Raw genomic sequence first — 47,754 nt, 5'->3', positions numbered from 1 at the left:
CTCGGATGATGCTGGCATCGGCGGCGAACACATCGCCACCCACCAATCCTTCTTCAATGCAGCGGGCAACGACACTCTCAAACAGCTGCCGCAACAGATCGCTTTCCCGGAACCGGCCATGACGGTTCTTCGAAAAGGTCGACTGATCGGGCACTGGATCGCCCAGATCGAGACGACAAAACCAGCGATAGGCAAGGTTCAGATGGACCTCTTCACACAGCCGCCGCTCGGATCGAATACCCATGATGTATCCGACCAGAAGCATGCGGATCATCAGTTCGGGATCAACCGACGGACGCCCGATATCGCTGTAGAAAGGGCGCAGGTGTGTTCGGATGTCGGTCAAATCCACAAATCGATCTATCGACCGCAACAGATGACCCGATGGTACGTGGTCCTCCAGGCTGAACTCATAGAACAGTGCCGCCTGACATTCCTTTCGCTTGCCCATCATCGCAATCAGCCTCCCAAATCACTTGAGAAACTGAATCAATCGACAAAGGCCTAATCAAGGCGACTTTTTCATCAAAATCAGCCCAATTCAGACCCTGCGTTTGTGTTGCAAACGCGTTAATCCTAACTGTTCTGATCCGTCGCATCCGGCACCATACATTGCCCTCCGCTGCGATTAACTCCGGGCGCACTTCTTCTGTTGACAATTTGTTCAGCTGACACAGGCTTCTGAGCTAATATGTGGTAGCGTCAAAGCAGAAAACACCTGCTGTATGCTATACGTGGCCAAAAAACGCGCCAACCCTTTGCACAAGGACATTTCGATGTTGAACGTCGTGAAATGCACTGCCCTGATCATCTCGCTTGCTCTCATGTCATTTCCGGCTTTCGCCGAGAATCGTATCGAAGGACAGGTCGCTGTAGGACGTGCGCCCATCGCCGGTGCGGTGGTGACTGCGTGGAAAGCGGGGAAAGAAGCGCCTGAAATGCTCGGCTCCGCGACGACGGACGGCCAGGGTGCGTTCACATTGAACCTTGGGGATGTAGGAAGCGAGAGCGGTGTTCTTTATCTGATCGCCCGTGGCGGCGAGTCCACATTGGCACCCGGTACGGGATCCAACCCGGCAACGACCCTGATGGCGTTGTTGGGAAATGAACCGCCGGCAAAGGTAACGATCAGCGAATTGACGACTGTCGCCTCGGCCTGGACGGCCGCGCAACTGCTGGACGGCGGTGATCTGCGCGGCAATGTTACCGGACTTCGCATTGCTTCGCGCAATATGCCGAACCTCGTGAATCTCGAGACAGGCGGCCTTGGTCCGGTCATATCGGACACGCTGAACGCGCCGCGAACCACCACCCTGACGAAGTTCAACACGCTTGGCCTCCTGCTGTCGGGCTGCGTAACGGCGATCGCGGACGCCTGCAACAAGCTCTTCGACGCGGCCACGCCGCCGGACGGATCAACGCCTGCCGACACGCTGCAGGCGGCACAGAACATCGCCCGCCACCCCTGGCACAATGCGGACAAGCTCTTCAACCTGTTGGACGCGTTCTATCCGATACCAGAAGGTAGCCGGTACCGGGATGTGCCGCATGTGCCTTACCTCTTTTTTCCCCCGAGCGCCTGGACCCTGTCGCTGGTTTACGGCGGCGGCGGCTTTTACGCCGTTGGGGGCGCCGCGCTTGACGAGGACGGCAACTTCTGGACCAACAACAATTGGCTGATCGGGTCGCAGACCACGATCTTCCAGCAGTTCGGCGGTGGCGTCGGGAGGTTCGACACCGACGGCACCCCGCTGTCGCCGATGATCACGGGGTATCGCGGCGGCGGTCTCGATAGCCCCGGATGGGGCATCGCTTTCTCAGAAGATAACAAGGTTTGGGTCACCAACCTGATCGGCAGCACGATTTCTGTCCTCGACCGAAAGACCGGCGAGCCGCTGTCGCCGGAAGGCGGATACAACTTCGATGGCAAGCTCGGGCAGATGCAGGGCGTGATCGTCGCACCGAACGGCGATGTCTGGACGGTAGACAACGGCAACAACCAGATCGTTCACTTTCCCGGTGGCGACCCCTCCAAAGGCCGTATTCTCGGCCGCACCGTGGATGGCAAGCCCGAAGAAGGCACGCTACAGGTCAAAAGTCCCTTCGGCATCGCCATCGACCTGCAGGACCGGATCCTGATCACCAATAGTGGTTCCGACACAGTAACGCGGTTCCCTTCGAACGACCCCGCCAACGCCGAGGAGATCAAGGTTGGTTTCAGCCCTCATGCCATCGCGATCGACAGCCAGGGCAATGCCTGGGTCGGCAATCTTGTCGGACATCCGGGGACAAGAGAAAAACTGGACTTGGCCAAGCAGGCGATCGAAAGCAAGCTTGAGGCGCGCAGGGGTTTGCAGTCGGCCGACGACATTGCGGCCCACATGTGGATCAATCTTTGGGAGATCATCAGCGAGTTTCCCGGCGGCGATATATCTGTGATCCGGCCCAATGGGTCGGTACTGGGCCCCTTCAATGCGGAGGGCGCCATCACCGGACCCTGGGGGGTCGCGATTGACGGCAACGACAATGTCTGGGTCGCGAGCGCCACCAGTCATTCGGTAACCCAGCTTTGCGGTTTCCGCACTGAAACCTGCCCGCCCGGATTGAAAACAGGTGACCCGATCACACCGTCCGAGGGCTATATCGGCGGACTGCAGATCGTTGCGCCCATAGGCGTGGATCCCGCCGGCAATGTTTGGGTCGGCAACGGGTGGGACAACACGGAAACCGGCTTTAGCGAGGTTCCCGAAGAAGCGGAGTCAACCCGGTTTTCGGCCAACACCATCGTGGTCTTCTTCGGTGCGGCGAAACCCGTCAGGACGCCGGTTGTTGGAGGACAAGTTAGAACGCCTTGAGGCACGTGTCCGTCGAAACACAAAAGGGCGGTTATCGACAATTTATGCCAAGGCCCAGCGGCCAGAACGACCCCGTCGCCGGGTTATTGCGATGTGACGTGGCATTTTTAACGTTTGTTTTGGAGGCATGGCATGGGCACAATGGCTCCCAGGAAATAGCCAGAACCGACGATTTGAACAACTGGATTAGATGCAAAGCAAAGTAGTTGCGACTGTCGGGTCGCAATCAGAACATCCGCAACAATAAGCACTGGTCGCAATGTCCGCTTTGCTGACCTGCGCGGTTGGTTGATATATCCCGGCGGCTCTGACGAAGGCGGTGATCGGCATTCGCCCGCCACTCACGGAAGCGGTCGGCGCCGCGTTTCCGAACCGAACCGAGAAGCAGCGCCAAGGGCAGACCCGCCGCGCCGCTTCGTCTCGCCGACAGGGCTGCACACGATCAACGACGTCTTCGGGGGGCGAGAAACGCGATCAGCGGTTCATCACGAAGGCAGAGACAGGAACCGTGTTGAGCGCAGACGGACACGCGCGGCCTTGCCCTCTTCGGAGGATACCGAGCGAGACGCCCGGCGCCTGGATGAGTCGCTGAACAGAAAGCATTCATCGGGCTGGCAACGAAGCTTGGCTTCTGTCTGCTTTCCACCCTTGAAAACGATAATTCGTGTGGTAACGTCGGGCATCATCGCTGAAGATGAAGCTTCCGCTGGCAGAGTAAGCGGGAATGTCCTTCTTCTAAAACCATAGAAGGAGAACGCCATGCCAGCGTCTATTGAATCAATCAATCCGAATACAGTCTGGGCGGTTCCAGACAATTTCACGACGATCTACAGCCATGCGACCGCCGTTGAGGGCGCAGCGAAATGGATGTTCGTCTCAGGTCAATTCGGCGTAGCGCCCTGCGGCGCCTTGCGGACATCGTTTCGTGAGCAGGCCGAACAGGCGCTCGACAATATCGAGGCCCTGCTTTCGCATGCAGGCATGGGCATGGGAAACCTGGTGAAGCTTACATATTTCCTCACGAATTCCGAAGACGCCGTGGCGCTGGCGGAGGTGCGAATGCGCCGCTGGAAAGAGCGTCAACCGCCCGCGGTGACTGTTTTGACCGTTTCGGCGCTTGCGCGTCCCGAATACCTGATCGAGATTGAGGCTGTCGCCGCAATCGGCGGAACTGACGCGTGAGCGCCGGCGTCCGCTTGCAACGCGTGCCGGGCCGCTACGGCGTCTCCCGTTTGGCATCGGACGCACCGATGCCTGACTGGTTGAGCGGGGCAGGTTTCACGGCGCTCATCCGTGCGGATGACGAAATGACGGTTGTCTGCCAAATGGATCGCATTCCTGAAGGAACAGAAACAGATGCGCCGTGGGCATGCCTGCGCAGCATGGGACCGTTTGACTTTCACACCGCCGGGATTGTGCAATCACTGGTAACGCCTCTCAGTGACAAAGGTATCGGCGTATTCGTTCTCTGCACGTTTGACGGGGAGCATATTCTGGTCGCCGATCGCGATTTGAACGCCGCTGTCGCCGCTCTCACTGAGGCTGGGCATGAATTCGAAGTCGACATTCCTTAGCAAGCCCTGAACGGCGGCTTCGTCCGATTTGCTGACCAGCGCGGTCGGTTGACGTGTTCCAAGGCGCGCGCCGACTGTCGCCAGCGCGAGGGCATCCGCAACCAATGGTTCGCGGTCTGGAACATCGACATCCAGGACCGGCCCGGAACGTCACGCCAGGAAAAGCCGCGCTGTGTTCTCGTCGGTGATCAGGCTGTTGGCCAGGCGTCCGGCGAAAGCCGCCTTGACGGCAGGCACGCGAAGTTCTCCCGAGGCGACGATGACCACCGGTCGGCTCTCATCCGGTTTCGGCAGATAGGACGTCAGGCGCGCGTGGTAATCGGCGTCGATCACGCGCCCCTTCGTGTCGATAGCGAAACCCAGGAACTCGCCCACGGCTCCGGCGCGCACGGCTTCACGCGCCTCGTCCTCGGTGATGTAGCCGTCCATGACAAGCGACCCGCCTCTTCCCCAGTAGCCGATACCCATGATCAACAGGTCGGCCTGCGCGACGATGTCGCTGAGCCGGGCATAGCCCGGCTGCGCCTGAAGCACCTCGCGTTCCTGCTCGGTTTCGGTGATCACCGGCATCGGTCGCGGATAACAGTCTGCGCCCAGAAGATCGGCGATCCATGTCACTACATCGTAATTGCTGGCCTTGCCGCTTCGGGTGAGATTGCCCATCATTGAAACACAGCGGCAATCGGGTCTGTCGAGGCGTGCGAGATGCTCGGAGACCTGTCGCATCGTCTTGCCGTTGCCGACGCCTATCGTCATGGATTCGCGCGATTGCAGGACGGTCTCGAGATAGCGGGCGGCGAGAGCGCCGACGGACGCCAGGTCTTCGACCGACCCCGACTCGCTCGGCGACACCTCGCAGTATTGCAGGCCGAAATGCTCCTTCAACCGCTCCGCCAGCTCAATGCATTCGGTCAATGCGTAGTTGAGCCGGAATTCGATCAGGCCCGCCTTGTGTGCGAGCGCCATCAGGCGCTGGACGACCTGTCGCGAGACTTGTAGTTCCTGCGCTATCTGGTCCTGCGTGCGATTCCGGGCATAGGACATCCAAGCCGCCCGGGCGGCGAGATCCAGCCGCCTGTCGGTTTGCGTTTCGCTGTTGCCGTTTTTCATTGTCTATACCTGCGGGCCTTCAGCCGGCCCTTCGATCGCCCGAGGCAGGAATGTTTCCGTGAGGGCTTTTTGTAACACCGTAACCGGGAACGGCAAGTCTTTTGCCGGCGGTCCACGGTCGGGTAAACGATGAATTGACTCCATAGCACAAAAAGATAAATATATCGATTATCGATCAATTGATCGATTAATTTGCCATGTCTCGATGGTTTACATGGGAGGCTGAGGCCTGTTGACCGGGTTGTTGCCAGCAACAACCGGCGGCTCACCAGGACTTCACAAGGGAGGAATGGGAATTGAATTTCTGGAAATACGCGCTGATCGCGGGCGCAGCCTTTTCCGCGTTGTCCGGCCAGGCTCTGGCCGAAACCAAATGGTCGCTGTTCACGCCGTTCGGCGCCAACGACAAGCCGACGGAACTCTACCGGGAATTCGCCAGCGATGTCGCGAAAGCCACGGACGGCGAACTCGTCATCGAGGTCTTTTCGTCAGGCGAACTTCCCTACAAGAACACGGATACCCTGCGCGCGCTCGCCACTGACCAGATCCAGATCGCCGATCTCGCCATCGGACCGGTCGCCGGCGAAGTTCCCGAACTGACGGTGTTCGGTCTGCCGTTCATCTGCACTTCGACGGACCAGTTCTACACGGCCATCGACGAAGTGCTGCCGATCTTCAACGAGCGCCTCCAGGACAAGTTCAAGGTCCGGGCGCTGACGGGCTGGACGATGCCGCCGCAGCAGGTCTGGCTGCGCGATTCGGTTGATCAGATCGGCGATCTGAAAGGCCGCAAGGTGCGCACCTGGAACAAGATGCAGGTGGAAATGCTCGACCTCATGGGCGCTTCCGGCGTTGCGATAACGCCAGCCGAGGTTATCCCGGCGTTGCAGCGCGGCGTCGTCGATGGCGCGATCACCGCTGTGATCCCGGCCTATGACTGGAAGTTCTATGAGGTGGTGGATTACGGATATATGCTGAACTTCACCATGACCGACCAGCTCATCGCAGTGAACGAAAAGGCGTTCGGGGCGCTGTCGCCGGAAATTCAGACTGCTCTGACCGAGACTGCCAACGCCTGGCAGGACAAGTTCCGCGCGGCGATCGACGCGGCGGCCGGCGAAGCCGAGACCAAGCTTACGGCCGAAGGCATGACGCTGCTGACGCCCGCCGACGCCGATTTCGCTTCCGCCAAGGAAAGCACCAGGGCGATATGGCAGTCATGGGCCGACGCCAACGGCGAGATCGCCGGCAAGCTTCTGGACCGGGTCAGCGCCGCTTGCGCGCTGTAGGACGGACGAACCGTGGCTGAACCCGCCAAACCGACCGGGCCCGAGTTGACGGAGACCGCGCTGCCTGTATGGCTGCGCGGCCTGCGGCGGGCGCTGGATCTTCTTGCGGGAGCGCTGCTCGGCGCCGCCATCATCGTGCTCGTTCTTGTCTTCTGCCTGATGAATGTCGAAATCGTAAGCCGTTACTTTTTCGGCGTTTCGACGCTCATCGCCGACGAATATTCAGGCTACGGATTCGCCTTCGTCATTCTTGCAGGCCTGGTCTACACCCACCGCTCCGGCGCCCTGCTGCGGATCGATTTCGGGCTCGGCGTCATGGGGCGGCGCGGACGCCGGTTCTCCCTGGCCGCGGCCAGCCTCGCCAGTCTCGCGCTAGCAGCTTTTTCCGCCTATGCGGGCTATCAGACCTGGGCGCTCAGCCTGCTGTTCAATTCCGGTTCGGCTTTCGCTTCCACCACACCCCTGTGGATTCCACAAATCGTGATGCCGGTCGGCTTCGCGCTCCTTGCCCTGTCCTTCGCCGAGGAATTTCTCAGTCGCAGTTACGGGCGCGGGCAATAGGAAGTTTCAATGGACTGGTCAGTCGCCCTTCTTGTCTATGGCGTTCTCATGGTCTGCTGCCTGTTCGGCGGCGTCCTTATCGGATCGGCTATCGGGATCGTCGGCATTGTCGGCGTGACGATGGCGACCGGCACGCGCATGTGGCCGACCTTCGGCGACATCATCTGGAACACGGCCACCAGCTTTACGCTCGTCGCCATCCCGCTCTTCGTCCTGATGGGTGAGATCATCCTGCGCAGCGGCCTGGCGCGGCGCTTCTACAACGGCATCGCAGTGATGCTGCGTGGTATTCCCGGCGCGCTCGCCCACACCAATATCGTCGGCTGCGCCGCCTTCTCCGCGCTGTCCGGCTCAACGGTCGCCACCGCCCTGACAGTGGGCACGGTCGCCGTGCCTGAAATGCGGCGGCGCGGCTACAAGGACGCGCTGACGCTCGGTTCGCTGACCGGCGGCGGGTGCCTCGGCATCCTGATCCCGCCGAGCATCCCGATGATTGTCTACGCCTCGATCACCCAGACGTCCGTTCTGTCGGTCTTTATGGCGGGCGTGGTCCCGGGTCTCGTGCTCGCCACCCTGTTTCTGGTCTATATCGCGATCCGCGTTTTGCTGAACCGGGATCTCGCGCCGCCGCCCGACGCCGAAGACCTGAAGCGAAAGCGGCGGTCCGGGATCGTCGACAGCCTGCCGGTCGCCGCCCTGATCGTCGCCGTCATAGGAGGCATGTACGCGGGCGTCGTCACGCCCACGGAAGCGGCCGCCTTCGGCTGCCTGTTGGCGCTGTTGCTCGGTCTGGCCTATCGCGACCTTTCCGCCGCCGCTCTCGTCGCCGCGCTGCGCAACGCGGTGGTGACGAGTTGCGTCGTCATGTTCATCACCATCAACGCCCAGTTTCTCAGTTTCGCCATCGTCAACTCGGGCATCAGCCGCGGATTCTCCGGGGCCATGGCCGAGGCAGGGATAGGTCCCTTCGCCTTCTTCCTTCTGTTGATCGCGCTTTACGCGGTCATCGGCATGTTCATTGACGGGCTGTCGATCATGCTCTTGACGGTGCCTGTGCTTTTTCCCGTCTTCCAGGTGATGGGATACGACCCGATCTGGATGGGCGTGGTGCTGGTGCTTCTGATCGAGCTGGGCGCGCTGACGCCGCCGATGGGGCTCAATCTGTTTGCCGTGCAATCCATCAGCAACGCGCCGCTTGGAGTCATCGGCAAATCGTCGATGCCCTATGCGCTGATTATCGTCGCCTTTTGCCTTGCGCTCTACATCGAGCCGGATATCGCGCTGTGGCTGCCGAGGGCGACCCATTGAGCGAAATGAGGTAACAAGTCGTGTTTTTTGCTCCGCCGCCCACCACCGAAACATCCGTGTTCGCAAGCCTGCCGGACGAACTCAGAATGCACGGAGAGCCGTCCGAATGGCGCGATGGCCAGCCTGGAGGTCAGCCCGACCACTCGCTCCTCGAAGGTCCGGCCTTCGACCACGACGGCAATTTATGGTGCGTCGATATCGCCTATGGCCGGATTTTCCGGATATCGCCGGATGGCCGGTTCGAGGTAATGATAACCTATGACGGCGAACCCAACGGCCTCGCCTTCCACCAGGACGGCCGTCTCTTCATCGCGGATTACAGAAACGGAATCATGGTGTTCGATCCGCGCACGCGGAACATTGCGCCGTTTCTCCAGCGGCGCCATCTCGAGCGGCTCAAGGCCGTCAACGACCTGACATTCGCTGACAATGGAGACCTCTACTTCACCGATCAGGGAATGACCGGCCTGCACGATCCCACCGGACGCGTCTTCCGGGTCCGGCCGACGGGCGCGCCGGAGATGATCCTCGCGAACGTGCCGAGCCCGAACGGTCTCGTGCTGTCGCCCGACGGCGCGACCCTTTACGTCGCCGCAACGCGCGGCAATTGCATCTGGCGGGTTCCCATGATGCCTGACGGAAGCGTCGCCAAGGTGGGCAACTTCATCCAGCTATCCGGCGGACAGGGGCCGGATGGTCTGGCAATCGACCGCGACGGCGGGCTCGTCATTTGTCACATTGGTCTGGGAACGGTCTGGCACATGACGCCGAGAGGAGAACCGGCGCGCCGCTTCGTCTCGCCAACAGGGCTGCACACGACGAACGTCGCCTTCGGGGGCAAAAACCGCGATCAGCTGTTCATCACGGAGGCCGAGACGGGAACCGTGTTGAGCGCACAGACGGAGACGCGCGGCCTTCCCCTCTTCGGAGGATACTGAGCAAGACGTCCGGCGCCGGGACATGTATCTGAATCAAAAGCATGCAACGGGTTGGAAACGAAGCTCATCTTCTCCAAAGCGTGCATGTCACGGGCCACGGCGAAGTGGTGTTCGAAGGCGCGCGCGCCCGAAGATGACAGCGCTGGGCCATATTGAGTTGATTTTGAAATAGACGATACGCGCTGCGGGAATCTTCGAATGATTTCCGCATGCGAATAATGAAATCCATTTGCACGAGGGTTGAACCTCCGAAGGCCGCCAGCAGCGACGCCTGCGTCAAAATCGCCGGCCAATGGAACCTTGCGCCCGCCCGGAAGTTACACGCTCAGATATTTCCTACACGCAAAGGTTACCGATCATGAGCAAAAAGAAGACAACCGTCCCCCCGACAACCACCGACGCCGGTATCCGCGTGCAGAGCGACGAGCATTCGCTGACTGTCGGCCGCGACGGACCGATCGTGCTGAACGACCATTACCTGCTCGAGCAGATGGCGAACTTCAACCGCGAGCGCATTCCCGAGCGCCAGCCCCACGCCAAGGGCGGCGGCGCCTTCGGCCATTTCGAGGTCACGCAGGATGTCAGCCAGTACACCAGGGCGAAGGTCTTCCAGCCGGGCGCGAAGACGGACGTGCTGATCCGCTTTTCCACCGTCGCCGGCGAGCGCGGCAGCCCCGACACCTGGCGCGATCCGCGCGGCTTTTCGGTGAAGATGTACACCGAGGACGGCAATTTCGACATGGTCGGCAACAACACGCCGATCTTCTTCGTCCGCGACCCGATCAAGTTCCAGCAGTTCATCCGCAGCCAGAAGCGGCGCGCCGACAACGACATGCGCGACCACGACATGCAGTGGGATTTCTGGACGCTGTCGCCGGAAAGCGCCCACCAGGTAACCTACCTCATGGGCGACCGCGGCATTCCGAAGACCTGGCGCGAGATGAACGGCTATTCGAGCCACACCTATTCACTGGTCAACGCCGACGGCGAGATGTTCTGGGTTAAGTTCCACTTCCACACCGACCAGGGCGACGGCAATGCCTATCTCAGCCAGGACGAGGCCGACAGGCTCGCCGGCAGCGACGGCGACTATCACCGCCGCGACCTCTTCAACGCGATCCGCGACGGCGACTATCCGAGCTGGACGCTGAAATGGCAGATCATGCCGTTCGAGGACGCCAAGACCTACCGCATCAACCCGTTCGACCTCACCAAGGTCTGGCCGCACGCCGACTATCCGCTGATGGAGGTCGGCCGGATGACGCTCACCCGCAACCCGACCGATTTCCACACGGAGATCGAGCAGGCCGCCTTCGAGCCGAACAACATGGTTCCCGGCGTCGGCCTGTCGCCCGACAAGATGCTGCTTGCCCGCGGCTTTTCCTACGCCGACGCCCACCGCGCGCGCCTCGGCGTCAACTACAAGCAGATCCCGGTCAACAAGCCGCGCTGCCCGGTCTACAGCTATTCCAAGGACGGCGCGATGCGCACGGAAAACGTCTCCGATCCGGTCTACGCGCCGAATTCCTGGGGCGGCCCGGCCGCCCAGCCCGACATGACGGGCGAAGCCGGCCTATGGCATGCCGACGGCGAGATGGTGCGCGAGGCCTACACGCTGCGCGAGGACGACGACGATTTCAGCCAGCCCCGCGCGCTGATCAACGACGTGATGGACGAAGCCGCGCGCAAGCGGCTCGTCTCCAACGTCGTCGGCCATCTCTGCGACGGCGTCAGCGAAAAGGTGCTTGAGCGCGCCTTCGACTACTGGCGCAATATCGACAAGGAAACCGGCGACCGGATCGAAAAGGGCGTGCGCGACAAGCTCGGCGGCAAGTCGTCCGCCCCCGGCATGGCGTCTGCCGAGAGCATCGGTCGCAAACAGGCGGCGGAGTAAGCCTGCCCTGAAAAACAACGGCCGCCGGGTCTCCCCAGCGGCCGCTCAATGTGCGTCTTTCGGAATGCCTAGTTACCGGTGCGGCTGGCCAGCGCCTGCTCGACCTTCGCCTTCACGGCTTCTAGATTGAAGCTCGCGCCCGGCTGCATCGGCGGAAACTCCACCGCCGTCTGCGCAAGTTTCGCCACTTCCTGCTGCACGAAGACGAAGCGCCAGAACTCGTAGGTCCACCAGTTGGCGGCGTACATCGAGTCGCCGATGTTCATCTTCTCGAACGGGTCGAGACGCAGATTGTAGATGCCGGGCCAGTCCAGCTTCACCTTCGGTCCAAACCAGCCGTCAGGCTGCTCGACGAAGACATACTTGAAGTCGCCGACGCGGGCCGAGGCGAGCGTCGATTCGGTGAAGTACCAGATCTCGTCGCGCGCCGAGTCTGCGCCTTTGGTCAGCATCTCCATCTGGTTGTAGCCGTCGAGATGGACCTTGTATTCCTTGCCGTCCAGCGACGCGCCCTTCTTCAGATCCTCGGCGATGTCGCCGTCATAGCCGGCGGCGGCGGCGAGCGTCGGAAACCAGTCGAGACCGGACATCACCTGGTTGATCACCTGGTTGGGCGCGACCTTGCCCGGCCAGCGCATGACCATCGGAACGCGGAAGCCGCCTTCGGTGCCCATGCCTTTCCAGCCCTTGAATGGCGTCGTGCCGCCGTCCGGCCAGGTGAAGCCCTCGGTGCCGTTGTCGGTGGTTACGGCAATGATGGTGTTGTCGGCGACGCCCATCTCTTCCAGCTTGGTCATCACGTCGCCGATGATGTCGTCGAACTGCGCCATGCCGGCTTCCTGGATCGACCAGCCATTGCTGGAATTGCGCATGTTCTCGTATTTCTCGGACAGGTGCGTCTTGACGTGCATGCGCGTCGGGTTCAGCCACACGAAGAACGGCTTGCCATCCGCCTGCGCCTTGTCGATGAAGTCGAACGTCCGGTCGCGGATCACCTCGTCGACGGTCTCCATGTTCAGTTCGATGCCGTCCATCGGATGCGGCGGCAGGGGCCCCATGTCGACGATGCGCTGCTTGCCCACCTTGCCCCAGCGCGGATCGACCGTTTCGTCGTCCGCGTCGGTGGCGAAGCTGTGCAGCACGTTGCGCGGGCCCACCTTGTCGAGCAGGTCCTGCGGATAGTTCGGATGGAAGGGATCCTCCATCGCGTCGAGATGGTAGAGGTAGCCGAAGAACTCGTCGAAGCCGTGCACGGTCGGCAGGAACTCGTTGCGGTCGCCCAGGTGGTTCTTGCCGAACTGTCCGGTGGCGTAGCCGAGCTCCTTCAGCGCCGTGGCGATGGTCGGAGCCTTGTCCGGCATGCCGATCTTTGCGCCCGCCTGGCCAACGGTCGTCAGGCCGGTGCGGATCGGCAGTTCGCCGGTGATGAAGTTGGCGCGGCCGGCCGTGCAGCTCGCTTCGGCGTAATAGTCGGTGAAGATGGCGCCTTCGGCGGCAAGCTTGTCGATGTTCGGCGTGCGGCCGGCCATCAGGCCGCGATGATAGGCGCCGATGTTCCACATGCCGATGTCGTCGCCCATGATGACGATGATGTTGGGCTTTTCGGCGTCCTGCGCCAGCGCTGCGCCTACGGCGCCCGCAAGACAGAAAGCCGTTGCCACGCAAAGCGCGGACAAGAATTTATGCACGAGCATGAAGTTCTCCCTTTGTAGAGACTCAGTAAGTCTGCGCGCCCTCCATAACAAATATCTCGATAGAGAACGTGTTTTCTTTTGGACAATTTCAAAGATTGGCGTCGTTCAAGGGGAATACAGCCGGTCGCTCAGCCGGAGGCGAGTTTCTTTTCCGGGTCGTAGAACGGGCGCTCGGCGATCGTCGCCGGAGCCACACCGGCCCTGGTGACGACCTCGACCTCCGCGCCAACGCTTGCATGCTCCGCCGCGACCATCGCCAGCGCGATGTTCTTCTCAAGACGCGGCGAATGCACCGCCGACGTCACCTTGCCGATCGTCGCCCCGTCGCGTCGCACCGGCCAGAACGTGGTGTTCGGCCCTTTCAGCGGTTCGCCGCCGATGATCAGCCCCACCTGGCTGCGGCGCACGCCTTCGTCGCGAATGCGCCGCAGAGCCGCCTTGCCGATGAAATCGGCCTCCATGTCGAGGTTCACCAGCCGGTCGAGGCCGAGTTCGTAAGGGTTGGTGCCGATGTCCGCGTCGGCGTGATAGGACAGCATGCCGCCCTCGATGCGGCGGATCGTCGAGGTATGGCCGGGCTTCAGGCCGAGGGGTTGGCCCGCCGCCATGATCCGCTCCCACAAATCGTCGCCGCGCGCGCCGTCCTGCAAATAGAGCTCGTAGCCGAGTTCGCTCGACCATCCGGTGCGCGACACGACCAGCGGAATGCCGTCCAGTTCAATCTCGCGCAGCCGATAGTACCGCAGGCTCGCGATCTCCGCGCCGAAGAGCGCCTCCATGATCATGCCGGATTTCGGGCCCTGCAGCTGCAACGGCGAGACGTCCGGCTCGCGGATCGCCACGTCCATGCCCGCATGCACGGCCACGCCCTGCGCCCACAGCAGCACATCGCTGTCGGCCAGCGAAATCCAGAAGCGGTTGTCGGCGAGCCTGAGCAGCACCGGATCGTTCAGGATCCCGCCGTCCTGGTTGGTGATCAGAATGTACTTGCACTGCCCCACCTGCATTTTCGACAGGTCGCGCGGCGTCAGCATCTGCGTGAAGCGCGCCGCGTCCGGTCCGGTGATCTCGACCTGCCGCTCCACGGCCACGTCGCACAGGATCGCGTCGTTGACGAGGTTCCGGAAGTTCTGTTCCGGATCGCCGAAGTCGCGCGGAATGTACATGTGATTGTAGACGGAAAATCCGGTCGCGCCCCAGCGCACGGTCGCGTCGAAAAACGGCGATTTGCGTATCTGGGCGCCGAACCCGAAATCGTCGGATGCCGCCATGGTCTCCACCTCGCTCATGTCCCGCCGCGCCTTTGGCGGGCATATGCGCAAACATAGCCTTCCCGTTCGCGAAGACAAACGGCATCTCGGATTCACATTTTTGAAAAACCGACGGAACCAAATCGACGGGGCTGCGTTTTATCATTATCTCCCGACCCGCTCCCCCAAGCGACGGGTATGAGCCCGGCGGTCACGAACACCGGGATTGAAAGCCAGCCGGAGAGCGTCCCCAAACCCCCAGTCAAAACTCCGGCTGGCGCCCCTTTCCACACAGCCCGGCCCTCATGACGCATCCCGACACGCGAATGCGCGGTCACAGAAATCCGCATGGATAGCAGGCGTGAGGACTGTCCAAGCGCATCAACGCCCCGCCGCCACTCCGCCCAGCCGCCACTGCTGAAGCAGCTAACCGCCAACAAACCATCCCCGCGCCCTCATTCCGGCCTTGAACCAGAACCACTTTGGTGCGCGAGGGGACGCAAACGAGATCACCAAATCCTCTGGCTATTTTTCCACGTTCGGCCTGATGGGAGAAAACAGAACTGTGAACACGAGCAGCGCGCCATAGGCCACCGCGTCCAGATAGCTTACGGTGTTCCACGAGCTGTAAATGATCAGCCCATTTTCCATAAGTAGGCTGATTACCGGGATCAAAGGCGGGAGCAACCACGTTGACAAGCTGGCGTCCTGAATACGCTTGATCTTCCTTTGCGCCGGATAGGACAGATCCTCATGCTTCAGGTATCTCACTCTCAATACATAGGCGCTGTAAATCGCCGGAATACATAGCGCGGCCCGCACGAGAAAAGGTAGGGAATACAAATAGGAAACGCCCACCAGAATTCCGAAAATGTACAAGACCGCGAAATAGAATCTCATAGAGCCAATCCAGCAAACAATACCCAGCAAACAGCCACCCCCGCCCCCTCATGGCGGCCTTGAGCCGCCATCCAGCCGGCGCCGCGTCCGCGGCGCGGGCAGAAAAGGACGGTTGTGACGGCACGTCAAGCATGCAACTCTTCGCCGCTGTCTGGGATACAATGCATGTGGACGACCGGTTACGCGATCACTTTGACGGCGTTCCAAACGACTGGGTCGAGTCGCTCAAACCGATGAGGGTTTCACGATGGAAAAACTGACCGAAACCGACAGGAAAGAGCTGCACAGGGGCACGGTCCTTTGCCTTCCGGGGTACGAGACCGATCCGGGTCCGCTTGCCTACATGCTGATAGACCTCACCGGATATTATCCTGGCCTGGCTCTGGTACAGGCGACGGGCTATCACGCCGGCCTCATTTCCCGGGTCTTGCCTCCGGAGAGCCGGGTTTCAGGCAGATCAGTGGTCAGCGTCGCCTGGCTGAAGGAGAACTGGCAGAGAATCGAAGACTGCGAGCCTGACGAGGTTTATATCCTCGACCGCCTGGAACTGCCTGACGTGGTTCATCAGATGGAATTCCGCGTGCTCCCGGAGTGAGCGTTGTGCGAGGTAAGGACAGCTAAAAGCGCATCATGACATAGGCAACGCCCCACCCGGCCGCCGCTGCTGAAGCTGCTGACCACCAACAAACCATCCCCCCTTCCCTCATGGGGGATATCGGGAATGACGATGCGCGCCAGACGTGCCATGACCGTATACCTGACAGAAATTAGGGATTGAGTAAACTGTCATCGTAAAGGTAACTAGGTCCGGTTTGTTTTAAAAATATCTGCTGGGGCATCCTGTTCGCGAGGACAAATCGCTGGCAAGCAGCTACATATGTAACGAAAGAGTCGTTAAAACCCTAGAGGCGACAAATGCTAACATCCGCGCTTGATAGATTGCGGACCGACACCGCAGCTAGTTGGAGTAATATCAACGATGCAAGTTCGTTAAGCCGCTCGAAACTTGAAGAGCTAGCTAAACTGGTGGGTGATCTGCTACCTACTGACGAAGGAAGTCTCGTTGTATTTGGCTCTCTGGCACGCGGTGAATTCACCAATGACAGCGATTTGGATTGGACATTATTAGTTGATGGCCGTGCAGACTCCCGCCATCTAGAAATTGTGCACTCCCTCAAGCATAAGTTGAACGACGCCGAGTTTAAAGTTCCCGGCCCTACTGAAGTTTTCGGCGGCTTGGTCTTCAGCCACAATCTCGTACACGAGATCGGTGGCGACGAAGACACCAACAAGAACATGACTCGTCGGCTGCTCTTGCTCTTGGAATCAACACCTGTTGACAAGGGATCAAGTAAAGATGTCCACGGACGTATCCTAAATGCAGTTTTGAACCGTTATGTGGTGGAGGATGCGAGTTTCATTACGGGAAACAGCCGCAAGGATAGAATACCGCGTTTCTTATTGAACGATGTTGTACGTTTCTGGCGAACGATGGCGGTTGACTATGCGAACAAGTATAGAGCCCGTGAGGGACAGAAGTGGGCACTCAGAAACATCAAGCTTCGGATGTCTAGGAAGCTAATCTTCGTTTCGGGGTTGTTAATGTGCATTTCTTGGGCTTTGAGAGATGTGGACGAACGTGATGAAGAGTTTTTAGAACAGAAGCTTGTAGAGTACTTGACCAATTGGGCGCAACGACCACCGCTTGAATCCCTTGCCATGGTCGTAGCAGAGCACGCCCCATCTTTGACGCACGATATATTCGATAACTATGATGCGTACCTTGCGATACTCAACAACAAACAGCAGCGGGAACTGCTCGAAGAATTGTCTCCAGAAGAAGCCTACCAGAATGATGCTTTCCTAGAGGCCCGAAAAGTGGCAACCAACTTCGATGAAGCTCTTACAACACTCCTTTTCGATGCTGATGCCAAAATCACGAAGCTGGTAAAAAAATATGGAGTTTTCTGATGATTATTGGCTTTTCTACTGGAGCAATTGCCTTTGATAATTTCGCGCGCGCTCTGCAATTGCTTAATCCAACTCGCGCCAATGCTGTCGAACTATCTGCGCTTCGCGCAGTTGAGCTTCCGATTTTACTATCGGTGCTCCCATCACGCTTGAAACAGCTTAAGCAACGATATGAATACATCAGCTTTCACGCACCAACGGATTTTGATGATGAAAGAGCTCTTGTTACCCAATTAAAAACAATTGCCGAAATGGAGATGAATATTATCGTTCATCCCGACACAATCCACGACATCTCAATATGGAAGGAGCTAGGAAAGCGTCTATGCCTTGAAAATATGGACTCTCGAAAGCCGATCGGACGGACTGCCAAGGAACTTCGAGGCTTTTATGATCATCTGCCTGAGGCAAAGTTGTGTTTCGATATAGCGCATGCCCGGCAAGTCGATTCGAGTATGACCGAGGGGCTTTGCATCATCGAAGAATTTCGTTGTCGATTGGTTCAGGTCCATCTGAGTGAAGTTAATAGTATCGGAAAGCATTTTCTGATGTCGTTCGCTGCCAAGCGAGCCTATGAACCGTTTGCGGAAATCATGTCAACCGTCCCAGTTATCTTGGAATCCGTAGTTCAGGAAAGTGAAATAGTAAACGAGATCGCCGAAACCGAAAGACTGCTTAGCCTTCGCCAGCCAAACACCAACCCTTACGCAAAACGCCACGACGGTGCATTCGGTGTTGCTGTGTAGCTTCGATGCTCTGGGCGACTCCATGATTCCCGTTACCCGCATGATAAGGCATGGTGCAAAAGTTGTTACCTTTAAGTTTCCATTCTCGCATATAGAACAAACCAAGAACATACTCTTGCATTTTCCCGCTATCCGTGCTATGAAGCCCGCCCCCCAACCACGATGAGGCATCGCTCATGGCTTCCAGCCTGCACACCCTGTCGCCCGCGTCCTTCGCGCTCGACAGTTTCCTCGCCATCCTGCCCGAACGCGCGCCGATGACCGGCGAGGATCCGGGCTCCTACAGCGCCTTCCACGCCGCCATGGCGGCGGCCCTTGAGCCCGCCTCGCCTTACGAACAGGTGATCGCGGAAAACCTGATCGGCCTCGAATGGGAGCTTCTCCAGCAGCGCCGCATGCGCGAGGCGAGCCTGCGCCGCATCACCCGCCAGGCGATCTGCAAGGCGGTCGTGACAAGCCGCCGCGCCGCCCATATCGCGCAACTGGCGAAGGACGTGAAGGCGCACAAGGAGGCCGGCGGCGACAGCGAAACATTCGAGGCGGAGCCCTTCGACGAGGAGGCTGCGAAGGCGGCCGGCGAGCATCTGGCGGCGCGCGCGGCCTCGGCCAATCCGGACAAGCAGGCCGGCGCGCATGAGGAGATCGCCGCGCTCGGCATGGACCCGGTCGACCTGATGGGCGAGGCGTATCGCAGCTGGGAGCGCTCCGTCACCGTCCACAACGAGGCGATCATCGCGCTGGAGCGGCGCCGCCGCGAGGTCCGGCGCGATTTCAACGCCCTGCAAAGAAAACGCCCCGCCGCGCCTGCCGAAATCGATCACGACCCGACGGAACAGTGACAACCGACGTCGCCCGCCGCAACCGGGCGAATTCCGCCAAGAGCACAGGCCCCAGGACGCCGGAAGGCAAGGCAACGGTTTCCGGCAATGCCCGCCGGCACGGCGCGACAGCGCGGCCCGATCCGGCGCGCGTGGGCCTGTGGCTCCGCATCATCCTTGCCCAACCCGACCTCACGCTCACTGATTTCATCCCCTGCGACGAACGCCGCTTCCGCGCCCTGGCGCTGGCCGAAGCCGAAGCCCGGCTTGAATCCTGCGAACGCGCGCTCGCCGATTTCGAGGCCGGCAGGAACCTGGACGCCCCCTACCCGGACCATTGCGACGACGCGGAGCTGATGAAGCGGGCGCTCGCCGGCGAAAGCCTCACCCGGTCGGAAGACCGCCGGGTAATGCGCCTCATCACCGCGCTTGTGGACCCGCGCACCGCGCGCCGCATGGAAGATCCCGGCCGCCTGCTGAGACGTTACCGCAACGAGGCCCGCGCCCGGCGGAAAAAGGCGTTCAAGGCCTGGATCGACTGCCCTATCGAGGCCGAAACCCCGCCGCCGGATACGCCGGACGAACCGCAAAATCCCGAATTCCCGAAACAAAGCCAGATTGCATCCGAAGACACGGCTCAATCCACCCCGCCAACACCGTCCTCAGAGCTGTTCGCGGATCTTTTTGACGGCCTCGGCCTCGATTTTGCCGGCGTCGTTCGTCCAGGCGCTCCGGATGAAGCTTGCGAGCGCCGCCACGTCGTCATCCGAAAGCCGGTCGCCGAAGCCGGGCATCGCCAGCGCAGCCGGAGCCCGCCTGGTGCTGGGCATCATCGCCCCTTTCAGGATAACCTCGATGAAACCGCCCGGATTGTCGGAAAGCACCAGCGAATTGCCGACCAGATTCGGGAAAACCCGCGGCGCGCCCTGCCCGCTCACGGTGTGGCACGCGCCGCAATTGTCGAGATAAAGCCGCGCGCCTTCCGGCATGTCGGGTTTCGCCGCCGTCAGCATGGCCGTGGTGTCGTCGCTGCGGCCCGCGCCTGTCGCTGCGGCCTTGTCGCTCGCCGCGGCCGGAAGCCCGATATGTTTCAGATAGGCGACGATCGCGGCCATGTCCGCCTCCGTCGCATGCTGCATGCTGCGCTCAACCACCAGCGCCATTTCGCCGGTCGCCGCCGTGTAGGCGTTGCGCCCCGTCGTCAGGTATTCGACCAGTTCCGCGTCGCTCCATCGTTGTGGCGCGCTCTCAGGCCCGCGCAGATCCGGCACCGGCCACACGCCAAGTGTGCCGCCGGTCAGAAACCGGTCGCTCGCGGCGGTGTAGCCCTCCTGCGCCTGCATCAGGTTGCGGGGCGAGTGGCAGGCGCCGCAATGGCCAAGCCCTTCCACGACATAGGCGCCCCGGTTCAGCTGCGCGTCGTCATAGGGCGGCGTGAAGCCCACCTCCGGGCGGTTGACGATGTCCCAGCCTTCCATCCCGAACCGGATGTTGAAGGGAAAGCGCAAGTCGGAGGCAGGGGCCGGTTTGTGCACCGGCGCCACCGCCTTCATGAAATAGGCGTAGAGCGCCGCCATGTTCGCGTCGCTCACCTTGGCGTAGGACGTATAGGGCATGGCCGGATAGAGGTTCGCGCCGTCCTTGCGCACGCCGCGGCGCACCGCCCGGTCGAATTCCTCCAGCGTGTAGTCGCCGATCCCGTATTGCGGATCGGGCGTGATGTTGGTCGTGTAGATATCCCCGAACGGACTGGCGATCGCCAGTCCGCCGGCGAAGGGCGCGCCGCCGGGCGCCGTGTGGCAGGCCGCGCAGTCGCCCAGCTGCGCGATATATTCGCCCTTTTCCGCCTCGTCGGCGGCGAAGGCCGAACCGGCGGTCAGGGCAAGCGCCGTGATGAGGATTTTCAGTCTCATCGCAGCGCCCTCACATCAGTGGCCGGGGGTTTGCGAGATAATCCTCGCGGATCGCCCTTGCGGCCCAGAGCGTCAGCGCCCCGATCATCCCGGTCGGATTATATTCGAAATTCTGCGGAAACGCGTTGGCGCCCGGCGCAAACACATTGTGCACGTCCCAGCTCTGCAGGTAGCGATTGATGGCGGAGGTTTGTCGATCCGTCCCCATGATCGCGCCGCCCACCGTGTGGGTCGACTGGTACACGCGGGTGTCGTAATGCCCGTCGGGATAGAAGGAAGTAGACGCGTCAGCCCCCATTTCGCGGCCAAACTCCGCCGCCTTTTCCTTGAAGAACTGCGCCTGTTTCAGCTCGTTGGGGCGCCAGTCGAAGGTCATCCTCAGCAAGGGCCGGCCAAACGGGTCCCTGTAGGTCGGGTCGAGGTCCAGATAGGCGTCGCGATAGGGCATGTTGGTCGATTGCAGCACGATGTCCATCGAGTGGCCGTAGTGCTCGCCCACGGCCTTCTTCCAGCCGGCGCCCCAGGCGGGCGTGCCCTCGGGCAGCGGCAGATGGTGGATCGGCTGGCCGTTCGTCTGCTGCGAAGACTGGTAGCCGCCGCCGATGAAGCCGTTTTTCGCAAAGTCCATCTGGCTCAGCGCCAGATCGGCGAAGGCCACGCCATTGGCGCCCGCGCCGACAAAGGGGTTGAAGTCGATGTTTTTGAAGAACAGCGAGGTCGCGCCCGTCATCTGGTAGGCGTAGTTGCGCCCCACCGCGCCCGCGCCGGTCGCCGGGTCATAGGGCGGCCCGATGCCGGAAAGCAGCATCAGGTGCACATTGTTGAGCTGGAAGGCGGCGAGGATCACCAGATCCGCCGGCTGGAACACCTCCTCGCCCTTCGCGTCGGCGTAGGTCACGCCGGTCGCCGTTTTTCCGTCCGGCGCAAGCTCCACCTTCAGCACGGTTGCGTTGGTGCGGTATTCGAAGTTCGGGCGCTGGTAGAGCGCGTCCAGCACGCAGGTCTGCGGCGAGGATTTGGAATAGTTCAGGCAGCCGAAGCGCTCGCAAAAGCCGCAATAGTTGCAGGGGCCCAGCTGCATGCCATAGGGATTGGTGTAGACCTGCGAGGCGTTCGCGGCGGGTTTGGGGAACGGATGATAGCCGAGATTGCGGGCGGCTTTGGCAAACAGCACGGCGTCATAGGTCTGCTCGAGCGGAGGCATCGGGTAGTCGCTGGCGCGCGGCGCTTCGAAAGGGTTGCCGCCGTCCATGATCGCGCCGTTCAGATTGCCGGCCTTGCCGGAAACGCCGACGATCTTTTCGAAGCGGTCGAAATAGGGTTCGAGTTCGTCGTAGTCGACGCCGAAATCCTGGATCGTCATGTCGTCCGGAATAATGTCGGCGCCGAAGCGCTCGTCGATCCAGGATTTCAGCCGCAATTCTTCGGCGTTCGGTCGCCACAAGAGGCCGTTCCAGTGTGCGCCCGCGCCGCCGACGCCGGTCCCCGGCAGAAAGGAGCCGAGACGCCGGTAGGGCAGCGCGGTCTGCCCGGTGTTGTGCCGGATCGTCACCGTGCTGTCGGCCGGGCGCTGCATCAGTTCGTAGCGGACAGCGTAGCGCAACTCGTCGGCGATCTTGGGATAGGCGAAGGTCGGCACGGTCTTGCGGTCGGGTCCGCGCTCCAGCGCCACCACGTCAAGCCCGGCGGCGGTCAGTTCCATCGCCATCACCGAGCCGACCCAGCCGAGGCCGACAATCACGGCGTCGACCTTCTTTTGCGTCCGCGCCATCAGGCGCGCTCCCCGCCGATGCTCACCGGCCCCAGCGGATAGGGCGTGTTCTGCTGGCCCACCCATTCGCGGAAACTCGCCCGCGCGCCCGGAAAGCCGATATAGGTCCAGGCCTGCATGCCGTGGTTGCCGCCATAGCGCGGGTCGGCGAAATAGCCTTCCTTGGTGTTGGCGAGCAGCATTGCGAAGAAGTCCGAGGCCGGAACCGTCTTCAGGTCGACCTTGCCGGCTTCGAGATCATGGAGAACCACGTCCTTGTCGGCGTCGGAAAGCGCCGCGAAGGCCTGGCCGTAGGCGGTTCGGCAGTGCGCGTCGACCTCCGGGATCGCGATCCGGTAGATTTCGGCGGGCGTCTGGGCAAGCTGGAAGCCGAAAAGCGGGCTTGCGTCGGGGTCGTGCGGCCCCTGCATATACCAGCGCGAGGCCTTGCCGAAATCGCCGGCCAGTTGCCGGTCGATGAAGCGTGGAACCAGCGTGGCAAGCGCGCCCGGCCCTTCGCCATCGGCGGGAATGAGGCGATCCGTCGCCGCCATGACGAAGGCCCATTCGGCGGCGTCGAAATAGACGGGCTTGTAGTTTTCGAGGGTGTCCGGGCCGGCTTGCGCCATCGCCGGCGCCGGCGCCAGGCCGTCAAGCGCCAGGATCGCGACGCTTGCAACGCCGTTCAGAAGGAGGTCGCGCCGGTCAACGGCAAAATCGGTCATCGCATCCTTCTCTTCCTTGCGGCCGGCTGGGGATCGAAGCGGGCTGACGAGTCGCCAGCGCCGCAATCAGAATGCATCAGGCAGGAAAGCGAGACAAGAACATTAAACTTAAAATTGCAAAAGCCCGCTGGCGGCGCTCCCTACTTTCCGATCACGTTGTTGAGGATGCTCCAGCGCGGGGCGTCGCTCCTGCGCGGCTGGCCGTCGATCCAGTAGCTCTTCAGTCCCTGTTCGAAGCCATTGCCCCGTTGAAGCGAAAGCCAGTCGTCGACGAAGCGGGCGAAATTCGGCGAGTCGGGCGGCATCGGCATCGCGATGGCGAGCGGGCTGCCGAGATCGCCAGGCGCCACCGCCGAATAGCCGGGATTGGCCTCGGCCCAGGCTGCGGCCTGGATCTGCGTCCACAGGGCGACGTCGAAACTGGCGTCGGAAGACAGCTTCGAATAATCGTCGACCACCTGGATCGTCGCTTCCGGAAACAGTTTGTGCGCCAGGTCTTCAAGGATCGTGTCGCGGAACACCGCGACGCGCAGGCCTTTCGTGTCGACGTCGGACAGGTCGAGATAGGTCTTCGCATTCTTCGCATGCGAAATCAGCGCCAGCGGCGTGTAGAGATAGGTGTCGGAAACCCGGACCTCCTGCAAGCGCTTGTCGCTGACGTAAATGCCGCCGATGGCGAGGTCGAAGCGGTTTTCCTTCAGCGCCGCGCCGAGACCCGACCAGTTGGTGATCGGATAGAATTCCAGATCGACGCCCAGATCCTCCGCCAGCTTGTAGGCGAGCGCCACGTCGTAGCCGACCAGATCGCCTTGCGCGTTGAAATAGCTGAACGGGATGATCGCCGGCCCGTAGCCGACGCGCAGCCTGCCGCTCTCGCGAATCCGCTGCATGGAGTCGCCGCTCCGCGCCGGCGGGGTGGCCGCTTCGCCGTCCCCGGGCTTGTGAACCGTCGCCTTGACCCGGCCCTTCAGGTCCTCGTCCAGCGTGAAGCTCACATAGGGATCGGGCTCCTTGGTCGTCAGGTAAGGCGCGGCGGCGCGGCCGCCGATCGCCAGCACAGCCATCAGCAGAGCGCTCGAGCCGAGCGAGAAGATGAGCCGTCGCTTGTGCAGCCGCGCGAGCCCGTAATAGGAGAAGGTGGCGATGATGGTGATGAAGGCGAGGCTCATCGCCGAGACCAGCACCTGCGGATAGCGCGTCAGCGTCATCAGCTCCACATAGAGCAGCTTGACGTCGGCCGGCAGGTCCAGCCAGTGCGCCATGAAGGAGACGGCGTCGACCGTCGAAACGGGCGTTCCGACGGTGGAGAGGATGGTGACGGCCGGAAGCGTGAACCAGACCGTCGGCGGAAGCGCCGAATGCACATAATAGGCCGCGAACACGACGAAGAACGCGACGAACAGATTGCCGAGCTGTCCGATCGGATAGCTGACGGCGAGCGAGGTCGAGATGATCTCCCCGCTCTCGGGATCCTCGACCTTCCGGTCTTCGACCATCTTGCGCGTCACCTTGATGATCAGCGGCACGGCGGTAATCGGCAGCGAGGTGACGACGGCGACGACCAGCGCCTCCTGCAGGTCGCGCATCAGTTCGGGATAGCGCATCGGGGCGATCGCGCACAGGAGCGACGGCAGCACCCAAAGGGCCATCGCCAGCGCGCCGAGCACGAACAGCACGGCGTAGAGGAACAGGCCGCCGAGCAGCTGAATTTGCACCGTCCCGGCCAGGTCGGCGAACAGCGCGAACACGCCGAAGGGCGCGATGCGCACCACCCAGCCCCACACCGTCACGCTCGCCTGGCGGAACGTGTAGAGCGCGGAAAGCAAGCTGTCCTTCTGCTTGAGGCGCTGAACGGCGATCCCGTAGATGACCGAAAAGACGACGATCGCCGGCACGTAGTTCTGGGTGAGATCGGAAAACGGGTTCGAGGGGATGACGAGCGACAGCAGTTCGCCCAGTCCGCCGCCCTTGGATGGCTCCACCAGAACCGGCGGGCGCGCCTCCGGAATGCCCTGCGACAGGATCCACAAGCCGGCGAACACCACCGCCCAGCCGATGAGGAACACCGGCAGGCCGGATTTCAGAAGCCGCAGCGCCATTTGCGGCGTCAGGCTGCCGAGCCCGTGCAGAAGCGAGGAGACGACGAAGGGAAACACGCACATCTGCAAGAGCATGACGTAGATCGAGCCGAACGGCTCCAGGTTCGCCGCATAGTCGCCAATGAACACGCCGCAGAAGATCCCCGACAGCGCGCCGATAATGACCCAGATCGAGAGATTGACGGAGGAAAGTCGCGCCAGCAGTCCCATGAATGCCTCCGGAAGGGAATCGGTCAGGGCGAGTATAGGCAAGGACTACACGTTTTGGGAGCAGAAAGATGGCGGGCCGGCGGGCGATCGGGCGCGATTGCGGCGCGAAGCCAGCCTGAAACAGGACAAGAATTACAAAAGAATAGAAAGGCTCAAGGCAGATTAATACTCCTAATAATATTCGAAATATTGCTGAATATAACCTGTAATTGTATAGTGCACATCGATGAAATCACCGCGTTATCTGTCGCTGGTATCCGGTTGCATCGGATGGATAACCAAAACAGGGATGTCCATTATGCCGAAAATCTTCGATCGCAATATCGACACCGTCATTTTCCTGATTGCGCTGCTGGTCATATTTGCCCTGGTCAAGGCGCTCACGCTCCTGCCGTCGCGCTACTACTTCACATTCTCCCAGATCGTCGGGCCGCAGAACCAGACGCAGTTTCTCGCCAGTCCCGAATTGCCGTCGCCCGCCGCTTTCTGCCGCGCCCTGCATGTGAAGGAGAGCGAGAGCCAGATCAGGGAGACCGTCTCGCTCACGGAAAGGGAAGTCGGATTGCTGGAGCCCTGCGGGGAATTGAACGCCATGCACAATGTGCAGTACCAGGTGTTTTACACATACGACATTGTCGACGGACAACATCTGAATTCCGACGCCTACAACGCTGCGCTCGACCGGCTGATCTCGTATCTGAAGAACAACGAGGCAATCATAAAGGGCGCGATGCTGCAAAACGGCGTCGTTCCGGAAAATTCCCTGTCGAACCTGACCGCCATCGATATCGAGAATATCCTCGTTCAGGACAATTACCTGAACATTTCCAGTATTATCAATTACCTGGCCGGCAACGAGACGCCTTCCAGCTATTCCGTGTACGATACGTTGAGAAACGCCACGGAGTTGGGCTCCCTTGTTGATGACGTCGAAAACCAGGCGGCTGTCGATCAGCAGGGGCTGAGATCGCGACCCGAGTGGGTCAAACGCGCCGAGACGTTCCGAAAGACCCAGCTCGCCAGCCAGCACGAAGAAATCCAGGCGGCGATCCTGGCGCAGGACAAGTATCTGTTCTGGCCCGCCGTCCTGCTGAAAATGGCGCCGGCTTTCGTCGGAGCGTTCCTGATCGGGCTCTGGCGGCCGGAACGCGCGATTTTTGACGCCCCGGTCGCCGCAGGCGTGGTTGCGTTCCTGTTCTGCTGGCCCATCATGGTGCTTTGGGACGTCATCGTCGCCAGCGAATGGAAATCGCTGCGCCCGCAATTCTTCGCGCTCTATCTCAGCTATGTGCTCTCCTATTTCTTCACCGCCCGTCTGGGCGTGACGGCGGCGATATGGGCGAAGAAAAGCAGGGTTTCCGAAGGCGTGCGCGCCAATCTGGATTTCGGCAAGATCGTCGCGACCTTGCTGACGACCCTGATCACGACCAGTGCGACGGCTCTCATCACATGGTCTTTCGCCAATGCGGGCCAATAGTCTTTACGCAGCGCTGGTCCTGTGCGCGGTCGTCGGCGCGCCGATCCTCGGTCAGGGCGCCGGGCTTGGCCTGTTTCCCTCGCGCATTCCGGTCGACCAGGCGGCCGCGACCATCTGGACGGCGAACGAGGATCGCATTCTCGCCTGCGGTCTGGACCTGAAACGATGGGACATGCGCGCCGCCTCGGCCCTGGTGGCGATCGAGGCCTACAGCACTCCGGCGCTGGAGAGGCTGGCGGAAAACACCGTCCTGCCGGTCATGGCGCGGCTGGGCCTTCCCCTGCCTGACTGGTCCGTCGGCCTTGCGCAGATCCGGCCTTCCACCGGCGCCGGGCTCGGCGAGGTGGACAAGACGCAAGACCTCGCCCTGTCGATCGCCGTGGATGATTGCCTGTCGGTGCGGCTAGCAGTCGGAATCGTGCGGCGCCTGGCGCGTGACTGGAACGAGGAAGCATGCGACGCAGACTGCATGATCTACGTGGCGCGCGCCTATAACGGCCAACGGGAAATCAACAGCGCCAACCTCGCCTATATCGATATTTTCGGCGCGACCCTGAAACAGGCGGAAAAGGCCGCGGCGCGCATGTGACAGGTGTGAAAAAGCAGTCCTTTTACAATCCGGAAGGTTGTCCGGCGCCCGCGCCGCCTTCTCTTGTCTTTTCGCTAACCCTGTTCGAGAAGGCTTTGCCGTCCGGGCTTGACCCTGCGGGCGCAGGCCTCAAGGATGCCGGCAAGCACTGTCCATGGAGAACCTTAAATGAAAAAAGCCCTGTATCTTTCGGGAACGGCGATCGTGGCGGCGGCCGCCGTCATCCTCGCGAACGCTGCGCCCGTCGCCGCCGAAGGGGCCGCCGACGCGATGGTCCAGCCCGACGGCTCGATCGTCATGACGAAGGAGAATTACGCGCGCGACTGGAGCGTGCTCGGCGTGTTCGCGCATCTCGACGACGCCGGCGTGAAGCAGTTCAACATCGTCTACACCCAGCCCGAAACGGTGACAGCCTATCGCCAGACCGGAGAATTTCCAGAAGGCGCGGTGCTGATCAAGGAACTGCGCGACGGGGTCACCGAAGGCGAAGGCGACGACAGGACGTCGCATCTCGGCGCGCTGAAAGGCTGGTTCGCCATGATCAAGCCGCCGAAGCAAAACGGCCCGCAAGGCCCGCTATGGGGCGACGGCTGGGGATGGGCGAAGTTCAACGCCGATGCGCCGGACGCCACCATCACCACCAACTACCAGACAGACTGTCTCGGCTGTCACATGCCGGTCAAGGCGACCGACTGGGTGCACGTCGAGGCCTATCCGATGCTTCGCGATTAAAGCGTCTCGAGCAACGCCGGCAGGTCGGCGACCGTGTCGATCAGATAGTCGGCGCCCGCCGCGTTGAGCTTCGCGCCGGCCCAATCGAAAATCACGCCCTTGTGGTCGTCGCTCATCGTAACCCCGTCTTGTCTTTGCCTCAGCCCTTGTGGATAGTGAACTTCATGCAGGCTGACAAGCAAGGCGACACGGCATTGAAGTTCCTCCCTGGCGGCCCGGGCGCCACCCGGCGCGGCTTTCTTGCGGCCATGGGTGGAGCCTTCGCCTCCGGCGTCGCGCCGGTTCGAGCCGCTCCGCCTGCGACCCCGGACGCTCTCAACGCCGTCGAACTCGGCCTTGCGCCGGATTCGCTCGAAAACCAGGGAGCGGCGCTTGAGAGAATCCTCAACGCGGCGTCGGATTCCGGCGTGCCGGTATTCATCCCGCCGGGCGATTTCATCGTCTCCGACGTCACGCTCCCGGCGCTCGTCCATCTGCGCGGCGTGCCAGGCCTCAGCCGGCTGATCTATGGCGGCGGCAATCATTTCCTGCGCGCCGAAAACGCCTCCGACATTCGCCTCACCGGCCTGACCCTCGACGCGTCCGGCCACCGGCTGGCGGAATACTGCCGCGGCGCTGTGGAGGCGATCAACGCCGTCAACGTCGACATCTCCGGCTGCAACATCTTCGACAGCCGCAAGCACGGCGTGGCGCTCGAAGCCTGCGGCGGGTCGATCACGGAAACGTCGATTTCCGCCGCGGCGTCAGCCGGAATCTACTGCGTCGACGGCGCGGCCATTCGGATCGCCGACAACCGGGTTTTAAACTGCGGCAATGGCGGCGTCCTCATCCATCGCTGGCGGCCGGGGCCGGACGGCGCGATCGTGTCCGGCAACCGCGTCACCGGCATCCGCGCCGACGACGGCGGCACCGGTCAGCACGGCAACGGCATCAACGTCTATCAGGCCAACAATGTCATGATCACCGGCAATCATGTCGCCGACTGCGCGTTTTCCGCCATCCGGTCCAACAGCGGATCGGGCGTGCAGATTGTCGCCAACCAGTGCCTGTCGAGTGGCGAAACGGCGATCTATTGCGAGTTCGCCTTCGAGGGCGCGATCGTCGCCAACAATCTGGTCGACGGCGCGGCGAACGGCATATCCATCGCCAATTTCAACCAGGGCGGCCGCATGGCCGTCGTCAGCGGAAACATCGTGCGCAACATCGTCAATGAAGGCCCCTACGATCCGATCGGACCGGGCTTCGGCTGGGGGATCGCGGCGGAGGCAGACACCAGCGTCAACGGCAACGTCCTCGACAACATCGCCCGCTTCGGCATGCTCATCGGCTGGGGTCCGTATCTGCGCGGCGTCTCGGTCACGGACAACATCGTGCGCAACAGCCTCATCGGCGTCGCCGTCACCGTGGTCGACGGGGCGGAGGCTGCGCAAATCGCGAACAATATCTTCCAGAACACGCTGCGCGGCGCGATCGTCGGCTATCGCTGGCAGGAGCGGATCACGCGAGACATGATCGCCGGCGGCGCGCAGGACTATCCGCACCTCACCGTCTTCGGCAACACGCAGCTATAGAAGCGCCTGGGTCACGCGCACATGGCCGGTTTCGACGCCATTCCAGTTGCTGATCGTGTGACCGGACATCGCCCGCAATCCGTCGCGCAGCGCGTCGTCGTTGACAAGAAGCGCGAGAACGGCGGCGACCATTGCCTCGGCGGCCCGCGTCGCGCCGTCGTCGCATTTGACCGCCACGCCAACGCCCTGTTCGGGCAACGCTGCACAGAACACGCCCTCGGCCCCGGTCTTGGCGAAGACCTTGCCGGGGGCAAGCTCCATCAGCCGGGTGCAAGCCCGCGTGGAGCCGGCAACGTAAAACGGCTCGGCCATGCAAGCCTCCACGATGCGCCGCGCCGCCTTCGCCCGCTCCGGCGCCAAACCCTCGCCGGACGTCATCTTCGCAAAGCCATGGGCGACGGCGGGCAGCGGCACGGCGTAGGTCGGGATCGAACAGCCGTCCGTTCCGCAGGTGTCGACGCCATAATGCGCTCCCGTCAGATCGCCCAGCGCTTCCCGCACCATCCCCTGCACCGGGTGGTCGTAATTGATGTAGCCGGCCGGCGAATGGCCAAGATGACAGGCCGTGCAGACAAAGCCCGCATGCTTGCCGGAGCAGTTGTTATGAAGCGCGGTGGGCGTTTTGCCGGACGCGGCGAGCTTCGTGGCGACCTTCATGTTGAACGGCCAGTGGCAGCCGCATTCAAGCGCGTCCGCGTCGCGCCCCGCCGCCGTCAGCATGGCCTCCGCCAGAGCGATATGCTCGGGCTCGCCGGAATGCGACGCGCAGGCGAGCGCGATCTCGCGATCGCCGAACCCGTGGGCGTCGGCAGCGCCGGATTCCACCAGCGGCAGGGCCTGCATCGCCTTGATCGCCGAACGCGGAAACATCGGCGCCGACGTATCGCCCGTCGAGAATATGGTCTGTCCCGCAGCGTCCACTGCAACCGCTGCGCCTCGGTGGCGGCTTTCAACGCGTCCGCCCCTCGTCACCTCGACCAGCACAGGATTGACCATGCCGCGCCCTCCATTTTTATCCATTATAATCCCAGCCCTAACCCCGCGCCGCCGGCAATGCAAGCAGCGCCGGGGCTTGAAGGACGCCGATAAGAAATCGAAAACCAAGCGCGTAGATTACGGTTGTTTGAACCGTGATATGAAATAAACTGGCAACACTCGACACGTATATTTCGAGAAGAATACATCAACTTAATGCAATCAGGAGACATGTCTATGTACAAGATACTCGCCATGATTGGCGTTGTAGCCTTGGCGGCGTCACCCGGCCTTGCTTCGGCCCAGGACGCCACGACTGCCGCCGAGCCAGCCGCCGCCAGCTCAGCTCCGGCGCAGCAATACGCCCTGCCGGCGCCGGTGTTCGAATATGTCCAGCAGGCCGCCTCTATGACGTTCGACGGCGAAACGATGACGCTGGGCGGCATGGCGCCGGCCACAATCTATTTCAGCGACCGTCCCTATCGTATGGTCGGCCATGTCGACAACGTGACCTTCGCCGGTCTGTGGGAAAAATCAGGCGGCACATTCGCCGCCGACCCGCCGAACGCCGCAGTCTCCGTGCTCGGCGAGATCGAAGAGCCGCCGGCGATCGTTGAACTCACCTCGGTCGAGATGGACGGCGGATCGGTCAAATACGGCGTGCGCATGGTCTCCGGCAAGCTGCCGGAATCGGCGGACAATGTGGCGCTCTTCATCGACCACGGACATGGCTTCGGCGGTCATGGCGGAGCCGGAGGTTTCCATGGCGGTGGGCATCCTCCTCCCCATCACGGCGGCGGTGGTTACCCGCCTCCCCATCATGGTGGCTACCATCCCTATCCGCCTCCCCCGCCGCACCATGGCGGTTATCATCCGTACCCGCCTCCCCCGTACCATCCGTACCATCCGTACCCGTACTACCACCCGTATCCGTACTATCCGGGGGCGGCGATCGGCGCGGCGGCTGTAACGGGAGCAGCGATCGGCGCGGCGGCGGCGTCCGCGAGCAACCCCCAGCAGGTCTATGTCTACCCGGTGCCCGGCGGACCGTTGCCGTCGCATTGCTGGCTGAATTCCGCCCATACGCGGATGATCTGCTCGGTCCAGTTGGCGAACCCGCCACAATAGCGGATCCGTCACAGTCACGATCAGGAAAGGCCCGCTCCGCGCGGGCCTTTTCATTGCTATTGCCGTGTATTGCGTCTCTCGAGCGAGCGTTCCCAGTCGAGCGCATGGTTGACGATTACGGAAAGATCGTCATGGCGCGGGGTCCAGCTGAGTTGCGCCTTGATTTTCGCCGGATCGGCGACGATCGTTGCGGGATCGCCCGGGCGGCGATCGGCCTCGCGGACTGCGAAGTCCACGCCGCTCACCTTCTTCACCGCGTCGATTACCTCCAGCACCGAGTAGCCCTGACCGTAGCCGCAATTGGCGACAAGGTTGCCGCCTCCCGCGCGCAGATGCTCCAGCGCCAGATAATGCGCCTCAACCAGATCCGAGACATGGATATAATCGCGGATGCAAGTACCGTCCGGCGTCGGATAGTCCTGCCCGTAAACTTCCATCCCGGCGCGTTTTCCGAGCGCCGCCTGCGTCGCAATCTTGATCAGGTGGGTGGCGTTGCGGGACGACTGACCGGCCCGCCCCCCCGGATCGGCGCCCGCGACGTTGAAGTAGCGCAGCACCGCGTAGCTGAAACCGTGCGCGGCCGAGGCGTCGCGCAACATCTGTTCCGTCATCAGCTTGGAGTTTCCGTAGGGCGATTCAGGATGCAACTCGGCGTCTTCGGAAACCGGCGCGCGTTCCGGCGTTCCGTAGACGGCGGCCGTGGACGAAAAGATGAAGTGCTTCACACCGCAATTCACACAGGCCTCCAGGAGCGCGCGCGATTTCACCGTGTTGTTCAAATAATAGCCCAGCGGATCGCTGACGGATTCCGGAACAATGATCGATCCGGCGAAGTGGATCACGGAGTCGACGCCCCGCTCCTTCAGCACCGGCTCGACGCTGCCCTGATCTCCAATGTCCGCGACGACGAGATTGGCTTCCGGCGGCACAGCCCAGTCATGTCCGGTTGACAGACGATCGAGAACCGTCACCTCTTCGCCGGCGTCAAGCAACCGCCAGACCATGTGACTGCCGATATATCCGGCTCCACCCGTCACAAGTACGCTCATGCCTTTACTCCACAGTCAGGCCGCGCCGGCTTGCCCATTACAACCGTCATCCTCTTGCGCCTGCATACTGCAAGGAGGCTGACTTGGCTACCGCACCCGTTCCATGATGGAGACGTAGTTGGCCACAGCCGCTCCGCCCATATTGAAGACGCCGCCGAGCTCGGCGCCCGGAACCTGGATGTCGCCAGCCTCGCCGCAGAGCTGCATGGCGGTCAACGCATGCATGGAGACGCCGGTCGCGCCGATCGGATGTCCCTTGGCCTTCAGTCCGCCGGACGGGTTAACCGGCAGTCGGCCGTCCTTCGCCGTCTCGCCGGACATCGCCACCGCCGCGCCCTCGCCCGGTTTCGCCAGGCCCATCGCCTCATATTCGATCAGTTCGGCGATGGTGAAGCAATCATGTGTCTCAACGAACGAGAGATCGTCGAGCACCACGCCGGCCTGCGCCAGCGCCTTGCGCCAGCCGAGCTGGCAGCCTTCAAAAGCCAGTATGTTGCGCTTGGACATCGGCAGGAAATCCTGAACATGTTCGGCGGCGCGGAACATCACCGCCCGCGGGGCCTTCATGGCGCTTTCGAGATCCGTCAGTACAATGGCCGCGGCCCCGTCGGAGACGAGTGAACAGTCCGTGCGCTTCAGTGGTCCCGCGACGAAGGGGTTTTTATCGCTTTCCGTGCGACAAAACTCGTAGCCGAGGTCCTTGCGCATCTGCGCGAACGGGTTGCCGACGCCATTCTTGTGGTTCTTGGCGGCGAGCATGGCGAGCGCATCGGACTGGTCGCCATATTTCTGGAAATAGGCGGCGGCGATCTTGCCGAACACGCCGGCGAAACCGCCCGGAATACCGCCGTCCTCGGGCAGGTAGGACGCCTTCAGCAAGTTCTCGCCGATCTCGGGGCCGAGAGTCGTGGTCATCTGCTCGACGCCGACCACCAGCACGTTGCGCGCGCGCCCGGCCTCGATCGTCTTCAGCCCCTGATGGATCGCAGCCGAGCCTGTGGCGCAGGCGTTCTCGACCCGCGTCGCCGGTTTGAAGCGCAGCCCGTCGTCGGCCTGCAGAACCAGGCTCGCCGTGAAATCCTGTTTGGAAAAGCCCGCATTGAAATGTCCGAGCACGATCTCGTCGATATCGGCGGCTTCCAGCTCCGCATGGGCGATCGCCCGTTCTGCGACGTCGACGACCAGGCTCTCGACCGTTTCGCCTTCGAGCTTGCCGAATTTCGAATGGGCCCAGCCCGTGATGCATGCCGTCATGATCTCGTCTCCTCACCGTCCGTTTCTCGCAAAATATATGGCGTCGCGCAGAATTGTTCAACCTTTAACAAACAAACGGCCGCGACGCCATTGGACGTCAGTATCCGCTGATCGACTTGACCTCCATAAAATCCTCGAGGCCCCAGGTTCCGCCCTCGCGACCGTTGCCGGACTGCTTGTAACCGCCGAACGGGCTGCCTGCGGGTCGCTGCGCGCCGTTGATCATCACCATACCCGCGCGCAGTTGCCGCGACACACGGCGGGCGCGCTCCTGATCGGCGGTCTGGACATAGGCGGCAAGCCCATAAGGGGTGTCATTGGCGATGGCGACCGCGTCATCCTCCTTGTCGAAAGGAATCATGGCGAGCACCGGACCGAACACTTCCTCGCGCGCAATCGTCATGTCATTCGAGACATCGGCGAAGATGGTCGGCCGCACGAAGTACCCCCGGTTCATACCGGCCGGACGGCCAGGCCCTCCGGCGACAAGACGCGCGCCTTCGTCGATGGCGACCTGGATCAGTCCCTGCACCTTGTTGAATTGTGCTTCGCTGACCAGCGGTCCGATGTGATTGCCTTCCCTGGCCGGATCGCCGACGTCGACGCGCGACGCCGCTTCTGCTGCGATCTCCACGGCGTTTTCATAGATGTCGCGCTGAACCAGCATGCGCGTCGGCGCATTGCAGGACTGGCCGGTGTTGCCGAAGCAAGACTTCACGCCCCTGGTAATCGCTTCGGACAGATCGACATCGTCAAAAACAATGTTGGGCGACTTGCCGCCGAGTTCCAGCGAAACGCGCTTGACCGTATCCGCCGACGCCTTCGTCACTGCGGTCCCGGCTCTGGTCGATCCGGTAAAGGACATCATGTCGATATCCGGATGCCGCGACATCGCTTCGCCGACCACCGGACCTTCACCGTTGATCAGATTGAATGTCCCTTTCGGGAACCCGGCCTCGTCGATCATTTCCGCAAACAGCATGGCCGAAAGCGGCGAGATTTCGCTCGGCTTCAAAATACACGTGCAGCCAACCGCCAGCGCGGGAACGACCTTGAGCGTCATTTGGTTTACCGGCCAGTTCCATGGCGTGATCATGCCGCATACGCCGATCGGCTCGCGAACGATACGCTCGCCCGATCCGTTGAAATCCTTCTCGCATTCGAAATCCGACAAGGCCTTCAGGAAGCCTTCCACGTGGAACGGCCCTGATCCGGCCTGCGAACTGCGCGCCAGCGTTATCGGCGCGCCCATTTCCCTGGAGACGATGTCTCCCATTTCGTCCTGGCGACGTACCATGATGTCGAGCAGTTTTTCGATCAGCGACCGGCGATAGGCGAGGTCAGTCTCACGATACTCCTCGAATGCCGCCCGCGCGGCTTTGACCGCGCTGTCTACATCTGCAGCAGTACCAAGAGAAATTACCGCGAACGGCTCTTCCGTGGCCGGATTGATGACCTCCAACTCCCCGGCTCCAGCCGGAGTCACCCATTGGCCGTCAATATAGAAATCCATTTTCCTGATCATCGTGCAATTCCTCTTCGAATGAATTTTGTGCCCAAGACTTAAGCTCATTGCCGGCGGAATCAACCGAAGAAATTTGATGGTTTCATCATCGCAATCAATAGCCGGTTTCGAAAGCCGCGTGCGGACTTGTCGCATTACGCAAAAGGCGCTAGGTTTTTATTGAATGAACAACCAATAAAAATCAAATCACACATCGAAAGCGGCTATGAAATGAAGGTGCAACCAACGGCCTCCCACTTCATCGACGGAGAATTTGTCGAGGATGTCGCGGGATGCGAGATCGATAGCGTCTATCCCGCGACAGGCGCAATTGTCGCACGCCTGCACGCGGCCACGCCGCAGATTATCGAATCCGCGATTGCCTCCGCCGAAGCGGGCCAGAAGGTATGGGCGGCCATGACCGGCGCCGAGCGTGGCCGAATTCTGCGCCGCGCCGCTGACATCATCCGCGCGCGCAATCGCGAACTCTCCGAACTCGAAACCCTCGATACGGGCAAGCCGCTGCAGGAAACGCTGGTCGCAGACGCCTCCTCCGGCGCCGACGCGCTGGAATTCTTCGGCGCGCAGGCGACCGCGATCAACGGCGAGTATATCGATCTGGGCGGCGATTTCGTCTACACGCGCCGTGAGCCACTGGGCGTCTGCGTTGGCATCGGGGCCTGGAACTATCCAACCCAGATCGCCTGCTGGAAAGCCGCTCCGGCGCTGGCCTGCGGCAACGCCATGATCTTCAAACCATCAGAAGTCACGCCGCTCTGCGCTCTTGAAGTCGCCAAGATCCTGCACGAAGCGGGACTGCCGAAAGGCGTCTTCAACGTCGTGCAGGGATACGGCGACGTCGGCGCCGCCCTCGCCGCCCACGCCAGGGTCGACAAGGTTTCGCTCACCGGATCGGTGCCGACCGGACGCAAGGTGATGGCCAAAGCCGCCGCCGATATCAGGCATGTCACGATGGAGCTTGGCGGCAAATCTCCGCTGATCATTTTTGACGACGCCGATATCGAGGATGCGGTCGGCGGCGCAATGCTGGGCAATTTCTATTCCTCCGGCCAAGTCTGCTCAAACGGCACGCGTGTCTTCGTGCAAAAGCCGCTTCTCGACCGCTTCCTGGAGCGCCTCACGGAACGCACGCGCGCTATCCGGATCGGCGATCCGATGGACGAATCCGTGCAGATGGGGCCGCTTGTCAGCAAGTCCCAGCTTGAAAAGGTCGCGGGCTATGTGGAAATCGGCAAATCGGAAGGCGCGCGCCTCGTCACCGGTGGCGACACGCTGTCCCTGCAGGGCATGGAAGGCGGTTTTTTCATCGAACCGACAGTGTTTGCGGATGTCATGGACGACATGCGCATCGCACGCGAAGAGATCTTCGGACCGGTCATGAGCGTTCTTGCTTTCGACGATGAGGAGGAAGCGATCGCCCGCGCCAACGACACTGAGTTCGGGCTGTCCGCCGGCGTTTTCACCCGCGATCTGCCCCGCGGACACCGGGTGATCGCGCAATTGCAGGCGGGAAGCTGCTGGATCAACACCTACAATCTGGCGCCGGTAGAGGCCCCGTTCGGCGGGGTCAAGCGGTCCGGCGTCGGGCGCGAGAATTCGCGGGCGGCTATCGAGCACTACACCCAGATCAAGAGCGTCTACGTGGCGACCGGACCGGTCGACAGCCCCTATTGATGCGAGGAAGCAACGGTGGAAAACCAGGCATTGAAAGCTGACTTCGTCATCATCGGATCCGGATCCGCAGGCTCCGCCATGGCGAACCGCCTGTCGGAAGATCCGCGGAACCGGGTCATCGTGCTGGAGTTTGGCGGCAGCGACGCCGGCCCGTTCATCCAGATGCCCGCCGCCTTGTCCTATCCGATGAACATGGGCCTATACGACTGGGGTTACCAGACGGAGCCGGAGCCCAATCTCGGCAGCCGACGCCTCGTTGCGCCGCGCGGCAAGGTTCTCGGCGGGTCGTCCTCTATCAACGGCATGGTCTATGTCCGCGGACACGCGGAAGACTACAATTTCTGGGAGGAAGACGGCGCACAGGGTTGGGGATACGCCGACGTGCTGCCCTATTTCCAGCGCATGGAAACGTCCCAGGGCGGACAGGAAGGCTGGCGCGGGGCATCCGGACCGCTCCACGTGCGTCGCGGCGTGGCCGACAATCCGCTTTTCGGAAGCTTCATCGAAGCCGGACGGCAGGCGGGCTTCGAGACCACGCCCGACTATAATGGCGAAAAACAGGAAGGCTTCGGCCTGATGGAACAGACCATCCACGCCGGTCGACGCTGGTCCGCCGCCAACGCCTATCTGAAGCCGGCGCTGAAGCGTCCCAATGTCGAACTAATCAAGTGTTTCGCGCGTCGGATCATCTTCAATGACGGCCGCGCCGTTGGCGTCGAGATCGAGCGCGGCGCAAAGATCGAGGTCGTCGCCGCCGATCGCGAGGTCATTGTTGCGGCGTCCGCCTTCAATTCCCCAAAGCTTCTCATGCTGTCGGGCGTTGGCCCGGCGGACCAGTTGCGCGATCAAGGCATCGAGGTGATCCAGCACCGGCCGGGCGTGGGCGCCAATCTGCAGGACCACCTCGAACTCTATGTGCAGCAGGAGTGCCTCGAGCCGATCACGCTCTACTCCAAACTCAATCTGGTCTCCAAAGCCCTGATCGGCGCGCAGTGGCTCTTCTTCAAGACCGGCCTCGGCGCGTCGAATCATTTCGAGGCGAGCGCCTTCGTGCGCTCCAGGGCCGGCGTGAAGTACCCTGATATCCAGTTCCATTTCCTGCCGGTCGCCATTCGCTACGATGGCACGTCGCCCGCCAGGGCCCACGGATTCCAGGCGCATGTTGGCCCCATGCGGTCGAAATCGAGGGGAAATGTCACTTTGCGGTCATCCGATCCGCGGGAAGCGCCGGTGATCCGGTTCAATTATATGAGCCATCCCTCCGACTGGGAGGATTTCAGATACTGCATCCGCCTTACCCGCGAAATCTTTGACCAGGAGGCGTTTGACGTCTATCGCGGACCCGAACTGGCCCCGGGCCGCGACGTTACGAGCGACGAAGGACTGGACGCTTTTATCCGCGATCACGCAGAAAGCGCCTTTCACCCATGCGGCACCTGCCGCATGGGCCGCGCCGATGATCCGCGCTCCGTGGTGGACCCCGAATGCCGGGTGATCGGCGTCGATGGATTGCGCGTCGCCGATTCCTCGATCTTTCCGCAGATTACCAACGGCAATCTCAACGGTCCGTCGATCATGGTCGGCGAAAAGGCGTCCGACCATATTCTCGGCCGTCCGATGCTGCCGCGCTCGAATCTTGAGCCCTGGATCAATCCGCGCTGGCAGGCGTCGGACCGCTGATGCGCTTTCAGCGTGACAGAAAGACCTCGTTAACCATATAAGGCGATGATTTTCCTGCTCTGCAGGAACGAGACCTTTAGCGGCGGACAAATGTCAGCGACCTATGACGACACGGGGAAAAGCCGCAGCGGGGCCGGACCCGCCCTGACGCCGGCAAGGATGAAAAACCTTGCCGCGACGGGCCTTGCGTATATCGCATTCTGTCTGCTCATGCTGTCGCTCAGGCCGTTCAGCCCGACCAGCATACTGGACGTGGAGGCGAACGAGGGCGACAGGCTGAACCAGATCGGCTTTCTCGCCGCCGGCTCCATCGTGTTCATTGGTCTGATCACCCTGGTCGACAGGAAGAAACTCGCCGCCTATGTCCAGCCGGCATGGATCGGGATCTACCTTGTGCTTGCACTGTCGATCGTCGTCGCACCTGACCCATCAGCCGCAATGCGCTCCGTCATATTGACGCTGATCGGCATGCTGATCGCTTCGGCGGTCATTCTGCTTCCTCCAGACGAGGAGAGCTTTGCGCGGATGTTGGCCGCCGTCATGCTGACGTTGCTGTTCATCAACTACGCAGGTTTTGCGCTTCTTCCGAGCCTCGCCATTCACGGGGCGGATGCATTCGAACCACAGCACGCCGGCCTCTGGCGCGGTTCATTCACTCACAAGAACATCGCCGGCCCCGTCATGTCCGTGTTCGTCATGTTCGGCATCTATATCTATCGCCGGGGGATGCGATTGTCCGGGATCGCAGTCGCCCTTCTCGCCTTCATCTTCGTGCTCAAGACCGGCTCCAAGACGACCAACGGATTGTTGCCGATGGCGGTCATGGTGGTGCTTGCCGGACGGATTTTCGGCTTGCCGAAACTCACCGTCATTCTGTCCGCCCTTGCAGTCATCCTTGCCGCCTTGCTGACCATAGGCACGATCTACTCGGATGCCCTCGCCAGCCTGACGGGGTCGATCCTCGACGATCCGAGCTTCACCGGCCGCTTCACGCTCTGGAAATACGGGCTTGAAAACTTTTCGCAAAATTTCTGGCTGGGAACGGGCTATGACAGTTTCTGGGGAAGGCCAGTCGTCACCGGCATTGAAGAACCCTACGAATGGGCGTGGGATTTTCGCGGCATCGTCCACGGCCACAGCAATTATGTCGACATGCTTTTGACGCTCGGCGTCGTCGGCTTTGCAATCATGGTCTGGGCCATCTACATCATGCCCGCCGTCAACTATGTCAAAGCCTGCCGCAACCCCGCGAATGCGGCGCGCGCCGATCTCTTCATGATGGTGATCCTCTTTTTTGCTCTTCTTTCATTCCTGGAGACATTCTTTCTGCGCCGCGTCGACCCCATCTGGCTGCTGATGATCATGGCGATCATGCAATTGCAGGTGCTCGCAAGGCAGGAAGAACGGTAAAGTCGATTTCCGGCGCTTGAAATTTCATCATCAGATGATAAATGCAGAGCGCTTGAGCGAAGACTCGCGCAAATACTGGGGCGTGGCCAAGCGGTAAGGCAGCGGCTTTTGGTGCCGCCATTCGCAGGTTCGAATCCTGCCGCCCCAGCCAGCTTTCAGAAATTCACTTAACCTGAACACGCCAACCAGACGCCGAGGGTGGCAGTCTCAGCGTCTTTGCATTCGACTCAATGAGATAATTCTTATCCCCCGCGTCACGTTTCGCGGTGCTGTCTCGTCATAACAGGCATGGAGGTTTAGCCATGCGTGTTGTTCTTGCTGCACTTGCTCTCTACCACGGCGCCAACGGCGCGTTGATGCTTGCCGCCCCGGAACTTTGGTATTCCATCGTACCGGACGTCGACCATACCGGTCCTCTCAACGTCCACTTCGTTCGCGATATCGGACTGGCGTTCATCGCTGCGGCGGCCGGACTCGCAATCGCTGCGCTCAGCTTCAAGAACAGCGTCGCGATGTGGCCGGCAGCAATCTTCCTCGCCGGACATGCCGGCCTGCATATCACGGAAATGGGCGTCCACGGCGCGGCGCCGCTCGCCGCCGCCCGGGACGTTGCGACCATCGTCCTGCCCGGACTATTGCCGCTGTTTCTTCTCTCCCTTCCCTGGAAAAAGGAGGTCCGGTCATGATCCGGCGTTTTCTCGACAGATCGATCAGGCGTTTTTCGAACCACTACGATTATGATGCGTCCTATATGCGCGAAATTCTCGATGAGAGCACGGCGGCGGGTTTTCAACTCGCCATGTCGAGCGCTCTCCTTCAAAGAGATTTCGGCGTCTCCAAAGAGGCGTTGTACGCTGCGAAAATACGCAGCGTGATGCGCGCCGATTGCGGACCTTGCCTGCGCCTCGCCATGACGATGGCTGATGAAAGCGGCCTGTCGCCTGACGCCATCCTGACAGCGCTCGGACATGGAGAAGCGTCTGAAGACGCAGCGCTCGCCATACGCTTCGCCGACGCCGTGCTGGACAATTCCGCCGATCTGGCGGAAACAGTTGAGGAAGCGCGCAAACGTTTCGGCGATCGGGCGCGCATCGGGCTCGCGGTCGCCGTACTCGCGGGACAGTTCTATCCGCTCCTCAAGCGCGGCATGGGACACGCCGCCACATGCGAGCCGGTTGTGCGGGACTATATCGCAGCCAACACGCGGGAAGAAGAGTTCGCCCATGCCGCCGAATGATGCATCTGACAGGCTCGACGCCTTCATGGCGCATCGCTCGCGTCTGTTGCGCCTTGCCTACCGGCATCTCGGCTCCGTTTCGGAGGCAGAGGATATCGTGCAGGAGGCGTGGCTGCGTTTCGATGGCGCGTCGCAGGTGGACGATCCCGCGCGGCTGCTGTCCACGATTGTGACGCGTCTCTGCCTCGACCGCGCGAAATCCGCCGAAAACAGACATCTCGACTATGTCGGGCAATGGCTTCCGGAACCGGCGAGCGGAGATGCGTTCGAAACAGCAGACGATCGCTCGCTCGACATTTCGTTCGCTGTTATGCGAACCCTCGAAAGACTGTCGGCCGCAGAAAGAGCAGCCTATTTCCTGCATGATCTCTGGGACCTTTCCTTCGAGGAGATCAGCCGCACCTTGTCGCGTTCGCCGGAAGCCTTCAGGAAGCTGGCCTCCCGAGCGCGAAACGCGATCCGAAAGTCGCCGCATCGCTTCACGCCGAGCGAGACCGATCTGAACCGCTTTGTTTCCATCTTCAGGAAGTCGGTGGAAACGGGCGATCCAGGCCCCTTGAAGGCGCTTCTGGCGGAGGACGCGGAGCTCGTCAGCGACGGTGGAGGCAAGAAGATCGCCGCCCTGAACGTCATTTACGGGGCGGACGCGGTCACCCGCTTTCTGTTCGGCATAGCCACGAAGAACCCGAACGCCGGTTCCCTGAAGGTCGTCAAGAGGACTATCAACGACGCTCCCTCGCTGATCGTTTTCCTCTCGGGGCAGATCGACCAGACATTCGCGTTCGACCTCGACAGCGAAGGAAGGATCGCCGCAATCTACATTGTCAGGAACCCCGACAAACTCGCAAGGCTGACGAAGGCAATGGATTATCGATAAGATTTACATTCCCCAGCGATGGGTTTCCCATTCGATGCCGTTTCCTGCGAGCCATTCTTGTCCGGTCGCGTACAGGGAAGCGACCTTATCGCCTTTCAGCCCCGGCATGTCGGACTTTACGGGATATCCGATCGAAGACTGCAGATAGGCGAGATGCCGATATCCTTCAGGAAAGCGCGCCAGGACCTCGGGATCGAGTTCGACGCGCGCGGCCGGATCGACGAGATCCATCCGGTCCTTTTCATAGATCGGCTGGCGCAGGCACAGCCCCCACTCTCCCCCGCGGCGTTCCCAGAAATCGTAGAACCTGCCGGTGCACACTACATCGACCAGCACATCATGCACCTTTGCGCGCTGGGAAATGGTCATTTTTGTCTGCGACACGGAGCGATCGCCCGATACTTCCACGCTGCAGGCGCCGAGAAAATGCAGGATGCTGACGCCCTTGTCCCATCCTTGCCTGTTCATGGCGATAAACTCATCAGCTGTCCCTTGCGTCCAGGTCGCCATCATCCTCCCGTCATCATGCCAGACCGTCCGGAACTTCTCCCAGAAACCGGCGTCCCTCCAGATCACCCAATTGTCCACCAGTTCGCGAATGCGGAGCTTGTCGTCCTTCAGGCTGGCCATATCGGCGATTTCACTGGTCATGGCGTTCTCCTCAATAACTGTGCGAATGGGCGTTGGCTGGTGGCGTCGATGTCAACTCAGCTCCGCCCTGTGCCTGAGCGAGGCGATCGCCTTGCCGAGGGCGGCGAGAGACTTGCTGATGAGTTCATCGGTGAAGCGATCGACCGGCACGGTGACGCTGAGCGACGCGAGTGGTCTTTGACGCAAATCGAAGATCGGCAGCGCGATGCCGCCGATGCCCGGCGTAAATTCCTCGACGACCTTCGCGAACCCGCCCTCCCGGATCCGATCCAGTTTTGACCGCACGTCGGCGGCGGATAAGAGGGAGTTTTTCGCGTAGCTTTCGAAGCGCGCGCGAGAGAGATATTCCTCGCGCAGGGTTTGCGACAAATGCGCGAGAATAACCTGGCCGCCAGAGGTCGCGTGAAGCGGCGCGCGATCATTGAGTCTCAGATGCGCGACAATTCTGTGAGGACCGAGCACCGTTGCAACCACGCGGTGATCGTCGCCCTCGCGAAAGTTCAGCGCAGAACTCTCGCCGGTGAATTCAGTCAGCCATTCAAGAACGGGCGCGACGACCTCGGACAGCTTGCGCGTCGTACGCGATCGGGCGCCGAGATCCTCGATGGCGGGCCCGAGCGAATAGCCGCGCGATTCCTGGTCGAAGGAAAGATATCCATGCCGGGTCAGGGTTCTCAGCACCTGCGTCAGGCTGCTTTTTGGAATGTTCAGTTCTTCGGAGATCTGCACGTGGGTCCGCGCGCCGCCCCATCGTCCCAGAAGTTCGAGAACGTTGATCACGCGCAAGGCGGATTTGACGTCTCCGGAGCCAGCCGGATGGCGAAGGACATTGTCGACATCTTTGAAACGCGGTTCCGACATCTCGAATCTTGTCAGCCTGCTCCTTGCGCGAAAATCTGTTCGGCTAGCTGGTAATCTCAGCCGTAAACGCCGTCAATTGCGCGCGCATCATTTCCCTGGTCGTCTCGTCGGCAATCTTCTCGCCGCTCCCGTCGACCTTCGATTTGGCGAAGCTCACGAAGATCTCGGGCTTTGTGAAGACGCGCGCCTCCAGGAACACCATCACCTGCCGCATGTGGTACTGCATGCGCGAACCGCCCAGCATGCCAGCCGCCGCAGACTGAAGCGCAACCGGCTTGTTCTTGAAGGGCTGGTCTGGCAGACGGGATATCCAGTCAATGGCGTTCTTCAATCCGCCCGGAACCGAGAAATTATACTCAGGGCTGACGATCACAACACCGTCTGCCGCGCGAATATGCTCGGCGATTTCCACCACGCGATCTGGAAAACCATGGGCATTGTGATCATCCGCATTGTAGAGCGGCAGATCGCCGAATCCCGGCGCATCCTCGATCTCGCAGCCGTCTGGCGCGAGTTCAGGCAGCGTGTTGCAAATGGCGCGATTGAAAGAGCCGCTGCGAAGACTTCCACAGATGGTAAGGAGTTTCATAGGCGTATTTCCCTGTAAATCGGCGCAGGCCGAACAGCCTGCGCCGCAGTCGATTGCCGATCTCTATCTTTGCTCGATGCCAGCGTCTTCGCGCACCTTCTGCCAGACGCCGATCGCATTGCGAAACTTGTCCGTGAATGCATCAGGCGACGATGGAGACAGGATGAAGCCACGGTCCTGAAGAGACTTTGCAAAAGCCTCCGACTGAATGGCGTCATTGACCGCCCCGCTGGCGCTCGACAGAATTGCTGCATCAACGCCGTTCGGCGCAGCAACGCCATACCAGGTGGAAACGTCGAGGTCGTGACCGGCTTCGGCGAAGGATTGCACGTCGGGAATGGCCGGATGCCGCTCGGGCGTCGTCACACCGATGCCTTTCAGGTCTCCGGCGCCGATCTGGCCTATGACCGTCGCAGCGACCTCGACCATCATGTCGACCTCGCCGGACAGCACCGCGGCAAGGCCTTCCGGCGTCTTCGCATAGGGAATCTCGAGAAGCTCGATGCCGAGCTCCGAAGCGATCAGCGAAGCAGTCAGATGCTGCGTCGATCCAACGCCGACAGACGCGATGGTGAGCCCGCCGGGATCAGCCTTGGCCTTGGCGACGAGGTCTTCAACGGAATTGATCTCGTGATCAGGTCGCGTGACAAGCACCAGCGGCATCGTCGCAATTCCCGAAACGCCAACGAAATCCTGAGCCGGATCGTAGGGAAGCGACTTGTACATGGCGGCCGCAACGGTGTGACCCGCAGCCATCATGTAAAGCGTGTATCCATCGGGATCCGCCGAGGCGACCGCCGCGGCGCCGATGGTTCCGCCGGCACCGGCCTGGTTTTTCACCACAACGGGCTGACCAAGAATTTCTGATAGTGGCTCGGCAAGTTGCCGGGCGACAGTGTCGGTGCCGCCTCCTGCCCCATATGCGACGACCATATCGACCGGGTGAGCCGGCCAGTCCTGTGCTGAGGCCGGTCCGGCGGCGACGGCCGCGACAGCCACTGCGGTGAAAGCAAGCATGCCCTGCAGTATGCGTTTCATGATTTCATTCTCCTCCCTGGAACAATGACAGACAGATTGTTAACCCGTTCGACTGGCCAATGTAAACACATAAGTGAATTGTTTACATATGTGAACATATTTTCAGTTGACAGGCGTGACCTGAACGTAGAGCATTTCCGACATTCGGATGGCGTCTTCGATCCGTCCGGGGGGAGGAACAATGTTCAGTTTAGCGCGATCGCTGGGACAGGATTCGGTTGCCGCACTGGCCGTGATTGGGCTCGGCGTATACGGCGTCGTCGAGTCCCTCGGCTATCCTCTCGGCGGGCTCCGCAATATCGGCCCGGGCGCCTTTCCGCTGATCGTCAGCGTCCTGCTCGTGCTGTCAGGCGCGTTGATCCTTGCCGAGGGCGTCGCCGCGCTCGGGCGTGAGCGTGAGGCGCCGCCCGACCTCGTCTCGTTTCGTGTGATGATTTTCATCGTGGCCGGCCTGCTTGCCTTTGCCTTTCTGATGCCACTCTTTGGCCTCGCGCCCGCTATCGCGGCGTGCGTGGCGCTATCCGCTCTGGCGGATGGCAGCCTGAAACCCTGGCAGGTGGCGGTCCTTGCGGCGGCGATCGCCTGCTTCTGCGCAGTGGTCTTCGTCGTATTGCTCAACCTGCCGCTTGATCTCGTGACTTGGTAACGGCGTGTCCTTTTTCGAAAACATTTCCCTTGGCCTGTCCGTCGCCCTCAGCTTTTCGACGCTGGGCTATTGCATTATCGGCGTCACCGTCGGCATGTTCATCGGGGTTCTGCCGGGGCTAGGTCCGCTGGCGACCGTTGGAATGCTGCTGCCGCTAACCTTCTATGTACCGCAGACCGACGCCATCGTGATGCTTGCGGGCATCTATTATGGCTCGATGTATGGCGGCTCCACGGCGGCCATCCTTTTAAACCTTCCCGGCACTGCCGGCGCAGCGGTTACATGCCTCGACGGCAATCCGCTCGCCAAATCCGGACGCGCCGGCGTCGCCCTGTTCACAGCAACGCTTTCGTCCTTCTTCGGCGGCATGTTCGGCCTCGTCATCGTCGCCTCCTTCACGCCGATTCTCGCCAGGATCGCGCTCAGTTTCGGATCGCAGGAATATGCGGCTCTCATCGTGCTTGGACTCCTCTCGGCGGCGATGGTCGGCAACGCCTCAAAGGGGCGATCGCTCGCAATGGCGCTCGTCGGACTGTTGATCTCCATGGTGGGCATCGACCCAAATTCCGGCGCCAACCGGATGACGTTCGGGATGCTCTCGCTGGCGGACGGCCTCAATCTGGTGGTCGTGACAACAGGTTTGTTCGGCATCGCCGAAGTTCTGTCAAACGCCGGACGCATCGGCAGTCGGGACGCCCTGAGCGCCCGAATTCGCTTCCGCGACATGCTGCCGACGGCAAAGGAAGCGCGAACGGCGATTGCACCGGCGCTACGTGGCAGCTCGATCGGAGCGGTTCTGGGCATTCTTCCGGGCACCGGAGCGGCTCTTTCGACCTTCGTCGCCTATGCGGTTGAAAAGCGTGTGTCCAAGACGCCGGAACGCTTCGGTCAGGGCGCCATCGAAGGCGTCGTCGCGCCGGAATCGGCCAACAATTCCGCTGCGCAGACGGCCTTCGTTCCAACACTGAGCCTGGGAATTCCCGGCGACGCAATCGTGGCGATCATGCTCGGCGCATTGATCATCCACGGCATCGTGCCAGGGCCGCAGCTTCTGCGCGACCACCCGGACCTGTTCTGGGGGCTCGTCGCGAGCTTCCTCATTGGAAACGTGATCCTGCTGTTTCTGAATCTGCCGCTTATCAGCATTTGGGTGCGGATACTGCGTATTCCTTACTCCGTGCTCTAT

Annotated in this window: 43 protein-coding genes and 1 tRNA gene (1 of these 44 only partly in view); 26 read left to right on the top strand and 18 right to left on the bottom strand. The window is 61.3% G+C overall.

All coding sequences use genetic code 11. The annotated features are described in order from the left end of the window. On the bottom strand, positions 1 to 454 hold a 454-nt coding region (locus AAFN47_RS15200), incomplete at its 3' end, for a transposase (RefSeq protein ID WP_499810092.1). Positions 455 to 776: 322 nt separating this feature from the next. On the opposite strand from AAFN47_RS15200, the gene AAFN47_RS15195 reads away from it, so the two are divergent. The 3 genes from AAFN47_RS15195 (at position 777) to AAFN47_RS15185 (ending at position 4,429) form a co-directional block, all read left to right on the top strand. Further along, positions 777 to 2,855: a Vgb family protein gene (locus AAFN47_RS15195; RefSeq protein ID WP_499810091.1), complete on the top strand. Its 2,079-nt coding sequence runs from the start codon at positions 777 to 779 to the stop codon at positions 2,853 to 2,855. Between the two features lie 759 nt (positions 2,856 to 3,614). Then, on the top strand, positions 3,615 to 4,037 hold the full coding sequence (locus tag AAFN47_RS15190) for a RidA family protein (RefSeq protein ID WP_499810090.1): 423 nt from the start codon (positions 3,615 to 3,617) through the stop codon (positions 4,035 to 4,037). Then, positions 4,034 to 4,429: an ACT domain-containing protein gene (locus tag AAFN47_RS15185; protein WP_499810089.1), complete on the top strand. Its 396-nt coding sequence runs from the start codon at positions 4,034 to 4,036 to the stop codon at positions 4,427 to 4,429. The genes AAFN47_RS15190 and AAFN47_RS15185 overlap by 4 nt, the downstream gene beginning before the upstream one ends. 150 nt (positions 4,430 to 4,579) lie before the next feature. Here the strand turns inward: AAFN47_RS15185 and AAFN47_RS15180 are convergent, their stop codons facing one another. After that, positions 4,580 to 5,539 (bottom strand): sugar-binding transcriptional regulator, encoded by a 960-nt coding sequence (locus AAFN47_RS15180; RefSeq protein ID WP_499810088.1) that lies wholly within the window; start codon positions 5,537 to 5,539, stop codon positions 4,580 to 4,582. Between the two features lie 296 nt (positions 5,540 to 5,835). Between AAFN47_RS15180 and AAFN47_RS15175 the strand changes: the two genes are divergently transcribed. The 5 genes from AAFN47_RS15175 to AAFN47_RS15155 all read left to right on the top strand — a co-directional run bounded on the left by AAFN47_RS15175 (position 5,836) and on the right by AAFN47_RS15155 (position 11,529). Next, positions 5,836 to 6,828, top strand: coding sequence for a TRAP transporter substrate-binding protein (locus AAFN47_RS15175; RefSeq protein ID WP_499810087.1), 993 nt, complete (start codon positions 5,836 to 5,838; stop codon positions 6,826 to 6,828). A 12-nt stretch (positions 6,829 to 6,840) separates the two neighbouring features. Further along, positions 6,841 to 7,389, top strand: a complete 549-nt coding sequence (locus AAFN47_RS15170) for a TRAP transporter small permease (protein ID WP_499810086.1) — start codon at positions 6,841 to 6,843, stop codon at positions 7,387 to 7,389. A 9-nt stretch (positions 7,390 to 7,398) separates the two neighbouring features. Beyond that, positions 7,399 to 8,697, top strand: a complete 1,299-nt coding sequence (locus AAFN47_RS15165) for a TRAP transporter large permease (protein WP_499810085.1) — start codon at positions 7,399 to 7,401, stop codon at positions 8,695 to 8,697. Between the two features lie 20 nt (positions 8,698 to 8,717). Further along, positions 8,718 to 9,635 (top strand): SMP-30/gluconolactonase/LRE family protein, encoded by a 918-nt coding sequence (locus tag AAFN47_RS15160; RefSeq protein ID WP_499810084.1) that lies wholly within the window; start codon positions 8,718 to 8,720, stop codon positions 9,633 to 9,635. Positions 9,636 to 9,993: 358 nt separating this feature from the next. Beyond that, positions 9,994 to 11,529 (top strand): catalase, encoded by a 1,536-nt coding sequence (locus AAFN47_RS15155; protein ID WP_499810083.1) that lies wholly within the window; start codon positions 9,994 to 9,996, stop codon positions 11,527 to 11,529. A 68-nt stretch (positions 11,530 to 11,597) separates the two neighbouring features. Here AAFN47_RS15155 and AAFN47_RS15150 read toward each other — a convergent pair whose 3' ends face one another. The 3 genes from AAFN47_RS15150 to AAFN47_RS15140 all read right to left on the bottom strand — a co-directional run bounded on the left by AAFN47_RS15150 (position 11,598) and on the right by AAFN47_RS15140 (position 15,331). Beyond that, on the bottom strand, positions 11,598 to 13,223 hold the full coding sequence (locus AAFN47_RS15150; RefSeq protein ID WP_499810082.1) for an arylsulfatase: 1,626 nt from the start codon (positions 13,221 to 13,223) through the stop codon (positions 11,598 to 11,600). A gap of 128 nt (positions 13,224 to 13,351) precedes the next feature. Then, positions 13,352 to 14,512, bottom strand: a complete 1,161-nt coding sequence (locus AAFN47_RS15145; protein ID WP_499810081.1) for a glycine cleavage T C-terminal barrel domain-containing protein — start codon at positions 14,510 to 14,512, stop codon at positions 13,352 to 13,354. 486 nt (positions 14,513 to 14,998) lie between these two features. Further along, complete coding sequence (locus AAFN47_RS15140) at positions 14,999 to 15,331, bottom strand: hypothetical protein (protein ID WP_499810080.1); 333 nt, start codon at positions 15,329 to 15,331, stop codon at positions 14,999 to 15,001. Positions 15,332 to 15,620: 289 nt separating this feature from the next. Here AAFN47_RS15140 and imm45 point away from each other — a divergent pair, with 289 nt between their 5' ends. The 4 genes from imm45 to AAFN47_RS15120 all read left to right on the top strand — a co-directional run bounded on the left by imm45 (position 15,621) and on the right by AAFN47_RS15120 (position 18,929). After that, the gene (gene imm45 / locus AAFN47_RS15135) at positions 15,621 to 15,968 is read left to right on the top strand and encodes an Imm45 family immunity protein (RefSeq protein ID WP_499810079.1); all 348 of its coding nucleotides are present in this window, start codon (positions 15,621 to 15,623) and stop codon (positions 15,966 to 15,968) included. A gap of 320 nt (positions 15,969 to 16,288) precedes the next feature. Further along, complete coding sequence (locus AAFN47_RS15130) at positions 16,289 to 17,344, top strand: nucleotidyltransferase family protein (protein WP_499810078.1); 1,056 nt, start codon at positions 16,289 to 16,291, stop codon at positions 17,342 to 17,344. After that, positions 17,344 to 18,090 carry a hypothetical protein gene (locus tag AAFN47_RS15125; RefSeq protein WP_499810077.1) on the top strand — a complete coding sequence of 249 codons (747 nt, stop codon included), beginning with the start codon at positions 17,344 to 17,346 and terminating at the stop codon, positions 18,088 to 18,090. The genes AAFN47_RS15130 and AAFN47_RS15125 overlap by 1 nt, the downstream gene beginning before the upstream one ends. A 176-nt stretch (positions 18,091 to 18,266) precedes the next feature. Next, entirely contained in the window at positions 18,267 to 18,929 is a 663-nt protein-coding gene (locus tag AAFN47_RS15120) for a hypothetical protein (RefSeq protein ID WP_499810076.1), read from the top strand. Here AAFN47_RS15120 and AAFN47_RS15115 read toward each other — a convergent pair. The 5 genes from AAFN47_RS15115 to AAFN47_RS15095 form a co-directional block, all read right to left on the bottom strand. Then, positions 18,908 to 19,549: a hypothetical protein gene (locus AAFN47_RS15115; RefSeq protein WP_499810075.1), complete on the bottom strand. Its 642-nt coding sequence runs from the start codon at positions 19,547 to 19,549 to the stop codon at positions 18,908 to 18,910. The genes AAFN47_RS15120 and AAFN47_RS15115 overlap by 22 nt on opposite strands. Positions 19,550 to 19,570: 21 nt before the next feature. Further along, positions 19,571 to 20,821: a c-type cytochrome gene (locus tag AAFN47_RS15110; RefSeq protein WP_499810074.1), complete on the bottom strand. Its 1,251-nt coding sequence runs from the start codon at positions 20,819 to 20,821 to the stop codon at positions 19,571 to 19,573. 10 nt (positions 20,822 to 20,831) lie between these two features. Further along, positions 20,832 to 22,592: a GMC family oxidoreductase gene (locus AAFN47_RS15105; protein ID WP_499810073.1), complete on the bottom strand. Its 1,761-nt coding sequence runs from the start codon at positions 22,590 to 22,592 to the stop codon at positions 20,832 to 20,834. Next, the gene (locus tag AAFN47_RS15100) at positions 22,592 to 23,296 is read right to left on the bottom strand and encodes a gluconate 2-dehydrogenase subunit 3 family protein (protein ID WP_499810072.1); all 705 of its coding nucleotides are present in this window, start codon (positions 23,294 to 23,296) and stop codon (positions 22,592 to 22,594) included. The genes AAFN47_RS15105 and AAFN47_RS15100 overlap by 1 nt, the downstream gene beginning before the upstream one ends. Before the next feature lie 140 nt (positions 23,297 to 23,436). Next, positions 23,437 to 25,605 (bottom strand): cation:dicarboxylate symporter family transporter, encoded by a 2,169-nt coding sequence (locus tag AAFN47_RS15095; RefSeq protein ID WP_499810071.1) that lies wholly within the window; start codon positions 25,603 to 25,605, stop codon positions 23,437 to 23,439. Positions 25,606 to 25,903: 298 nt separating this feature from the next. On the opposite strand from AAFN47_RS15095, the gene AAFN47_RS15090 reads away from it, so the two are divergent. The 4 genes from AAFN47_RS15090 (at position 25,904) to AAFN47_RS15075 (ending at position 29,974) form a co-directional block, all read left to right on the top strand. Next, on the top strand, positions 25,904 to 27,082 hold the full coding sequence (locus tag AAFN47_RS15090) for a hypothetical protein (RefSeq protein ID WP_499810070.1): 1,179 nt from the start codon (positions 25,904 to 25,906) through the stop codon (positions 27,080 to 27,082). Continuing rightward, on the top strand, positions 27,069 to 27,671 hold the full coding sequence (locus AAFN47_RS15085) for a hypothetical protein (RefSeq protein ID WP_499810069.1): 603 nt from the start codon (positions 27,069 to 27,071) through the stop codon (positions 27,669 to 27,671). The genes AAFN47_RS15090 and AAFN47_RS15085 overlap by 14 nt, the downstream gene beginning before the upstream one ends. Before the next feature lie 168 nt (positions 27,672 to 27,839). Continuing rightward, positions 27,840 to 28,403 (top strand): cytochrome P460 family protein, encoded by a 564-nt coding sequence (locus tag AAFN47_RS15080; protein WP_499810068.1) that lies wholly within the window; start codon positions 27,840 to 27,842, stop codon positions 28,401 to 28,403. 164 nt (positions 28,404 to 28,567) lie between these two features. After that, positions 28,568 to 29,974 carry a TIGR03808 family TAT-translocated repetitive protein gene (locus tag AAFN47_RS15075; RefSeq protein ID WP_499810067.1) on the top strand — a complete coding sequence of 469 codons (1,407 nt, stop codon included), beginning with the start codon at positions 28,568 to 28,570 and terminating at the stop codon, positions 29,972 to 29,974. Here AAFN47_RS15075 and AAFN47_RS15070 read toward each other — a convergent pair. Beyond that, on the bottom strand, positions 29,969 to 30,970 hold the full coding sequence (locus tag AAFN47_RS15070) for an asparaginase (protein WP_499810099.1): 1,002 nt from the start codon (positions 30,968 to 30,970) through the stop codon (positions 29,969 to 29,971). The two genes, AAFN47_RS15075 and AAFN47_RS15070, sit on opposite strands and share 6 nt — an antisense overlap. A gap of 216 nt (positions 30,971 to 31,186) precedes the next feature. On the opposite strand from AAFN47_RS15070, the gene AAFN47_RS15065 reads away from it, so the two are divergent. Next, on the top strand, positions 31,187 to 32,077 hold the full coding sequence (locus AAFN47_RS15065; protein ID WP_499810066.1) for a hypothetical protein: 891 nt from the start codon (positions 31,187 to 31,189) through the stop codon (positions 32,075 to 32,077). 56 nt (positions 32,078 to 32,133) lie between these two features. Here the strand turns inward: AAFN47_RS15065 and galE are convergent, their stop codons facing one another. From galE to AAFN47_RS15050, 3 genes are all read right to left on the bottom strand, one after another. Further along, positions 32,134 to 33,126, bottom strand: a complete 993-nt coding sequence (gene galE / locus AAFN47_RS15060; protein ID WP_499810065.1) for a UDP-glucose 4-epimerase GalE — start codon at positions 33,124 to 33,126, stop codon at positions 32,134 to 32,136. A gap of 87 nt (positions 33,127 to 33,213) precedes the next feature. Further along, on the bottom strand, positions 33,214 to 34,380 hold the full coding sequence (locus AAFN47_RS15055; RefSeq protein ID WP_499810064.1) for an acetyl-CoA acetyltransferase: 1,167 nt from the start codon (positions 34,378 to 34,380) through the stop codon (positions 33,214 to 33,216). 97 nt (positions 34,381 to 34,477) lie between these two features. Beyond that, positions 34,478 to 35,905 (bottom strand): aldehyde dehydrogenase family protein, encoded by a 1,428-nt coding sequence (locus tag AAFN47_RS15050; protein ID WP_499810063.1) that lies wholly within the window; start codon positions 35,903 to 35,905, stop codon positions 34,478 to 34,480. A gap of 210 nt (positions 35,906 to 36,115) precedes the next feature. Here AAFN47_RS15050 and betB point away from each other — a divergent pair, with 210 nt between their 5' ends. The 7 genes from betB (at position 36,116) to sigJ (ending at position 42,783) form a co-directional block, all read left to right on the top strand. Continuing rightward, positions 36,116 to 37,579, top strand: a complete 1,464-nt coding sequence (betB, locus tag AAFN47_RS15045) for a betaine-aldehyde dehydrogenase (RefSeq protein ID WP_499810062.1) — start codon at positions 36,116 to 36,118, stop codon at positions 37,577 to 37,579. Between the two features lie 30 nt (positions 37,580 to 37,609). After that, complete coding sequence (gene betA, locus AAFN47_RS15040) at positions 37,610 to 39,259, top strand: choline dehydrogenase (protein ID WP_499810098.1); 1,650 nt, start codon at positions 37,610 to 37,612, stop codon at positions 39,257 to 39,259. Positions 39,260 to 39,349: 90 nt separating this feature from the next. Beyond that, on the top strand, positions 39,350 to 40,669 hold the full coding sequence (locus AAFN47_RS15035; RefSeq protein ID WP_499810061.1) for an O-antigen ligase family protein: 1,320 nt from the start codon (positions 39,350 to 39,352) through the stop codon (positions 40,667 to 40,669). A 76-nt stretch (positions 40,670 to 40,745) separates the two neighbouring features. After that, positions 40,746 to 40,820, top strand: a tRNA-Gln gene (locus tag AAFN47_RS15030). Positions 40,821 to 40,971: 151 nt separating this feature from the next. Then, on the top strand, positions 40,972 to 41,355 hold the full coding sequence (locus tag AAFN47_RS15025; RefSeq protein ID WP_499810060.1) for a hypothetical protein: 384 nt from the start codon (positions 40,972 to 40,974) through the stop codon (positions 41,353 to 41,355). Continuing rightward, entirely contained in the window at positions 41,352 to 41,906 is a 555-nt protein-coding gene (locus AAFN47_RS15020) for a hypothetical protein (protein WP_499810059.1), read from the top strand. Before AAFN47_RS15025 ends, AAFN47_RS15020 begins: the two co-directional genes overlap by 4 nt. Further along, positions 41,893 to 42,783 carry an RNA polymerase sigma factor SigJ gene (sigJ, locus tag AAFN47_RS15015; RefSeq protein ID WP_499810058.1) on the top strand — a complete coding sequence of 297 codons (891 nt, stop codon included), beginning with the start codon at positions 41,893 to 41,895 and terminating at the stop codon, positions 42,781 to 42,783. The genes AAFN47_RS15020 and sigJ overlap by 14 nt, the downstream gene beginning before the upstream one ends. 3 nt (positions 42,784 to 42,786) lie before the next feature. Here sigJ and AAFN47_RS15010 read toward each other — a convergent pair whose 3' ends face one another. The 4 genes from AAFN47_RS15010 to AAFN47_RS14995 form a co-directional block, all read right to left on the bottom strand. After that, positions 42,787 to 43,434, bottom strand: coding sequence for a nuclear transport factor 2 family protein (locus AAFN47_RS15010; RefSeq protein WP_499810057.1), 648 nt, complete (start codon positions 43,432 to 43,434; stop codon positions 42,787 to 42,789). A gap of 51 nt (positions 43,435 to 43,485) precedes the next feature. Further along, positions 43,486 to 44,295, bottom strand: a complete 810-nt coding sequence (locus AAFN47_RS15005; RefSeq protein ID WP_499810056.1) for an IclR family transcriptional regulator — start codon at positions 44,293 to 44,295, stop codon at positions 43,486 to 43,488. Between the two features lie 43 nt (positions 44,296 to 44,338). Next, positions 44,339 to 44,884, bottom strand: a complete 546-nt coding sequence (locus tag AAFN47_RS15000; protein ID WP_499810055.1) for an NADPH-dependent FMN reductase — start codon at positions 44,882 to 44,884, stop codon at positions 44,339 to 44,341. A gap of 63 nt (positions 44,885 to 44,947) precedes the next feature. Continuing rightward, on the bottom strand, positions 44,948 to 45,922 hold the full coding sequence (locus tag AAFN47_RS14995; protein WP_499810054.1) for a Bug family tripartite tricarboxylate transporter substrate binding protein: 975 nt from the start codon (positions 45,920 to 45,922) through the stop codon (positions 44,948 to 44,950). Between the two features lie 181 nt (positions 45,923 to 46,103). On the opposite strand from AAFN47_RS14995, the gene AAFN47_RS14990 reads away from it, so the two are divergent. Together AAFN47_RS14990 and AAFN47_RS14985 are read left to right on the top strand one after the other, a co-directional pair. Continuing rightward, positions 46,104 to 46,568: a tripartite tricarboxylate transporter TctB family protein gene (locus tag AAFN47_RS14990; RefSeq protein ID WP_499810053.1), complete on the top strand. Its 465-nt coding sequence runs from the start codon at positions 46,104 to 46,106 to the stop codon at positions 46,566 to 46,568. 4 nt (positions 46,569 to 46,572) lie between these two features. Next, on the top strand, positions 46,573 to 47,754 hold the 5' portion of the coding sequence (locus AAFN47_RS14985; RefSeq protein WP_499810052.1) for a tripartite tricarboxylate transporter permease. Its footprint extends 318 nt past the window's final position; only the first 1,182 of its 1,500 coding nucleotides appear in the window; its start codon is at positions 46,573 to 46,575; its stop codon lies beyond the right edge, outside the window.

This window comes from Hoeflea sp. CAU 1731 (genome assembly GCF_039888615.1).
Classification (GTDB): domain Bacteria; phylum Pseudomonadota; class Alphaproteobacteria; order Rhizobiales; family Rhizobiaceae; genus Flavimaribacter.
Note: the sequence above shows the minus strand (reverse complement) of the source record. Positions and strands in the feature narration are given on the sequence as shown.

Excerpts from the sequence above, each read along its gene's own strand:
- AAFN47_RS15195 (WP_499810091.1), top strand. The coding sequence starts at position 777 with ATGTTGAACGTCGTGAAATGCACTGCCCTGATCATCTCGCTTGCTCTC.
- AAFN47_RS15190 (WP_499810090.1), top strand. The coding sequence starts at position 3,615 with ATGCCAGCGTCTATTGAATCAATCAATCCGAATACAGTCTGGGCGGTT.
- AAFN47_RS15180 (WP_499810088.1), bottom strand. The coding sequence starts at position 5,539 with ATGAAAAACGGCAACAGCGAAACGCAAACCGACAGGCGGCTGGATCTC.
- AAFN47_RS15165 (WP_499810085.1), top strand. The coding sequence starts at position 7,399 with ATGGACTGGTCAGTCGCCCTTCTTGTCTATGGCGTTCTCATGGTCTGC.
- AAFN47_RS15155 (WP_499810083.1), top strand. The coding sequence starts at position 9,994 with ATGAGCAAAAAGAAGACAACCGTCCCCCCGACAACCACCGACGCCGGT.
- AAFN47_RS15150 (WP_499810082.1), bottom strand. The coding sequence starts at position 13,223 with ATGCTCGTGCATAAATTCTTGTCCGCGCTTTGCGTGGCAACGGCTTTC.
- AAFN47_RS15145 (WP_499810081.1), bottom strand. The coding sequence starts at position 14,512 with ATGAGCGAGGTGGAGACCATGGCGGCATCCGACGATTTCGGGTTCGGC.
- imm45 (WP_499810079.1), top strand. The coding sequence starts at position 15,621 with ATGGAAAAACTGACCGAAACCGACAGGAAAGAGCTGCACAGGGGCACG.
- AAFN47_RS15130 (WP_499810078.1), top strand. The coding sequence starts at position 16,289 with ATGCTAACATCCGCGCTTGATAGATTGCGGACCGACACCGCAGCTAGT.
- AAFN47_RS15125 (WP_499810077.1), top strand. The coding sequence starts at position 17,344 with ATGATTATTGGCTTTTCTACTGGAGCAATTGCCTTTGATAATTTCGCG.
- AAFN47_RS15120 (WP_499810076.1), top strand. The coding sequence starts at position 18,267 with ATGGCTTCCAGCCTGCACACCCTGTCGCCCGCGTCCTTCGCGCTCGAC.
- AAFN47_RS15110 (WP_499810074.1), bottom strand. The coding sequence starts at position 20,821 with ATGAGACTGAAAATCCTCATCACGGCGCTTGCCCTGACCGCCGGTTCG.
- AAFN47_RS15105 (WP_499810073.1), bottom strand. The coding sequence starts at position 22,592 with ATGGCGCGGACGCAAAAGAAGGTCGACGCCGTGATTGTCGGCCTCGGC.
- AAFN47_RS15100 (WP_499810072.1), bottom strand. The coding sequence starts at position 23,296 with ATGACCGATTTTGCCGTTGACCGGCGCGACCTCCTTCTGAACGGCGTT.
- AAFN47_RS15095 (WP_499810071.1), bottom strand. The coding sequence starts at position 25,605 with ATGGGACTGCTGGCGCGACTTTCCTCCGTCAATCTCTCGATCTGGGTC.
- AAFN47_RS15090 (WP_499810070.1), top strand. The coding sequence starts at position 25,904 with ATGCCGAAAATCTTCGATCGCAATATCGACACCGTCATTTTCCTGATT.
- AAFN47_RS15085 (WP_499810069.1), top strand. The coding sequence starts at position 27,069 with ATGCGGGCCAATAGTCTTTACGCAGCGCTGGTCCTGTGCGCGGTCGTC.
- AAFN47_RS15080 (WP_499810068.1), top strand. The coding sequence starts at position 27,840 with ATGAAAAAAGCCCTGTATCTTTCGGGAACGGCGATCGTGGCGGCGGCC.
- AAFN47_RS15075 (WP_499810067.1), top strand. The coding sequence starts at position 28,568 with ATGCAGGCTGACAAGCAAGGCGACACGGCATTGAAGTTCCTCCCTGGC.
- AAFN47_RS15070 (WP_499810099.1), bottom strand. The coding sequence starts at position 30,970 with ATGGTCAATCCTGTGCTGGTCGAGGTGACGAGGGGCGGACGCGTTGAA.
- AAFN47_RS15065 (WP_499810066.1), top strand. The coding sequence starts at position 31,187 with ATGTACAAGATACTCGCCATGATTGGCGTTGTAGCCTTGGCGGCGTCA.
- galE (WP_499810065.1), bottom strand. The coding sequence starts at position 33,126 with ATGAGCGTACTTGTGACGGGTGGAGCCGGATATATCGGCAGTCACATG.
- AAFN47_RS15055 (WP_499810064.1), bottom strand. The coding sequence starts at position 34,380 with ATGACGGCATGCATCACGGGCTGGGCCCATTCGAAATTCGGCAAGCTC.
- AAFN47_RS15050 (WP_499810063.1), bottom strand. The coding sequence starts at position 35,905 with ATGATCAGGAAAATGGATTTCTATATTGACGGCCAATGGGTGACTCCG.
- betB (WP_499810062.1), top strand. The coding sequence starts at position 36,116 with ATGAAGGTGCAACCAACGGCCTCCCACTTCATCGACGGAGAATTTGTC.
- AAFN47_RS15035 (WP_499810061.1), top strand. The coding sequence starts at position 39,350 with ATGTCAGCGACCTATGACGACACGGGGAAAAGCCGCAGCGGGGCCGGA.
- AAFN47_RS15025 (WP_499810060.1), top strand. The coding sequence starts at position 40,972 with ATGCGTGTTGTTCTTGCTGCACTTGCTCTCTACCACGGCGCCAACGGC.
- AAFN47_RS15020 (WP_499810059.1), top strand. The coding sequence starts at position 41,352 with ATGATCCGGCGTTTTCTCGACAGATCGATCAGGCGTTTTTCGAACCAC.
- sigJ (WP_499810058.1), top strand. The coding sequence starts at position 41,893 with ATGCCGCCGAATGATGCATCTGACAGGCTCGACGCCTTCATGGCGCAT.
- AAFN47_RS15010 (WP_499810057.1), bottom strand. The coding sequence starts at position 43,434 with ATGACCAGTGAAATCGCCGATATGGCCAGCCTGAAGGACGACAAGCTC.
- AAFN47_RS15005 (WP_499810056.1), bottom strand. The coding sequence starts at position 44,295 with ATGTCGGAACCGCGTTTCAAAGATGTCGACAATGTCCTTCGCCATCCG.
- AAFN47_RS15000 (WP_499810055.1), bottom strand. The coding sequence starts at position 44,884 with ATGAAACTCCTTACCATCTGTGGAAGTCTTCGCAGCGGCTCTTTCAAT.
- AAFN47_RS14995 (WP_499810054.1), bottom strand. The coding sequence starts at position 45,922 with ATGAAACGCATACTGCAGGGCATGCTTGCTTTCACCGCAGTGGCTGTC.
- AAFN47_RS14990 (WP_499810053.1), top strand. The coding sequence starts at position 46,104 with ATGTTCAGTTTAGCGCGATCGCTGGGACAGGATTCGGTTGCCGCACTG.